This is a genomic window from Dechloromonas sp. HYN0024 (genome assembly GCF_003441615.1).
GTDB lineage: Bacteria > Pseudomonadota > Gammaproteobacteria > Burkholderiales > Rhodocyclaceae > Azonexus.
In genome coordinates this window covers 988657-1045248 of the sequence record NZ_CP031842.1, presented here as the reverse complement: position 1 = coordinate 1045248, position 56592 = coordinate 988657, and the positions used below count along the sequence as shown (strand labels likewise).

Annotated in this window: 55 protein-coding genes and 1 pseudogene (2 of these 56 cut by a window edge); 12 read left to right on the top strand and 44 right to left on the bottom strand. The window is 58.6% G+C overall.

Going from position 1 to position 56592, the window contains the following annotated elements; all coding sequences use genetic code 11:
* Both HYN24_RS05085 and HYN24_RS15775 read left to right on the top strand, forming a co-directional pair.
* A protein-coding gene (locus tag HYN24_RS05085) for an HlyD family efflux transporter periplasmic adaptor subunit (RefSeq protein WP_117608250.1) crosses the window boundary here: on the top strand, nucleotides 1-1325 show its 3' portion. 778 nt of this gene lie to the left of the window's left edge; the window shows 1325 of its 2103 coding nt (coding positions 779-2103); its start codon lies beyond the left edge, outside the window; it ends in the stop codon at nucleotides 1323-1325.
* Nucleotides 1326-1360: 35 nt separating this feature from the next.
* A complete protein-coding gene (locus tag HYN24_RS15775) occupies nucleotides 1361-1522 on the top strand; it encodes a hypothetical protein (protein WP_162888595.1) in 162 nt (53 codons plus the stop codon).
* 194 nt (nucleotides 1523-1716) lie between these two features.
* Here HYN24_RS15775 and HYN24_RS05080 read toward each other — a convergent pair whose 3' ends face one another.
* The 4 genes from HYN24_RS05080 to HYN24_RS16000 form a co-directional block, all read right to left on the bottom strand.
* Nucleotides 1717-2055 (bottom strand): YcgJ family protein, encoded by a 339-nt coding sequence (locus HYN24_RS05080; protein WP_117608249.1) that lies wholly within the window; start codon nucleotides 2053-2055, stop codon nucleotides 1717-1719.
* Nucleotides 2056-2066: 11 nt separating this feature from the next.
* The gene (locus HYN24_RS05075) at nucleotides 2067-2447 is read right to left on the bottom strand and encodes a hypothetical protein (protein ID WP_117608248.1); all 381 of its coding nucleotides are present in this window, start codon (nucleotides 2445-2447) and stop codon (nucleotides 2067-2069) included.
* A 14-nt stretch (nucleotides 2448-2461) separates the two neighbouring features.
* Complete coding sequence (locus HYN24_RS05070; RefSeq protein WP_117608247.1) at nucleotides 2462-3046, bottom strand: TetR/AcrR family transcriptional regulator; 585 nt, start codon at nucleotides 3044-3046, stop codon at nucleotides 2462-2464.
* A 63-nt stretch (nucleotides 3047-3109) separates the two neighbouring features.
* Entirely contained in the window at nucleotides 3110-3289 is a 180-nt protein-coding gene (locus HYN24_RS16000) for a hypothetical protein (protein WP_205421444.1), read from the bottom strand.
* Here HYN24_RS16000 and HYN24_RS05065 point away from each other — a divergent pair.
* Together HYN24_RS05065 and HYN24_RS05060 are read left to right on the top strand one after the other, a co-directional pair.
* A complete protein-coding gene (locus HYN24_RS05065) occupies nucleotides 3288-3743 on the top strand; it encodes a cytochrome c (protein ID WP_117608246.1) in 456 nt (151 codons plus the stop codon). The two genes, HYN24_RS16000 and HYN24_RS05065, sit on opposite strands and share 2 nt — an antisense overlap.
* Before the next feature lie 18 nt (nucleotides 3744-3761).
* Nucleotides 3762-5378, top strand: a complete 1617-nt coding sequence (locus HYN24_RS05060; RefSeq protein WP_117608245.1) for an NAD(P)/FAD-dependent oxidoreductase — start codon at nucleotides 3762-3764, stop codon at nucleotides 5376-5378.
* Between the two features lie 69 nt (nucleotides 5379-5447).
* On the opposite strand, the gene HYN24_RS05055 is transcribed toward HYN24_RS05060, so the two are convergent.
* The 3 genes from HYN24_RS05055 to HYN24_RS05045 all read right to left on the bottom strand — a co-directional run bounded on the left by HYN24_RS05055 (nucleotide 5448) and on the right by HYN24_RS05045 (nucleotide 13458).
* The gene (locus tag HYN24_RS05055; RefSeq protein WP_117608244.1) at nucleotides 5448-8462 is read right to left on the bottom strand and encodes a bifunctional diguanylate cyclase/phosphodiesterase; all 3015 of its coding nucleotides are present in this window, start codon (nucleotides 8460-8462) and stop codon (nucleotides 5448-5450) included.
* Nucleotides 8463-8597: 135 nt separating this feature from the next.
* On the bottom strand, nucleotides 8598-12023 hold the full coding sequence (locus HYN24_RS05050; RefSeq protein WP_117608243.1) for a response regulator: 3426 nt from the start codon (nucleotides 12021-12023) through the stop codon (nucleotides 8598-8600).
* Between the two features lie 220 nt (nucleotides 12024-12243).
* Nucleotides 12244-13458: an NAD(P)/FAD-dependent oxidoreductase gene (locus HYN24_RS05045; RefSeq protein ID WP_117608242.1), complete on the bottom strand. Its 1215-nt coding sequence runs from the start codon at nucleotides 13456-13458 to the stop codon at nucleotides 12244-12246.
* A 434-nt stretch (nucleotides 13459-13892) separates the two neighbouring features.
* Between HYN24_RS05045 and HYN24_RS05040 the strand changes: the two genes are divergently transcribed.
* Entirely contained in the window at nucleotides 13893-14432 is a 540-nt protein-coding gene (locus tag HYN24_RS05040; protein WP_117608241.1) for a phasin family protein, read from the top strand.
* Nucleotides 14433-14503: 71 nt separating this feature from the next.
* Here HYN24_RS05040 and HYN24_RS05035 read toward each other — a convergent pair whose 3' ends face one another.
* From HYN24_RS05035 to HYN24_RS04995, 9 genes are all read right to left on the bottom strand, one after another.
* Nucleotides 14504-14926, bottom strand: a complete 423-nt coding sequence (locus HYN24_RS05035; RefSeq protein ID WP_117608240.1) for a nuclear transport factor 2 family protein — start codon at nucleotides 14924-14926, stop codon at nucleotides 14504-14506.
* Between the two features lies 1 nt (nucleotide 14927).
* Nucleotides 14928-15683 (bottom strand): SDR family oxidoreductase, encoded by a 756-nt coding sequence (locus HYN24_RS05030; RefSeq protein ID WP_117608239.1) that lies wholly within the window; start codon nucleotides 15681-15683, stop codon nucleotides 14928-14930.
* Complete coding sequence (locus tag HYN24_RS05025; protein ID WP_117608238.1) at nucleotides 15680-16201, bottom strand: DUF3833 domain-containing protein; 522 nt, start codon at nucleotides 16199-16201, stop codon at nucleotides 15680-15682. Before HYN24_RS05025 ends, HYN24_RS05030 begins: the two co-directional genes overlap by 4 nt.
* Before the next feature lie 2 nt (nucleotides 16202-16203).
* Nucleotides 16204-17421, bottom strand: coding sequence for an MFS transporter (locus tag HYN24_RS05020; protein ID WP_371413229.1), 1218 nt, complete (start codon nucleotides 17419-17421; stop codon nucleotides 16204-16206).
* A gap of 157 nt (nucleotides 17422-17578) precedes the next feature.
* A complete protein-coding gene (locus HYN24_RS05015) occupies nucleotides 17579-18100 on the bottom strand; it encodes a chalcone isomerase family protein (protein WP_117608236.1) in 522 nt (173 codons plus the stop codon).
* On the bottom strand, nucleotides 18069-19253 hold the full coding sequence (locus HYN24_RS05010; RefSeq protein WP_117608235.1) for a cyclopropane-fatty-acyl-phospholipid synthase family protein: 1185 nt from the start codon (nucleotides 19251-19253) through the stop codon (nucleotides 18069-18071). Before HYN24_RS05010 ends, HYN24_RS05015 begins: the two co-directional genes overlap by 32 nt.
* Nucleotides 19250-20011: a DUF1365 domain-containing protein gene (locus HYN24_RS05005; RefSeq protein ID WP_117608234.1), complete on the bottom strand. Its 762-nt coding sequence runs from the start codon at nucleotides 20009-20011 to the stop codon at nucleotides 19250-19252. The genes HYN24_RS05010 and HYN24_RS05005 overlap by 4 nt, the downstream gene beginning before the upstream one ends.
* Nucleotides 20012-20018: 7 nt before the next feature.
* Nucleotides 20019-21341 (bottom strand): NAD(P)/FAD-dependent oxidoreductase, encoded by a 1323-nt coding sequence (locus tag HYN24_RS05000; RefSeq protein WP_117608233.1) that lies wholly within the window; start codon nucleotides 21339-21341, stop codon nucleotides 20019-20021.
* 9 nt (nucleotides 21342-21350) lie between these two features.
* Nucleotides 21351-21911, bottom strand: a complete 561-nt coding sequence (locus tag HYN24_RS04995; protein WP_117608232.1) for a glutathione peroxidase — start codon at nucleotides 21909-21911, stop codon at nucleotides 21351-21353.
* 108 nt (nucleotides 21912-22019) lie between these two features.
* Here HYN24_RS04995 and HYN24_RS04990 point away from each other — a divergent pair, with 108 nt between their 5' ends.
* On the top strand, nucleotides 22020-22925 hold the full coding sequence (locus HYN24_RS04990; RefSeq protein WP_117608231.1) for a MerR family transcriptional regulator: 906 nt from the start codon (nucleotides 22020-22022) through the stop codon (nucleotides 22923-22925).
* A 97-nt stretch (nucleotides 22926-23022) separates the two neighbouring features.
* On the opposite strand, the gene HYN24_RS04985 is transcribed toward HYN24_RS04990, so the two are convergent.
* From HYN24_RS04985 to HYN24_RS04955, 7 genes are all read right to left on the bottom strand, one after another.
* Nucleotides 23023-23970, bottom strand: coding sequence for an alpha-E domain-containing protein (locus HYN24_RS04985; RefSeq protein ID WP_117608230.1), 948 nt, complete (start codon nucleotides 23968-23970; stop codon nucleotides 23023-23025).
* A gap of 3 nt (nucleotides 23971-23973) precedes the next feature.
* Nucleotides 23974-25386 carry a circularly permuted type 2 ATP-grasp protein gene (locus HYN24_RS04980; protein ID WP_117608229.1) on the bottom strand — a complete coding sequence of 471 codons (1413 nt, stop codon included), beginning with the start codon at nucleotides 25384-25386 and terminating at the stop codon, nucleotides 23974-23976.
* 200 nt (nucleotides 25387-25586) lie between these two features.
* Entirely contained in the window at nucleotides 25587-26768 is a 1182-nt protein-coding gene (locus HYN24_RS04975; protein ID WP_117608228.1) for an acetyl-CoA C-acyltransferase family protein, read from the bottom strand.
* A gap of 24 nt (nucleotides 26769-26792) precedes the next feature.
* Nucleotides 26793-27716 (bottom strand): CobD/CbiB family protein, encoded by a 924-nt coding sequence (locus HYN24_RS04970; protein ID WP_117608227.1) that lies wholly within the window; start codon nucleotides 27714-27716, stop codon nucleotides 26793-26795.
* A 64-nt stretch (nucleotides 27717-27780) separates the two neighbouring features.
* Nucleotides 27781-28377 (bottom strand): CoA pyrophosphatase, encoded by a 597-nt coding sequence (locus HYN24_RS04965; protein WP_117608226.1) that lies wholly within the window; start codon nucleotides 28375-28377, stop codon nucleotides 27781-27783.
* Nucleotides 28374-28631, bottom strand: coding sequence for a hypothetical protein (locus HYN24_RS04960; protein ID WP_117608225.1), 258 nt, complete (start codon nucleotides 28629-28631; stop codon nucleotides 28374-28376). Before HYN24_RS04960 ends, HYN24_RS04965 begins: the two co-directional genes overlap by 4 nt.
* Nucleotides 28632-28640: 9 nt before the next feature.
* The gene (locus HYN24_RS04955) at nucleotides 28641-29318 is read right to left on the bottom strand and encodes a TIGR02281 family clan AA aspartic protease (protein ID WP_240327736.1); all 678 of its coding nucleotides are present in this window, start codon (nucleotides 29316-29318) and stop codon (nucleotides 28641-28643) included.
* Here HYN24_RS04955 and HYN24_RS04950 point away from each other — a divergent pair.
* A complete protein-coding gene (locus HYN24_RS04950; RefSeq protein ID WP_117608223.1) occupies nucleotides 29302-30015 on the top strand; it encodes a type 1 glutamine amidotransferase in 714 nt (237 codons plus the stop codon). The genes HYN24_RS04955 and HYN24_RS04950 overlap by 17 nt on opposite strands.
* 271 nt (nucleotides 30016-30286) lie before the next feature.
* Here the strand turns inward: HYN24_RS04950 and HYN24_RS04945 are convergent, their stop codons facing one another.
* From HYN24_RS04945 to HYN24_RS04910, 7 genes and pseudogenes are all read right to left on the bottom strand, one after another.
* Complete coding sequence (locus HYN24_RS04945) at nucleotides 30287-31318, bottom strand: IS110 family transposase (protein ID WP_117610209.1); 1032 nt, start codon at nucleotides 31316-31318, stop codon at nucleotides 30287-30289.
* A 130-nt stretch (nucleotides 31319-31448) separates the two neighbouring features.
* On the bottom strand, nucleotides 31449-31943 hold the full coding sequence (locus tag HYN24_RS04940) for a YajQ family cyclic di-GMP-binding protein (protein WP_117608222.1): 495 nt from the start codon (nucleotides 31941-31943) through the stop codon (nucleotides 31449-31451).
* 5 nt (nucleotides 31944-31948) lie between these two features.
* The gene (locus tag HYN24_RS04935) at nucleotides 31949-32266 is read right to left on the bottom strand and encodes a pyrimidine/purine nucleoside phosphorylase (protein WP_117608221.1); all 318 of its coding nucleotides are present in this window, start codon (nucleotides 32264-32266) and stop codon (nucleotides 31949-31951) included.
* Nucleotides 32267-32491, bottom strand: coding sequence for a DUF2788 domain-containing protein (locus HYN24_RS04930; RefSeq protein ID WP_205421443.1), 225 nt, complete (start codon nucleotides 32489-32491; stop codon nucleotides 32267-32269).
* A gap of 252 nt (nucleotides 32492-32743) precedes the next feature.
* Nucleotides 32744-33967, bottom strand: a pseudogene (locus HYN24_RS04920) (argininosuccinate synthase); the annotation flags it as partial.
* A 37-nt stretch (nucleotides 33968-34004) separates the two neighbouring features.
* A complete protein-coding gene (argF, locus tag HYN24_RS04915) occupies nucleotides 34005-34925 on the bottom strand; it encodes an ornithine carbamoyltransferase (RefSeq protein WP_117608220.1) in 921 nt (306 codons plus the stop codon).
* A 3-nt stretch (nucleotides 34926-34928) separates the two neighbouring features.
* Nucleotides 34929-36101 (bottom strand): aspartate aminotransferase family protein, encoded by a 1173-nt coding sequence (locus HYN24_RS04910; protein WP_117610207.1) that lies wholly within the window; start codon nucleotides 36099-36101, stop codon nucleotides 34929-34931.
* A gap of 249 nt (nucleotides 36102-36350) precedes the next feature.
* Here HYN24_RS04910 and HYN24_RS04905 point away from each other — a divergent pair, with 249 nt between their 5' ends.
* Nucleotides 36351-36653, top strand: a complete 303-nt coding sequence (locus HYN24_RS04905; protein WP_117608219.1) for a DUF3579 domain-containing protein — start codon at nucleotides 36351-36353, stop codon at nucleotides 36651-36653.
* A gap of 68 nt (nucleotides 36654-36721) precedes the next feature.
* On the opposite strand, the gene rpsT is transcribed toward HYN24_RS04905, so the two are convergent.
* The 7 genes from rpsT to HYN24_RS04870 form a co-directional block, all read right to left on the bottom strand.
* Nucleotides 36722-36991: a 30S ribosomal protein S20 gene (gene rpsT, locus HYN24_RS04900; protein WP_117608218.1), complete on the bottom strand. Its 270-nt coding sequence runs from the start codon at nucleotides 36989-36991 to the stop codon at nucleotides 36722-36724.
* A 196-nt stretch (nucleotides 36992-37187) separates the two neighbouring features.
* The gene (locus HYN24_RS04895) at nucleotides 37188-41651 is read right to left on the bottom strand and encodes a pilus assembly protein (protein ID WP_162888594.1); all 4464 of its coding nucleotides are present in this window, start codon (nucleotides 41649-41651) and stop codon (nucleotides 37188-37190) included.
* 38 nt (nucleotides 41652-41689) lie between these two features.
* Nucleotides 41690-42295 (bottom strand): hypothetical protein, encoded by a 606-nt coding sequence (locus HYN24_RS04890; protein WP_205421442.1) that lies wholly within the window; start codon nucleotides 42293-42295, stop codon nucleotides 41690-41692.
* 26 nt (nucleotides 42296-42321) lie between these two features.
* Complete coding sequence (locus HYN24_RS04885; RefSeq protein ID WP_117608215.1) at nucleotides 42322-43428, bottom strand: PilW family protein; 1107 nt, start codon at nucleotides 43426-43428, stop codon at nucleotides 42322-42324.
* On the bottom strand, nucleotides 43379-43846 hold the full coding sequence (locus tag HYN24_RS04880; protein ID WP_162888593.1) for a hypothetical protein: 468 nt from the start codon (nucleotides 43844-43846) through the stop codon (nucleotides 43379-43381). Before HYN24_RS04880 ends, HYN24_RS04885 begins: the two co-directional genes overlap by 50 nt.
* A gap of 10 nt (nucleotides 43847-43856) precedes the next feature.
* The gene (locus HYN24_RS04875) at nucleotides 43857-44390 is read right to left on the bottom strand and encodes a GspH/FimT family pseudopilin (protein WP_256372106.1); all 534 of its coding nucleotides are present in this window, start codon (nucleotides 44388-44390) and stop codon (nucleotides 43857-43859) included.
* On the bottom strand, nucleotides 44384-44806 hold the full coding sequence (locus HYN24_RS04870; RefSeq protein ID WP_117608212.1) for a type IV pilin protein: 423 nt from the start codon (nucleotides 44804-44806) through the stop codon (nucleotides 44384-44386). Before HYN24_RS04870 ends, HYN24_RS04875 begins: the two co-directional genes overlap by 7 nt.
* Before the next feature lie 228 nt (nucleotides 44807-45034).
* On the opposite strand from HYN24_RS04870, the gene HYN24_RS04865 reads away from it, so the two are divergent.
* Nucleotides 45035-45661: an energy transducer TonB gene (locus HYN24_RS04865; protein WP_162888592.1), complete on the top strand. Its 627-nt coding sequence runs from the start codon at nucleotides 45035-45037 to the stop codon at nucleotides 45659-45661.
* Between the two features lie 5 nt (nucleotides 45662-45666).
* On the opposite strand, the gene ispH is transcribed toward HYN24_RS04865, so the two are convergent.
* The 5 genes from ispH to HYN24_RS04840 are packed head-to-tail and all read right to left on the bottom strand — an operon-like array spanning nucleotide 45667 to nucleotide 51221.
* The gene (gene ispH / locus HYN24_RS04860) at nucleotides 45667-46590 is read right to left on the bottom strand and encodes a 4-hydroxy-3-methylbut-2-enyl diphosphate reductase (protein ID WP_117608210.1); all 924 of its coding nucleotides are present in this window, start codon (nucleotides 46588-46590) and stop codon (nucleotides 45667-45669) included.
* Nucleotides 46590-47021: a peptidylprolyl isomerase gene (locus HYN24_RS04855; RefSeq protein WP_117608209.1), complete on the bottom strand. Its 432-nt coding sequence runs from the start codon at nucleotides 47019-47021 to the stop codon at nucleotides 46590-46592. The genes ispH and HYN24_RS04855 overlap by 1 nt, the downstream gene beginning before the upstream one ends.
* Complete coding sequence (gene lspA / locus HYN24_RS04850; protein WP_117608208.1) at nucleotides 47021-47500, bottom strand: signal peptidase II; 480 nt, start codon at nucleotides 47498-47500, stop codon at nucleotides 47021-47023. Before lspA ends, HYN24_RS04855 begins: the two co-directional genes overlap by 1 nt.
* Complete coding sequence (gene ileS, locus HYN24_RS04845; RefSeq protein WP_117608207.1) at nucleotides 47493-50291, bottom strand: isoleucine--tRNA ligase; 2799 nt, start codon at nucleotides 50289-50291, stop codon at nucleotides 47493-47495. Before ileS ends, lspA begins: the two co-directional genes overlap by 8 nt.
* A gap of 9 nt (nucleotides 50292-50300) precedes the next feature.
* Entirely contained in the window at nucleotides 50301-51221 is a 921-nt protein-coding gene (locus tag HYN24_RS04840) for a bifunctional riboflavin kinase/FAD synthetase (protein ID WP_117608206.1), read from the bottom strand.
* A 162-nt stretch (nucleotides 51222-51383) separates the two neighbouring features.
* Between HYN24_RS04840 and HYN24_RS04835 the strand changes: the two genes are divergently transcribed.
* Complete coding sequence (locus HYN24_RS04835) at nucleotides 51384-52421, top strand: GGDEF domain-containing protein (RefSeq protein ID WP_117608205.1); 1038 nt, start codon at nucleotides 51384-51386, stop codon at nucleotides 52419-52421.
* A gap of 146 nt (nucleotides 52422-52567) precedes the next feature.
* A complete protein-coding gene (locus HYN24_RS04830; protein ID WP_117608204.1) occupies nucleotides 52568-54544 on the top strand; it encodes an acyltransferase family protein in 1977 nt (658 codons plus the stop codon).
* Nucleotides 54545-54580: 36 nt separating this feature from the next.
* Here the strand turns inward: HYN24_RS04830 and HYN24_RS04825 are convergent, their stop codons facing one another.
* Both HYN24_RS04825 and tsaE read right to left on the bottom strand, forming a co-directional pair.
* Complete coding sequence (locus tag HYN24_RS04825; protein ID WP_117608203.1) at nucleotides 54581-55927, bottom strand: N-acetylmuramoyl-L-alanine amidase; 1347 nt, start codon at nucleotides 55925-55927, stop codon at nucleotides 54581-54583.
* The gene (gene tsaE, locus HYN24_RS04820) at nucleotides 55861-56376 is read right to left on the bottom strand and encodes a tRNA (adenosine(37)-N6)-threonylcarbamoyltransferase complex ATPase subunit type 1 TsaE (protein WP_240327735.1); all 516 of its coding nucleotides are present in this window, start codon (nucleotides 56374-56376) and stop codon (nucleotides 55861-55863) included. Before tsaE ends, HYN24_RS04825 begins: the two co-directional genes overlap by 67 nt.
* Between tsaE and queG the strand changes: the two genes are divergently transcribed.
* Nucleotides 56371-56592, top strand: partial view of a tRNA epoxyqueuosine(34) reductase QueG gene (queG, locus tag HYN24_RS04815; protein WP_117610206.1) — the 5' portion only. It continues 825 nt past the right edge of the window; only the first 222 of its 1047 coding nucleotides appear in the window; its start codon is at nucleotides 56371-56373; its stop codon lies off the right edge, out of view. The genes tsaE and queG overlap by 6 nt on opposite strands.

Here is a 56592-nt window from a genome sequence, read left to right as displayed (position 1 = left end):
TGGCCTGGGGCCTGCTGCCCGAAGGTACCCCGCGATCACTCGCCTTCATGCTGGCAACAACCGTGTGGATTGCCACGCTGGCTATCAATACCAGCCCTTTCATGCGCTTTGATGGCTATTTTCTGCTGTCAGACTGGCTCGACATGCCAAACCTCCATGCCCGATCGTTTGCCCTGGCACGCTGGCATTTGCGGGAAACCCTGTTTGCCCTGGGCGAACCCGCCCCCGAAATTTTTTCCGCCAAACGAACCCGCGCCCTGGTCGTCTTTGCCTGGGCCACCTGGATCTACCGCCTGATCCTGTTTCTCGGGATCGCAGCGCTGGTCTATCATTTCTTCATCAAAGCCGTCGGCATCCTGTGTTTCATGGTCGAAATCGGCTGGTTCGTGCTTTTTCCGCTATGGACCGAAATCAAGGAATGGCGGCGGCGCTGGCCGGAAATCTCGACCAGCCGGCGGGCCCGTCACACGGCCCGTTGGGCGGCCATCGTGGTGATCCTGTTTGTCCTGCCCTGGCCCTCGCGCCTGACTTCCTCGGGCTTGCTCCGGCCGGCCGAGGTTTACCCCGTCTATGCCCCGCTCGGTGCCCAGGTCACCGAACTCCCGTGGTCCAACGGGGCCCGGGTCGCCCAGGGCGACATCATGATCCAGCTGGCGTCACCGGATTTGCAGCGGCGCTGGCAACGGGCCAACGCCAAGATGGAGGCCTCGCGCTGGCAGGCCGCTGCTGCCGGCATTGATGTAGAACAGCGCCAGAACCTGCTCCTGCTGCAGGCCGAGCGGGCCGGTGCCGATGCCGAACTGGCCAGTGTTCAGACCGATCTCGAAACACATGCCCCGAAGGCACCGTTTACCGGACGCCTGGTCGATATCGACCCGGACATGAAACCCGGGACCTGGGTGGCACGTAACGAAAAACTGGCTGTACTGGTCGATGACACCCACTGGGTCGTCGAAACCTATCTGGACGAAGATTCGGTGCGACGAATCGAAAAGGGGGATGCCGGCCGCTTCTTCAGCGATGGCCTTGAAGGCCCCTATTTGCCGCTGACCGTCCGGTCGGTCGATGGCGATGCCACGCGGGTATTACCGGATGGCCTGTTGGCTTCGCCAGCCGGAGGTTCGGTGACGACCCGTGAGAAAAACGGGCAACATATTCCCGAACGGGCCACCTATCGTGTCGTCCTGACCGCCGATGCCCGTCCTGATGCCCTGGCCAACGGCAGCTGGAGAGGTACCGTGGTGATCAGAGGTGACTGGGAGGCACCGGGATTGCGTTTCCTGCGCTCGGCGCTCACACTGATCTGGCGAGAAGCCGGCTTCTAGTCGCCTGACATCAGCCCAACCGAACGGAGCATCCATTGTTGCAAGAATTTCTCGACAATTACCTGCTGCATGCGGCCCTCATCCTGTTTTTTCTGATCCTGGTGCCGGCCCTGCTCATGCGGGGACGCGGGGTGCGCGACAACGCCCGGCCGGATCGCCGCCGCCGACCGCGCCCGGGACCGGATCGCCGGGCCTGAGCGGTTAGCCCTTAGGCCCAGACGGCATGCGTCCGGGCATGGCGTACGACCTGATAGACAGCGATATTTTCGCCAGCCAGCCGACGAGCGATCTCAGGGGCACACTGAATCGGCAACCCGATGTCGTAGCCGTGGGCAAGGGTTACGATATCGGCTGCGCGAGCACTCCCGATGGAATGCGGGGGTCGAAAAAGCTATTTGCCGAACAGGGTTTGGGTCGCCCTGACGTCAACCTTCTTGTCGTAGCGATTGGTCCAGCAGGTTTTCACCTTGGTGTCGCAATTAAGGCCGCCGCGCATGGTGAAGGTCGTCGCATCGAAGTCCTGGAGCCCGACCTTGTTGATCTCGGCCATCAGCTTCTGCTCAGCCTTGTCGCCCAGATACATCTTGGTCAGCGCCACCGAGACGCCCATGAAGTCGGCACAGAATCCCGACTTCCGGTCGCAGATGGCCCCTTCCTTGTAATACTCGAGACCGGCAGCCTGGGCGAACGAACTGACGAGCAACAAGGCAATCAGCGAGACTTTCTTCATGATGCACTCCCCTATTCTTCCTTGATCGTGCGCACAGTTCCGCCACAGCCGACAAAGCACTGACGGTAGTTCTCGTCGCAGCGCCAGGTGTTGGGGTTGTTCCAGCAAGCCGGACGGAAGCACCTCTTGGCCTCATCCTCGCTACGGGCGTGGTGCAGGCAGTCGTGGTACCGGTATTCGCTGCGTTGCTGGCAGTTGTATTGCTCGGCCTGGGCCCGGCTGATTTCATTGGACTGGCAGGCCTCCTTGATACTGGCACACTGGGTGGCGCAATAACGCCCCTGCTCGGTGTGCGGCGCCATGTATTCATAGCGTGTCGTGACGCATCCCGTGACGAGCAGCAGCCCCAGCATGACGCCGCCAAGGCGGCCGGACAGGTTGGGAAAATTCATGATGCCCCTCCTTTCTACGGAGCACCCGGGGCAATGACAGGGGCCGTCCCGCCCAGCAGGATGGCCAGCGTCGGGCGGATTTCGGCAATGCAATCCTCGGCACTGCCACCGTGAATGGCGGCCCGGCGGAAGCCGACGTAATAGACCGACCAGATGCCATAGGCGCGCGCCTCGATATCACGCAACCCGGCGTCGGCCATCCAGCCGGCTAACGGCTGCAGCAGTTGCAGCACCTGCTCGATGATCATCTGCTCGTAGCGGCTATCCCACATCCAGCCATAGGCTGCGCCCACCGAGCGAATAGGCAGATACTGGATATCGAGACGGTAGAGTTCGAGAAAATAGCCACAAACCTTGTCGAACAGGCTGTCGCCGCTGACTTTGGCGAGCATGTCGGGAACCTGCCCGATCTCCTCGGCATTCAGTTCAATGATCAGTTCAGCCAGGATATCGGCCTTGGCCAGCTTGAGCCGATAGATCTGGATTGGCTCGCGATCCACGGCGCGTGCAATATCGCGCATGCCAACCGCGTCATAGCCTCGCGACAGGAAAAGCTCCCTGGCAGCGGCAAGAACAAGAGACTTGAGTGACCCGGTCATGGGAATTGCAATTGGAATAATTCAGAGTACACCCGGACAGCGTAAACGCGGTCACACGGCGCGTCAAGAATTCAACAACAAAAACAAATATACCGACTTCAACATTGACGGCGCTTTTCGTCGAAATCGGTCGAAACCAGCCTTCGCTTGCGCACCTGCCGATTTGCGCCATGCAGCATCGCCATCCCGCAGCCCGTATAATTCGGCCTTTCGGGTACCACCCTGCCATTGATCGCCTGCCATGCCTCAGTCCTTGATATTTCGCCTTTTTTTGCTGATCACCGCCCTCTTGCTGAGTAGCTGCGGAGAGGTCGAGGACACCCGGCCAGGGCAGCCCGTCAAGCAGCGGCAAATGGCCTTCAAGGAAATCGTCAAGGCTTTCGAGCCGATGGGCGTCATGCTGCGCAAGGATCGCTACGACGCCGACAAATTCCTGCCGCTGGCCGAAAAGCTCGTGGAAAAACGCGATGCGCCGTGGTCGCATTTCGCGCCTGACACGCACTATCCGCCGTCCAAGGCGACCGCCGATGTCTGGCAACAGCCGGAAGCATTCACCAAAGACAAGCAGGCCTTCATCACCGCCACCGATGCCCTGCTCGCCGCCGCCCAGAGCAAGGACAAGGCGCAGGTGGCAATGGCCTACGACAAGGTTCATGAGGCCTGCAAGACCTGCCACAAGCAGTTCAAGGAACGCTGAGATCACCGGAATATTCGCATGCTGAGACTGACCGAACTGAAGCTCCCGCTCGACCACGCCGCCGATGCGCTGCGCCCTGCCCTGTGCCAGCGCCTGGGCATCGCCGATAGTGAGCTGATCGCGTTCACCATTTTTCGCCGCAGCTACGATGCGCGGAAAAAATCGGCCATCACGCTGATCTACACGCTCGACTTTGCCGTCCGCGACGAGGCGGCGCTACTCAAAAAATTTGCCGCTGATCACCATATCGGCCCGAAGCCCGACACCGATTACAAATATGTCGCCCACGCCCAGAGCAATGAAGGCAGCCGCCCGGTCGTCATCGGCACCGGGCCCTGCGGTCTGCTGGCCGGCCTGATCCTCGCCCAGATGGGCTTCCGGCCGATCATTCTTGAACGCGGCAAAGCCGTGCGCGAGCGGACCAAGGACACCTGGGGCCTGTGGCGCAAGAACAAGCTCAACCCGGAATCGAACGTCCAGTTCGGCGAAGGCGGGGCCGGTACTTTCTCGGATGGCAAGCTCTACAGCCAGATCAAGGACCCGCAGCACCACGGCCGCAAGGTGCTTGAAGAATTCGTCAAAGCCGGTGCGCCGGAAGAGATCATGTATGTCAGCAAGCCGCACATCGGCACTTTCCGGCTGGTCAAGATGGTCGAGAACATGCGCGCCACGATCACCGATCTGGGCGGCGAAATCCGCTTTGGCAGCAAAGTCGAGCGACTGGTCATCGACAATCATCAGGTGCGTGGCGTCGTTCTCGCCGATGGTCAAACCATCGCCACCGAGCATGTCGTCCTGGCCATCGGCCACAGCGCCCGCGATACCTTCCAGACACTTTACGAGCAAGGCGTTTACATCGAAGCCAAGCCCTTCTCCATCGGCTTCCGCATCGAACACCCGCAAGCCATGATCGACCACGCCCGGTTCGGGCCCAGCGCGGGCAACGAAATTCTCGGCGCCGCCGACTACAAGCTGGTTCATCACTGCGCCAACGGCCGCGCCGCCTACAGCTTTTGCATGTGTCCCGGCGGCCAGGTGGTTGCCGCCACCTCGGAGGAAGGCCGCGTCGTGACCAATGGCATGAGCCAGTACTCACGCGCCGAGCGCAACGCCAATGCAGCACTGGTGGTGAACGTCAATCCCGAGGATTTCCCGGGCGACTACAAAAGCAATCCGCTGGCCGGTATCGATTTTCAGCGCCACTGGGAATCGGCTGCCTTTGTCGCCGGCGGCAGCAACTACGCCGCCCCCGCCCAGCGCGTCGGCGATTTTCTCGCCGGCCGGCCATCGACTGCGCTGGGCGAAGTCGACCCGTCCTACCAGCCCGGCGTACACATGACCGACCTTGCCAGCTGCGCCCCGGCCTATGTCATCGACGCGCTGCGTGAAGCGATTCCCGCCTTCGACAAGCAGATCCGCGGCTTCGCCATGGCCGATGCCGTCTTGACCGGCGTCGAGACGCGCACCTCGTCACCGATCCGCATCAAGCGTGGCAACGACTTCCAGAGTATCAACACGCGCGGCCTCTATCCGGCGGGTGAAGGTGCTGGCTACGCGGGCGGAATTCTCTCGGCCGGGGTGGATGGCATCAAGGTGGCCGAAGCGGTGGCACTGGCCATGCTGGGGAAGTGCTGAGTTTCTGACCAGACGGGTTGAGGTAGGGCGGCTGCCGGCACGTGGCTTTCCCCCCGGCGATGAATCGCCCTACCCAGCCGCGTCTTTATCCTTTTCCGCCTGCAGGGCGAGCAATAGGTCAGCGGCGGGCATCGGACGGGCAAACAGATAGCCTTGCAGATACTGGCATCCCAGGTCCACCAGTTGACGGTGCTGCTCGGCTGTTTCGACACCTTCCGCCAGCACATCCAGACGCAGGTTTTGCGCCAGCGAGATGATGGTTCGTACGATACCGACACTCTGCTCACCGGATGTCAGGTCCCGCACAAACGACTGGTCAATTTTCAGTTTATGGACGGGAAAGTTCTTCAGGTAAGCCAGGCTTGAATAGCCCGTACCAAAATCGTCGATGGCCAGCCGCACACCCAGGCCGACCAGTTGCTGCAGCTTGGCAATCACCTCAGACACATTGTGCATCAGTGATGACTCGGTAATTTCCAGTTCCAGCGAGGCTGGTGGCAGACCGGTTTCCTTGAGAATGCGGGTGATCATCGATACCAGATCAGTCTGCCTGAATTGCCGGGGCGACAGATTGACCGCCAGCACCAGATGATCATGGCCCAGGGCATGCCATGCCTTGAGCTGGCGGCACGCCTGTTCCAGCACCCAGGCCCCGATCAGGACGATACTCCCGCTATCCTCCGCGGCCGGAATGAAGCGGGCCGGCGAAACCGATCCGAGCACCCGGGAGTTCCAGCGCAACAGGGCTTCGGCACCGTGAATCCGCTGTGTCGCGGCATCTATCAGCGGCTGATAGTGAATACTCAACTCGTCCCGGCTGATGGCATAGCGCAACTGGGACTCCATGCGGAAACGATCATCAACTTCGGCATTCATGTGGCTGGCAAAGAACTGATAACCGTTTCGGCCCTGTGCCTTGGCGTGGTACATCGCCGTATCGGCATTGCGCATCAGTGTCTCGCTGTCTTCACCATCTTGGGGAAAATGGCAGATGCCAATACTGGGCGTGATGTGCAATGAATGGCATTGTACCGGAATCGGCTGGATCAGGACCTCAATCAACTTCTCGGCAATGGTGACGAGATCGCTTTCCGATTCGATCGAGGGCACCAGCAGCAGAAATTCGTCGCCACCGAGGCGGGCCAGTGTATCTGTCGTGCGCAGAACGTAAGACATGCGCTGGGCGACCTGCGCCAGCAACAGGTCGCCAACCTGATGCCCGAGCGAATCGTTGATCGTCTTGAAGTGGTCCAGATCGACGAACAGGATGCCGACTTTCTCTTTTTTGCGCTTTGCCTGCGACAGCGCCTGGGCAATACGGTCATGCAACAGGTTGCGATTGGGCAAGCCGGTCAGCGCATCATAGTGGGCCATCTGGTGGATCGCTTCCTGGGCCTGCTGATGCTCGACAATCTCCTGCTGCAGACGAACATTCGCCTCTGCCAGCTCTGCCGTCCTCAGCGCCACATGCGCTTCCAGTTCCTCCTGGGCACGCTGCACGGCTTCATCGGCCCGCCGGCGATCGGTAATATCGATCCCGACACCGATATAGCCCGTGATCTCTCCCTCAAAATCCCGCAGTGCCGTGACGCTCAGGTGGATGGGAAAACGGCGACCATCCTGAGCGATATAGGTCCATTCCCGCTCGTCGCTCCCTTGCAGTTGTGCCCGCGCCACGAAAACGTCAAATCCCGGCGCGATGGGCTTGCCCAACTCCTCGGACAACTGTGCGGCGTAGGCGACCACCTCGTCGCGGTCATGCATGATGCCCGGCGTCTGCTTCATGATCAACGCATCGGCAGAATAGCCCAGCCAGCGCTCGGCCGTTGCATTCATCAGGGTAATCACGCCGGCCGGATCGGTCGCGATAATCGATACATTGGCGCTATTGAACACCGCCTGCATTAGCGCCGTGGCACCAATCAGCGCCTCCTGGGCCGCATGCCGCTCGGTGGTATCTTCAATAACCCAGATCGATCCACCGACCAGCGGGTTGCTCTTGTCAAAAACACGTCCGACGATGCGACACCAGAAAGCATCCCCGTTCTTGCGGCGCAGTCGCTGCTCGCGTGCATGCGTCGCCCCCTTGGCGATCGCTGGATAAACTTCGGTGGCGACGGCGTCATACTCTTCCTGCGACAGATACCAGTCACGCGTCGTCGAGCCGGTCATGGTCCCCGGGGCATAGCCGAAAATACGTTCGACGTAGGGATTGCAGCGCTGGATTACCCGGTCCTTGAGATAGACGATGCCGATCAGCGCGCTATCCAGAATGGCCTGATTTTCCATCAAGGCCTCGCGGATGGCTTGTTCCTGAATACGGGCATCGCTGCGATCCGAGACCAGCCAGATTGTCCCCTTGGCGGTATCGGCTGGATCCAGCACATAAGCGATCAGTTGGGCCCAGAAGCTTGAACCATCCTGACGCGCCATGATCATTTCATGGATCACCGACTGCCCTGACGCGAGCAGGGGCCCGGCAATGCGCCCCAAGGCCTCGTAATCTTCGTTCGAGGCAAACAAGGCGCGTCCGGGCAGACCAACCATCTCGGCTTCCGTGCGCCCAAACATGGTGCAGCACTGGGTATTGCATCGGGTAATGCACCGGTCGCGGGTAAACAGGATGGCCACCGGCGCATTGGCCATGATCGCTTCAAACTCAAGCAGCGTTTGGGCAAGCGCCTCGGCCTGTCCCTCCTCCTGAGTGATGTCCTCAAAAAACCAGACTGTACCTTCGTCCTGAGGCGAGGGATTCACGGCATTGGCACTGACCTTGCAGATCAGCTTGCGTCCGGTGCTGTGACGGAAGGTCCATACCTGGCTGACCGAGCGCCCGGCTTCCAGCAACGGCCGCACGGTATCGGCAAACGCTTGGTAATCGTGCTGTGACTCGAATAACGCGACACTGGGAAATCCCGCCAGCCCACCCGAGGCAAAGCCGAACATGGCTTCCATCGCGGGGTTGCACCGCATGATCTGACGATTGCGGGTCAGGCACAAACCCAGCGAGGCCTGCGAAAAAATGGTCTCAAGCTGGCGTTGCTCCTGCCTTAACCGATCCTCAAAATTGTTTGTCTCGTCCATGGAGTGCTTTGCAACGCCTCACGTATTATCGTTTTATCGTAAAACTGCCGCTCTCAGGACCCGACTATCTGTTGCTAGATCGACAGAGTCCAACTTGAACCTGATCCCTGGTTTTTCGATGACATTGCCAGATGGCTAAAGGTTCGACGTCTTTTCCAACCACATCAACAAGGTTTCATATAACAGCTCGGGTGATACTGGCTTGGTGATGAAATCGTTCATGCCTGCCTCCAGACAATTCCTCCGGTCTTCCGTAAAGACATTGGCGGTCATCGCCACAATGGGAACCTCTGCCCCCTTCGGGAGCTTACGTATTTGCCGAGTTGCTTCAAGTCCATCCATGACCGGCATCTGCATGTCCATCAGGATCAGGTCGTAGTCGTTGGTCGAGCAAAGGCCAAGTGCCTCGCTGCCATCATTGGCTACATCGATATGCCAGCCCACTTCTTCAAAATACATCCTGATCACTTCCTGATTAATCGGCTCATCTTCGACAATGAGAATCCGGGCATCGCCAAATCGGGTTCGCAGGGCATTCAGCGCACCATCGGCCAAAGGCACCTCTGCCGGAAGCACCACGACACGCTGATGATTTGGCGCAATCTCGTCCAGATGCTGGGTCAGGCACGTCTGCAGGACGGTCATTGAAAGCGGCTTGATCAGGACATCCGCAAAACCGGCCAGATGCGCATCTTCAATAATGCCGGCATCACCACTGGCGGTGATCAGCACCGCCATCGGCGCATGCTGCAGGGCGAGCGATCGCAGATTTGACAAGGTTTCGAAGCCATTCATGTCAGGCATGTTCAAATCTATCGTCACCAGACCATAAGGCTGACCGGCATCATCCGCTGAGCGGATGGCGGCCAAGGCAGCCGCGCCGGAAGATGCGCCATCGCACTCCAGCCCGACCTTCCGCAATAACTGGCTCTGGACCAGAAGGGTCAATGGATTATCGTCGACGACCAAGGCCCGATAGCCACTCAAGACCGGTATGACAAAGTTCGATTTTTCGCCGGGAAGCCGCCCCAGTTTCGACGACATCCAGAACAGGCTGCCACTGCCCTGCGTGCTCTCAGCACCCACTTCCCCACCCATCAGTTTTGCCAGCCGCCGGGTAATAGCCAAACCAAGCCCGGTGCCGCCATATTGCCGGGTTCGTGACGAGTCACCCTGCTCAAAAGCGGTAAAAAGGCGGGGCAGGTGATCGGCTGGAATACCTATCCCGGTATCCTGAACCTCAAAACGGACGGTCAACGCCTCCGGGCTTTCGTTGATTATCTTCGCCCGCAAAATGATCGAGCCACGCTCGGTAAACTTGATGGCGTTGCCGAGATAGTTGATGAGTGACTGTCCCAGGCGGGTTTCATCGCCGAGCACCATCCCCAGATCCGGACTGGCATCGATAATCAGCTCGAGCCCCTTGGCATGAACGCGGTCAATGACCATCGACGAAACACGATTGAGCAGTTGATACAGATTGAACGTGCCTTGTTCAAGCACCAGCTTGTCGGCCTCAATCTTGGAAATATCCAGAATATCGTTGATGACCCCAAGGAGATGGTCAGCCGCGCCTGAAATCTTGTTGAGCTTATCGAGGTTCTCCGGCAGCGTCATTTTCCGCCGCAGCATGTGCGTCAGCCCGATAATCGCGTTCATCGGCGTGCGAATCTCATGGCTCATATTGGCCAGGAACGTACTTTTCGCGCGGCTCGCCGATTCGGCTGCCTCCTTGGTGATTTCCAGTTCGTGTGTACGCTTGGCGACCAGCTCCTCAAGATGCTGGCGATGCTGATCCAGTTCTTCAGCCATCCGTTTGATCTCGGTGATGTCCTGCTTCACCGCGACATAGTTGGTAACGGAACCGTTTTCCTGCTGGATCGCCGAGATGAGCACGTGCTCGTAATACAACTCGCCATTTTTTCGTCTGTTGATGAACTCTCCCGCCCAAATCCGACCGCTTTTCACGGTTGCCCAAAGCGCGTTATAGGTGGACTGGGGGGTCAATCCAGACTGCAGGAAACGCGGCGTTTTACCGATGACTTCCTCTCTGGCGTAGCCACTCGCCTCGACAAAGGAATCATTGACATACTCAATGCGGCCATCGAGATCGGTGATCATTACCGACTCCGGACTTTGCTCGACCACCAGCGACAGTTTTCGCAAGGCGATTTCCGTCAGTTTCTTGTCGGTAATGTCCTGAATTGTCCCCTTCATGAAGACTGGTGCGTGATCCGCACCGTACTCGAGCCGTCCAATTCCCAGCATCCAGCGCTCGGCCCCGTCCGACGGACGAACGATCCGGTACTCGCGGACGAACTCCTGACGTTGCTGAAGTACGTCGTTCTGAAAGTAGCTCGACATCATCTGCCGATCATCGGGATGCACCAGCGCCTCCCAACCTTTGACGCTGCGCTCATAGGCGTCGTCGATACCAAATAACCGATCAAGCACGGCTGAACTGGTCCACCGACCGGCAGCGACATCCAGAACATAACTGCCGAACCTGCCGATCGACTGTGCTTCTTTGAGCGCCGCATCGGCTCGCTCCATGTCCTGCTTCCGGATTGCCAACAGTTCGTAGTAAGCCGCCTGACGACGCTGATAGAACCAGAGTCCGCCAAGCATCGACAGGGCGAATAGCGAAAACAGGCCGCATTGCAGGTATAGATCGCCGCGCCACTGACTGAAGACCAAAGAAAGATCGCGGCTCGCAGCAACCACCAGCGGCTTGTCCATCGGCACCGATTCCGGCCTCACCGTGCGCTGGGCCACGATGCGATTTTCGCCCGTCGCCAGCGCGGTACCCGTCATTACCGTTTCGCTTTGGCCACTGGCCATATGTCGGCTGAATAAAGAACCAGGTCTGGCCAGGTCCATTCCGGACATGCCTTCACGATCCGGTGACAACATGAATTGAACGCCGTCACCGTGCCCTAGCGCCGTCCACATATCCGGCTGATAGCGAACCGATTCAAGGAGTGTTCGAAAGTATTTGGGATCCAGGGTTACGGAAACAATCCCGGAAAACTCCCCCTTGGCATCCAAGCGCACCCGGAGCATGTTGATCGCAAAGACCCCCAATGAGGTCTTGAATGGCCGGGAGACGTATAGTTTGGCGGGGTCAAGCCCCTGACGGGCAACGATGAAATACTCCCGCTCGGAAAAATCAGCACCGATCAGCTCTTTCCGGTTACTGGCAATAACCACGCCGTGAGCATCGAGAACCGTCAGGGTACGGACCCCGGCCAACGCTTTCCCAAGTACCTCAAGATACCGTGATGCAGTCGGACTATCCAAACCCCGTGAACCAGGCCCGGAGATTTCCCGAAGATCGCCCAGTGTCTTGTGGATGGCATCAATTCTGTCGCCGAGATTGTCACCGATGACCCTGACTCTATTGGCTAACTCGGCTCGTTCGAGGGCATCAATCCGCACGTAGCTTTCATAAAGCTGCAAGGATAGTTGCACCCCGATGGCAAAAATGAAGACGCAGGCAATGCGCCACAAGCTGGCCAGATGAGCAGCACTAGCAGGGGGAGCTTCGATGGGCATCGTCATCAAATTTGGCCGACTCTTCGAACATGATCGATGCTATTCCAAAAATGACAAAATACGCAATATGTATTTTTTCTATATCGAATTTATCGACTTTTACAAAGCACTGGAAAACCAATACTGAGACCTGCCGTCGGCTCGCGCCTGCATGCTTTGCAAGACTGAACTGAGTGGAAAAAGCGGACAAGCGACCAGGCGTCGCTCGGATCGACCTGCTCAACGCTCAGGCAAACTGCCCTGCGACCCAACCCGACGACCAGGCCCACTGAAAGTTGTAGCCGCCCAGCCACCCGGTGACGTCGACCACTTCGCCAATGAAGTACAGGCCCGCCATTGCCTTCGCTTCCATCGTCTTCGATGACAAGGCATCGGTCGACACGCCTCCCAGCGTCACTTCGGCCTTGGCGAAACCGAGCGTACCGGCCGGCATGAGCGGCCAGGCATTGAGCCGTGAGGCGATCAGCTCAAGGTCGCGCCGGCCAAGTTCACCGATCGGCCGGGAAACCAGCTTTTCACCACCGAGCAGGGCGCACCATTCGTGGGCGAAACGCCGGGGAAGATGCTCGGCCAGCAGGTTAGGCAGATGGACCCTGCCCTGCCGGTGCTCTTCCAGCCAGGCAGCGGCATCGAGACCGGGCAGCAGGTCGATTTCCACCGGCTGCTTTTTCCCGCTCCGGTATTCCTGCATTTGCCAGTAGCTGGAAATCTGCAGGATGGCCGGGCCGGAGAGGCCACGGTGGGTGATCAATACATTTTCGCGGAACTGCGCTGTAGCAAACCGGGCGACGGCATCGAGGGTGGCCCCGGCCAGTGGCTTCATCGGTTCGAGCACCTCGGGTGCCAGCGCCAGTGGCACCAGGGCCGGCTTGGGCGGGATGACAGGGATGCCGAATTGTTCGGCCAAACGGTAACCGAAGGGGCTGGCCCCAATTTTAGGGATGGCCAGGCCGCCAGTGGCTACCACCAGCGACTGGCAGGAAAAGCGGCCGTTGTCGGTATCGACGGTATAGCGCTTCACCGCCTCACCCGGATGCGGCGCAATGTTATGCACGGCGCAGGGAAAAGCCCACTGGACACCAACGTCATCACCGGCATCGCGCAGCATGTCGATGATCTGTTGGGCCGATTCGTCGCAGAACAACTGACCATGTTCACGCTCGTGATAGGCGATTCGCCGCTTTTCCATCATGGCGATGAAATCGAACTGCGTGAAACGGGCCAGGGCCGAGCGGCAGAAATGCGGGTTCTGTGACAGGTAATTGTCGGCACTCACCGTGCGATTGGTGAAATTGCAGCGCCCGCCCCCGGAGATGCGGATGCGCTCGCCGAGTGTGTCGGCGTGATCAATGAGCAGGACGCGCCGACCACGCGCCCCGGCCTGGGCCGCACACATCATGCCGGCCGCGCCGGCGCCAATGACGATGATGTCGAAATGCATGAGGTCCGATCAGAAAGAATTGCTTGCGCTGAGACGGGCGGATTCTATCACCCACCGGAATACATCCCGGCCGGCAGGCAGCAGGCACAAAACCGGGGCATGCGAATCATGCCCGGCAGTCTGTTTTGTTGTAAATGCAACAACAAAAATGCCTTGGATCACTCCTACCCGGCAGTTTTTCTCGCCCCTGAAACAGGCCTGCAAGAACTCGCTGAAATGATGATGGCTGAAACGTTTTCGGCTGTTTCGCGGGTCACATATCGACTTCGACAGCGCTTGAATATGTGCATATACATAAACGGGTGATTATGAATAACCCAGCTAACCGATTGAAGTAGATCATAAAATATATTGCTGCAGTGCAGCATTTTGGTAAAAACACTGCTACAATCACTCCGTCGCACTAAATTTATTTCTTAATCAAGGAGCCTTCGATGTCTATCAATCCCGAGCAATTCGCCGCCGCCAACAAGGCTGCTGTCGATTCCCTGCTGTCCGTTGCCAACACCGCCCTGGCTTCTGCCGAGCGCATCGCCACCCTGAACCTCGATACCGCCCGCTCGGTCCTCGAAGATTCCGCCTCCAGCGCCAAGGCCCTGATGGCTGCCAAGGACCCGCAGGAAGCCCTGAAGATCCAGGCTTCGCTGGCCCAGCCGAACGTTGACAAGGCTGTTGCCTACTCCAAGTCGGTCTACGAAATCTCGACCGAAACCCAGGAACAACTGGCCAAGATGGTTGAAGCCCAGTTCGGCGACTTCCAGAAGAACGTTGCTGCCATGCTCGAAAAGGCTGCCAAGTCTGCCCCGGCCGGTTCTGACGTCGCTGTCGCTGCTGTCCAGAGCGCCATCGCTGCCGCCAACTCTGCTTTCGACAACATGCGCAAGACCGCCAAGCAAGTGACCGACATGGCCCAGTCCAACGTTGCTGCCGCTACCAGCGCCACGACCAAGGCTGTCAAGAAGTCCAGCAAGTAATTATTCAGCCCCGCGCTGAAACAAGAAGGCCCGCAGAAATGCGGGCCTTTTCCATTGGCGGTCGCTGAAAATCAAGCCGTCAGCATGCGCCGCAAGCCCCGCATCAGGGATCCGATAGCCGGCAGCTTCATGTACAGTTCTTCGGCGGCATCCCAATAGTCGCGGTGGTAATTCACCTTGCCCTCGGCATCGAACCGGAGGTGCGAAACCCCGCGCATGACCTGCGCCTCGCCCTTCCCCCACAGGCGAACCCGGTAATAGAACTCCCAGACCAGCATTGCACCGTTTTCATCAGCGATCTTTTCGGTCACGACAAAACGCGGCTCGGCAACCTGGCCGAACATATGGGTGAATATCCGCTGAATGGCTGGCAGACCGCGTACCTCGTTGAACGGGTCCTTGAAATAAGCATTGTCGCTGTAGAACTCGGGAAAGCGCGCGACGCTGGCCGGCGAAAACTCGTTGTAGAAGACGATCAATTCGTCGAGGGTCATGTCAGCCTCCGGTAAAACGGCGAATCAGGGGAAAATACCAGCGGTAGGGGAGAACCGCGAAGAGCTTCATGAGGCGGGTAAATCGCTTCGGAAAATGGATTTCAAAACTTCCTGACTCAAACCCTTCGACCGCAGCAATCGCTGCCTGTTCGGGGGTCAGCAAGGCCGGCATCTGAAAGTCATTTTTTGCCGTCAGTGGCGTCGCCACAAAACCGGGGTTGATCACCCAGACACCAATGCCTTTGGGATGCAGATCGAGATGCAGCACTTCAGCAAAATGAATCAGCGCTGCCTTGCCCGGCCCGTAACACAACGCCTTGGGGAGGCCACGATAGCCGGCGACACTGGCGACGAAGGCAATGCCGCCACCTGCCTTGAGGTCGGGAAGCACCGTTGCGGCGAGACGCATGGCCCCGTTGAAATTGACGGCAAGGACATGCTCGGCGAGAGCCAGATCAAAATCATCGGCCCGCATCGGGACGTAATCGCCGGCCAGATAGACCACCAGATCGACGCCCCCCCAGACTTCCAGCACGGCCCGCCGCGCTTCGGTCAGACTGGCGAGATCGGTCGCATCGCAGGGCAGCAGCAAGGCATCGGCAATACCGAGGCCGGCCAGCTTGTCCAGGCGGCGCGCCGATAGCGCCAGCTGCGCGCCGCGCCCGGCCAGTTCGTGGGCGATGGCGGCCCCGATACCGCTCGAGGCACCAACCAGCCAGACCCGCTTACCCCGCCAGTCGGTGATTGTCGGGTTCATCGCTTGACGAAGGTCAGCGTCACTTCGCCCAGATTGAAGCCCAATTTCGACATATACGAGCGGTTGATCATCACCTTGTCGTCCATCAGGAACATCCAGTCGTCGAAGTCGACGTTGTAGACCTTGCCATCTACCGGCAAGGCCAGCACGTAACGCCAGCGCAGCGCATTGCCGGAAACCTCGCCAATCGCCTCGCCGACCACATCGTCAGCCCGGCCACGGAAGCTGCCGTCAGCCTGTCGGGTCAACGTCCACACCCGGCGCGAGGTCGTGCCATCGGACCACTTGAAGTTTTCATCGAGCACACCGGTATTCCCTGTCCATCGCGCGTCGATGACAACGTGGAAACGCTTCTTCACTTCGCCGGAGCGCCCCTGGAAAATTCCCCAGGCATCGAGTGTCCCGTTCAGGTAGGTCTTCAGGTCGAGAACGGGCTGTTCGGCCCGGTATTGTTCAACCCCGGTCGAGGCACAGCCGGAGAGTCCCAACGTCAACGCAGCAGCCAGCAAAAGTTTCATGATCAGATCTCCAGAGAATGGCGCCAGCGCCAGAGCAAGGCAGCAGCGAGCGCCTTGAAGGCGAGCGGCAACAGCGCATAGGCGAAGGTCAGGGCGGGCAAGCCGGCGCTACCACCCGGCACATAGCCAAGCGCACCGAGCAGCGGTAGTGAAAGCCCGGCGGCAAGCGCCAGGTTGAGCTTGGCAACAAAATTCCAGACGCCGAAGCAAGCCCCGGCCTGCCCCTGACGTTCGCCGAGATCGGCCGCAATGGCTGCCGGCAGTGCGAGATCAGCCCCCAGCGCCAGACCGGAGGCGACGCAGATGGCCGCAAACAGCCAGACATCGCCGCTACCAAGCAGGCTGGCACCGGCAAAGGCGACCATCGCCACGCCCATCGCCAGCAACCACGAAAAGACCCGGCCATACCTTGCCGAAAGCATCACCCAGAGCGGCAGCGACGCTGCCCCGGCGACGAAATACAGGGCCAGCAACGGTCCGCTGGCTGCCTCGGCCTGCAGCACATCGGCCACGAAAAACAGGAACAAGGTAGCCGGCAGGGCAGCAGCGATACCGTTGGCGATGAATACCATCAGCAAGCGGCGAAAGGCCGTATCGGCAAAAACGCCGCGCAGACTGAGCCACAGGGGTTGATTGGCGGCCAGCACAGGCTGACCGATACCGACACGACTGAAGGTAATCACCGCGGCAATCAGCAACAAGGGCGGCAGCACCCAACTCAAGCGGGCGATACCGTCGCTCAGGTTTGTCGCCAATAGCGTTGGCAGCGCTGCAGCGAGTACAACGCCGAGCAGGCCAAAGCCCTCCCTTGCTGCGGTCAGCCGGGTTCGAAGGAGAGAATCCAGACCAATGTCCGCCACCCACGCCTGGTAGGCGACACTGGCGGCCGAGAAACCGAGATAGGTCAGCGCCAGCGAACCAAGTAGCCACGCAGCAGCGTCGGCATCCGGCGGGTTGAGCAGCGCAACGAAGCCAATGGCAAATGGCAGCAAGGCGATGGCCACCATGCGCGGGCGTGAGACACGGTCGGCCAGCCAGCCCAGCCAAGGATCTATGCCGGCATCAAGCAGGCGGGCACCAAGCAGAATAACGCCGAGCAGGGCTAATTCCATGCCGGCGGCTTCGGCGTAGTAACGGGGAACGTGCACGTAGATCGGCAGGGCGGCGAAAGCCAGCGGGAGGCCGAGCAGCCCGTAGGCGAGGATACGGCCGTTCGTCATGGCTGCGCCCGAAAACTGCTCGGTTGGCGATTGAGACAGCGCAGGCTGAATGGGCTTGGGATTCCGCCTTGCGGGCGGGCGCACATTCTTCTCGCTTCGCCAAGAAAAAGGCAGGCAATGAAGAAGGCTACCCCAACAGGGAAAGCAACAAAACCCATCACACACCCCGCCTCAACAATGCCGCCCGCAATTCCGGCGCACTCGTCCTCGCATCCAGCCAGATGCCAAAGAAGGCCCGGGCAAATCCTGGATCTTCGACACGCCCAAGCAGCCGGTCATTGAAATAGAACCGCGCTACCTCCGGCTCGTATTGACCGACGATGCAGTCCCCCGGCTTGACGTCGGGAAAGAGCCGGGCCATCGCCTCTCCCCAGCGCTTGAGGCTGGCCTCGTCGGCACCCAGCGCCCGCATTTCCTTGACGCTGGCCTCGACAATGGCGAACCCGGCTATGTTGCGCTTGTAGTCAAGACGCAAGGCAAGGGGCGGCCGCTGGGGATCATCACCAGCCCACAGCGTGGCTTCGTAGACGAGAAAGCCGAAGCGACGAAACTCGCCATTGCCCCAGCGTTTCAGGCCGGCTGTCGGGTCGCTGCTGGCAAATGCGGCGAACGGGGCTGCCCCCATCGCCAGCAGAAGTCGGCGGCGCTTAAGCGTGGCTGAGTTCAAACTGGACGACATCGATATTTCCGGCCAGGAAGCCGGCCTCGCAGTAACACAGATACATCCGCCAGAGACGGCGGAAGGGCTCGTCAAAACCGAGCTTGCGGATTTCCGGCCAGTTGGCCTCAAAGGCTTGCCGCCATTCAGCCAGCGTTCTGGCGTAGTCGTGGCCAAAGGCATATTCGTTGCGCACGATCAGCCCCTGCTTGGCCGCCGCGCTGCGGAAAGCGGCGCGCGACGGCAGCATGCCGCCGGGGAAAATGTACTGTTGGATGAAGTCGGTGCTGCGCCGGTATTCCGGGAAGATGTCATCGCGAATGGTGATGCTCTGGATAACCGCCCGCCCCTCCGGCTTGAGGGACTTGGCCACTGTCTTGAAATAGGTCGGCCACCAGCGCTCACCGACCGCTTCGAACATTTCGATGGAAACGACGTGGTCGAACTGCTCGTCAATATCGCGGTAGTCCTGCAAGCGCAGATCAGCCTGCGGTACACGCATCTGCGCCCAGACGAGTTGAGCCGGTGACAGGGTCACCCCGGTCGTCTGCAAGCCTTCCTGCCCGGCCATTTCGGCAAAGCCGCCCCAGCCGCAGCCAATTTCGAGAACCCGCTGACCGGGCGAGGCCTTCAGGCAGTTGAGAATACGGCGATATTTGGCGTGCTGGCCAGACTCCAGAGAGCCGTCGTCTACGTCCCGATAGACGGCCGACGAATAGCTCATGCTGGGATCGAGCCACAATTTGTAGAAAGCATTGCCCAGATCGTAATGGGCCATGATGTTGCGCTTGCTGCCACTACGGCTGTTACTGTTCATCCAGTGCCGCACGCGAGCCGCAAGCAGGCTGCGCCACGATCCGTAAACCGCCTTCTTGATCGGCTCGCGATTGGCCGCCAGCAACCGGAGGAGGCCCGTAATATCCGGCGAATCCCACTGTCCATCCAGGTAGGCTTCGGCCAGGCCGATGTCGCCACGGGCCAGCACCTGGCTGAACATCGCCTCGTCATGGACCTGCATGGTGACCCCGTGTTCGCCATCCCCGAACAGGACGCTGGCACCGCCCGGCAGGCGAATTTCAAGGAGGCCGCCGTGCAGCTTTTCTAGCAGGCCGAAAACCAGTCGAGTGTCGCGGGCCAGACTATCGCTGCCCTGAAAAATCATCGCATTGTTCATTTTGTCGATTCCCGGAGGGGTTGAGGAACATGGGCACCCCGGAAGGGCACCCCTTTCAGCCACAGCTTCAAGGCTTGCCAGTGAATGCGGAAGATCACGCCGGCAGTCAGGAAAGGCATTTTCAGGACGGCTCCGAGCAAGGCCTTGGTAGACCATGCCCTTGGCTTCCCTGAGATGGAGGTCAGCAGAAGTTCGCCGTCGGCGTCGTCGTAGTCGATGCGGGCCAACGGCACCGGACGGGCAAGATGAAAGCGGAAACGGTAGCCACCTTCGATCTCGTTGAATGGCGAGACGTGGAATTCCTTGGCCGCCTTCAGCTCCTGTCCATCACTGAGGGGTGACGCATCGGGGTTGTGCAGCTGGTAACTGTGGTGTCCGCCGAAGGTGTTGTTGACCTCGGCCAGTACGGCAATCAAGGCCCCATCCGCGTTGTGGCAGTACCAGAAACTGACCGGATTGAAGACGAAACCGCAGAGCCGCGGGAAGCATTGCAGGGTAATCTCGCCATCGTCCGGCAAGCCTCGCTGGCGCAGTTGCGCCTGAATCCATGGCAACAGGGGACTGCCATCGCGAGGGCCGTGATCTTTCTGGTGGAAGCTGAGCAGGTTGCCGCGGTCCACCGAGAAAATGGCACAGTTGGCGGCCAGCAAATTGCGGACCGGCAACTGCATGTAGAAGACCGGATAGACAAAGGCATTGACGGCCGGCCGGAGGCGCCGGTGCATGACATGGCCGAGGAAAAGCTGCGGGCGGTTCATGGCTGGCTCAGGCTGTTTCCATGACGGGACAGGCCAGCACCGGCTGCTCCTGCCAGGGCGCACTAATTCCCATGCCATTGACGACACGCAGCGCAGACTTGAGGCCATCCTCGTGGAAACCGTAACTGCCCCATGCACCGGCTAGCCAGATGCCGTTTTCACCCTGCACATCGGCCAGGCGCTGTTGGGCGGCGATAGCCGGGCCGTCGAAAATCGGGTGAGCGTAATCAAATTCAGCCAAAACCTTGGCCGGATCCGGTTCGCGGGCGGGATTCAGCGTCACGACAACTGGCGTATTGAAAGGCAGCGGCTGTAGTTTGTTGATCAGGTATGAAACGCCAACCGGCTGCTCGCCGGGTTCACCATTGCCGGAAAAGTAATTCCAGGCCGACCAGAGCTTTTCGTCACGCGGCAACAGGGCGCGATCCGTGTGCAGTACGGCACGATTGGGCTGATAGCGAATCGCCGAGAGCACCTCGCGCTGCTCATCGGTGGCCGTAAAGCCAAGGATGGCCTTGGCCTGATCGCTGTGACAGGCCATCACCACATGATCGAAATGATCGCAGCCGGCCGCATGCGTCACCTTCAGCCAACCGCCCTCCCGACTGACGGCGCTGACCGGACAGGCGAGCCGGACATCGGCCTCATTGGCAGCCAGCCGGGCAGCGATTTTCCGCACGTAGTCGCGGCCACCGCCCTTCACGGTCCGCCACATTGGCCGGTCAAACACCTGCAGCAACCCATGGTTCTGACAGAAGCGGATAAAGGTGGCGAGCGGCATATCGAGCATCTGTCCGGTCGGGCAGGACCAGATGGCCGCCGCCATCGGCAGCAGGTACCAGTCGGAAAAAGCGCTGGAATAGCGGCCCGCCTCGAGAAAATCACGCAGACTGCGCTGGTTGTCCGGATGCGAGGCCAGCCAGCCCATGCTTTCCCGGTTGAAGCGCAGGATATCGGAGAGCATTGCCCAGAATGGCCGACGCAACAGATTGCGCTTTTGTCCGAAGACGGTGGCGAGGTTGCTGCCCGCCCATTCAAGATCAGGATTCTCGAGGCTGACGGCGAAGGACATCTCGGTCTCGACGCTATCGACACCGAGCAGATCGAACATGGCAATCAGGTTGGGATAGGTCTTTTCGTTGAATACCAGAAAACCCGTATCAACCGGATGCGTCTTGCCCTCCAGCGTAACGTCCACGGTGTTGGTATGACCGCCGAGATAGGAACCCGCCTCGAACAGCGTCACTTCATGGTCGCGGCTGAGCAACCAGGCGCAGCTCAGTCCGGAAATGCCGGCACCAACCACGGCGATACGTTTTCTTGCTGTCATGCGGCTCTCCTATTTACCAAGGAATTCGTCGATCTTCTTGAGCAGGTCACTGTCATCCGGCCTGGTAAAGCTGGTGTAGGCGACGACCTGCGTGGCGTCACGATTGATCAGGTATTTGTGGAAATTCCACTTCGGGCGGCTACCTGTTACTTCTGCCAACTTGAGATAGAAGGGATTGGCCGCCTTGCCCTTGACCACCGTCTTGCCGACCATCGGAAACTCGACGCCATAGGTCAGACGGCAAAAATCGGCAATTTCCTTTTCGCTTCCCGGCTCCTGTTCACCAAAATCGTTGGAAGGAAAGCCGAGGACCACCAGCCCCTTATCCTTGAGACGCGCATAGAGCTTTTCCAGCCCATCGTATTGCGACGTGAAACCGCAGTAACTGGCGGTATTGACGACCAGAATCACCTTGCCGGCGTAATGGCAGAGCGGCATCGGCTTGCCATCCTGGAGGCTGGTGAAATCATGCTTGAGCAAGGCCGGACAATCACCGGCCGCCGTAGCCGGCAGGACACCGGCTGAAACCAGCCCGGCGATACCGATCCAGCGCTTGAGTTTCGAAAACATGTTCAGCTCCCTATTTGATTTGTCCTAGACAAAGTGGACGTTTGTTCGTAAGATAATGACCAAAGAACGACTTGTCAACGGTTTGTCTAACATTTGTTCAGGACAAATATGAATACACCCAGTTTCAATATCGCCGCTGTCGAACGCGACACCGGGCTCTCCAAGGACGTCCTCCGGATGTGGGAACGCCGTTACGGTTTTCCCCTGCCGAGCCGTGACAACCATGGGGAGCGGTGCTATCCAGCAGATCAGGTCGACCGTCTGCGCCTGATCAAACGCCTGATGGATCAAGGCCATCGGCCGGGCAAGCTGATTGCCACGCCCCCTGATGAATTGACCGCGCTGATGCCCCACCGTTCAAAGCAAACCCCACCCTCCGCTTCGCCCGAGACAGGCGAACTTGACGAATTGCTGGGGCTCATCAAACAGCACGACGCAGCGGCCTATCAGCAGGCCATGCAGCAACGTCTTGCCCGCCAGGGTTTGCAGCGCTTTGTCCAGGACACTGTGGCACCGCTGACGCAACTGGTCGGCCGACGCTGGGAGGACGGCGACTTTGAGGTATTCGAGGAACATTTATTCACTGAGCTGACCAAGCGCCTGTTGCGCCAGGCCATTGCCGCCCTGCCCGGTGGGCCGCGCCGGCCACGCGTGCTGCTCACCAGCGTACCGGAAGAGGCGCACGTACTCGGCCTGCTCATGGTCGAGGCGCTGTTTGCCCTGGAGGGCGCCGAGTGCATCCCACTCGGCACGCAGATGCCGCTGCTTGAAATCGGCCGCGCCGCCGAGGCCCATCAGGCCGACATCGTCGCCCTCTCCTTTTCCGCCGCCTTTCCACAACGCCAGATTCCCGGACTGCTCCAGCAACTGCGGCTGATCCTGCCAGGAAATGCGGCGCTCTGGGCGGGGGGTGCTGGCGTTGCCCGGATCACCCGGACAGACGATGCCCGATTACTCACGACGCTCGACGAAGCCATCGCCGCACTGGCAAGCTGGCATCTGCAACGCGCCTGAAAAGCGACCGAGAAAAAGTTTCGGCGCCAGCATGAACTGGCGCCGAAACTTGATCAGGCGTTATCGATAGCAGCTGTCAGCTGCCAGTTACTGCCGACTAGGCAGCCTCCTCCATAGGTACCAGGAAGTCCTTGCTGATGCCGTTGCCGAGCAGGTAAATACGATCCATGAAGTCGCTCAACCATTCGTGCAGGCCATGTTCCAGGATATCCTCGATCCGCCCGTAGCGCAGTTGGGCGTGTAGCATGCCGGCCTGACGCTGGGTTTCGCCGGAATTGCTGTTGGCGATCAGTTCGAGATTCTTGATCACGCTGTTGAGGCAGAACTGCAGCGAACGCGGCATGTCCTTGTTAAAGATGAGCAACTCGGCAACCCGCTCCGGCGTGATGACATCGCGGTACACCTTGCGATAGACCTCGAAGGCCGAGACCGAACGGAGCAGCGCGCCCCATTCGTAGAAATCGGTCGCCCCCTCGTCGCCCTGCGGACGTAGAACATGGTATTTGACATCAAGGATGCGCGCCGTGTTGTCGGCCCGCTCGAGGAGCGTCCCGAGGCGGATGAAGTGGTAGGCCTCGTCCTGCAGCAGCGTGCCCAAGGTGGTGCCGCGTGACAGCGAGGAACGCATCTTGACCCACTCGAAATAGTCGCCAATACCGGCCTGATAGAGCTGATCGAAGGTCTTTTCGCGGGCTTCCAGCCAGGTCGAGTTGAGCGTTTCCCACATTTCGGTGGTCAGCGTGCCGCGCACGGCATGGGCATTTTCACGTGCCATGCGCAGGCAGCTATGGATGGAGGCGAAATTATCCGGGTCGCTGACCATGAATTTCAGGACATTTTCCCCCGTGACTTCCGAATACTTGGCAGCGTAGGTCTCTTCCAGGCTGTTCAGGGCAATGATGGCGGCCCAGCTCTGGTTGATGGCATCGAGCGATTGCGGCACGAGTGACATCTGGTAGGTAACGTCCAGCAGACGGGCCAGATTTTCGGCGCGCTCGATGTAGCGCGACATCCAGAACAGGTGATCGGCAGTTCGACTCAGCATGACTTAATCCTCCAGAACCCAGGTATCTTTGGTGCCGCCGCCCTGCGACGAATTGACGACCAGCGAGCCCTTGGTCAGGGCGACGCGGGTCAGGCCACCCGGCACCATATCGACACACTTGCCCGAGGACAGCACGAAGGGGCGCAGGTCGAGGTGGCGCGGCGCGATACCCTCTTCGACAAAGGTCGGGCAGTTGGACAGGGCCAGCGTCGGCTGGGCGATATAGCCATCCGGCTTGGCGATCAGCAACTGGCGGAAGTGCTCGATCTGTTCCTTGGTCGATGCGGGTCCGACCAGCATGCCGTAACCACCGGCACCATGTACTTCCTTGACCACCAGCTCGGGCAGATGGTCGAGCACGTACTTCAGGTCGTCCGGCTTGCGGCACATGTAGGTCGGCACGTTGTTGAGCGTCGGCTCTTCGCCCAGATAGAAGCGGATCATGTCCGGCACATAGGGGTAGATCGACTTGTCGTCTGCAACGCCGGTACCGATGGCGTTGGACAAGGTGACATTGCCGGCCTGATACGCCTTGAGGATGCCGGGTACACCCAGCGTCGAGTCGGGGCGGAAAGCCAGTGGGTCCATGTAGTCGTCGTCGAGGCGGCGGTAGATGACATCGACGCGCTTCGGCCCCTGTGTCGTCTGCATGTAGACCACCTCGTCCTTGACGAAGAGATCACGGCCTTCAACCAGTTCGACCCCCATCTGCTGGGCGAGGAAGGTGTGTTCGAAATAGGCGCTGTTATAGGCACCCGGCGTCAGCACGACCACGGTCGGATTCGACACGCCCTTCGGGGCGACGGCGCGCAGCTTCTCGAGCAGCATGTCCGGGTAGTGCTGGACCGGCGCCACCTTGTGCTTGGCGAAAAGCTCAGGGAAGAGGCGCATCATCATCTTGCGGTCTTCCAGCATGTAGGAGACGCCCGACGGCACGCGCAGGTTGTCTTCGAGGACGTAAAACTCGCCCGCGCCGGCCCGGACGATATCGACGCCGGCAATGTGCGCATAAATCTGGCCTGGCAGATCGACACCCTTCATTTCCGGGCGGTACTGGGCATTGTTGAGAATCTGCTCGGCCGGAATCTTGCCGGCCTTGATGATTTCCTGATCGTGATAGACGTCATGCAGGAACATGTTGAGCGCCCTGACCCGCTGGCGCAGGCCGGAACGCAGCGATTTCCACTCGGACGCGGGGATCACGCGGGGAATCACGTCAAACGGAATCAGGCGTTCCTTGCCCGCTTCCTCGCCATACACGGCAAAGGTGATACCGACCCGGTGAAAGGCCAGGTCGGCCTCCGCCCGCTTGCGGTCGATGCGCTCAGGCGGCGTCGCCTTGAGCCAGTCTTCATATCCCTTGTAATGCGCACGGACGCCACCGTTGGCGTCATACATCTCGTTATAGAAGTTCATTTTTCCACTCGTCGCTGAGGAAGCTCTCAAACGGGTTTCAGCAGTTTCCATGCCACCCGTAAACAAGCCTTAAATCATGCGCCCGATAGCACTTTATAACTATTGACGCACCGCAAAGGTGCAGCAGATTTTCAACATGGTGCAAATAAAAAACCCGCCGGTTTTCACCGGCGGGTTTTTTAGCTGATTCAACTGCTTGATCAGGCGCGTTCGAAGATGACCGCAATACCCTGACCGCCACCGATACACATGGTGACCAGCGCGTACTTGCCGCCGATGCGCTCCAGTTCGTACAGGGCCTTGGTGGCGATGAAGGCACCGGAACAGCCGACCGGGTGGCCGAGGGCAATGGCGCCGCCGTTCGGGTTGGTCTTGGCCGGATCGAGACCGAGCACCTTGGAAACCGACAGGGCCTGAGCGGCGAAGGCTTCGTTGGATTCGATGACGTCCATCTGATCCAGGGTCAGGCCGGCCTTCTTCAGAGCCAGCTTGGTTGCCGGGATCGGGCCTTCGCCCATGATGTCATTCGGCACACCGGCAACGGCGTAACCGGCGATACGGGCACGGGCCTTCTGGCCGTTCTTGGCAGCGACGTCGGCAGCAGCCAGCACGAAGAAGGCAGCGCCGTCATTGATACCGGAAGCGTTACCAGCGGTGACGGTACCGTCCTTCTTGAAGGCCGGCTTCATCTTGGCCAGCGACTCCATGGTCGTACCGCGCTTCAGGTGCTCGTCGGTGTCGAATACGACATCGCCCTTGCGGGTCTGCTTGACGATCGGCACGATCTGCGACTTGAAGTGGCCGGCGTCGATGGCGGCAGCGGCACGGCGCTGCGACTCAACGGCGAAGGCATCCTGGTCTTCACGGGTGAAGCCATATTTAGCGGCCAGGTTTTCAGCGGTGATACCCATGTGGCCGACGCCGAACGGGTCGGTCAGGACGGCAACCATGGAGTCGACGGCCTTGGTGTCACCCATGCGGGCACCCGAACGCAGGGCCGGCAGCAGGTAGGTAGCGCGCGACATGACTTCGACGCCGCCGCCGATACCGTAATCGGCATCACCCAGCATCAGGTTCTGGGCGGTGGTGACGATACCCTGCAGGCCGGAGGCGCACAGACGGGAAACCTGCATGGCGACGGAATCCATCGACAGGCCGGCTTGAATGGAAGCGACGCGGGAAACATAGGCGTAACGCGAATCGGTCGGCATGGTGGTGCCGACGGTGACGTAGTTGATAGCCAGGGGATCGACACCGGAGCGAGCGATGGCTTCCTTCATGACGATACCAGCCAGCTCGGTCGGTTCAAAATCAGCCAGGGAACCACCGAAAGCACCGATAGGCGAACGGACTGCGCTCAGAACGACAACATCTCTGCTCATATAACTCTCTCCTGTAAAAAAGATTCAGCCCACCAAGGTGGCAAGCCCCAACAAAAACAGCAATAACATCCACAAGACAGTGGCACGCCAGACAAGCCCGACGGCACTCTGCATGAAATCAACATCGGCCGGATCTCCCAAGCCCAATTCTGCCCGGTCCGACACCTCAACCCCATCCACCACCGGCCGACCCAACTGGACACCCAGTGCGCCGGCACCGGCCGCGAGGACGATACCAAGATCGCGGTCCGGCCATTGCGCCGGCTGGGTCCGCCAGCAATAGGCCGCATCCTCGAAATCACCGACGATGGCGAAAGCTGACGCCGTGGTTCGGGAGGGCAACCAGTCGATCATACCGAAAACCCGGGCCGAAAACAGCGAGAAATCACTGCGGTCTACAGCATCCAGTTTAGCCCAGCGCTCGCGAACAATCGATGACAGCCGGTAAAGCACGGCACCACAGGGTCCCGGCAGCAGGACAAACCACAGCAACACAGCAAAGACATGACGATGCGAGGCGGCCAGGGCACCCTCGATGGACAGCCGGGCGATATCCTCGGAGCCCAGGTTGTAGGTCGAAACTCCCTGCCACTCGGCCAGCAACTGGCGGGCCCGCTCAAGGTCGCCATTGCGCAGGGCCAGTTGAATCTCGGTGTAATGATGGCTGAACTGGCGAAAACCCATGGTCAGATACAGCACCGCGACGTTGAGAGCCAAGCCAAAAAGGGGATTCAGCGCATGGAGCAGGCCATAGGCGATGGCAACCAGGATCACCGGCACGAGCACGGCGAGACACCAGGCAAGAACACCATGCCGGTAGGCACCGGCATTGAAGCGGGACTCGATGAAATCCGCCCAGGCACCGAGCGGCTCGGCCACGACACGACGGTAATCAAGCGGCTGCAACTGCTCGATGAGGAATACTGCGATGAGCGAAAGAAGACTCATGGGGGACCGATGATTGCCGTATTCGGCTTATTGTCAGGGTTCAAAGCGCCACGATACCACAAGCTCAAGTGCCTTGGAGCAGACCCAGGCGATCACTCAGGGAGCGGATCATGCCAGCGGTTGCACCCCAGATGAAATAGTCGCCATAGGGCATGGCAAAGTAATTGCGCAGGGCCCCGCGGTAGTGCAGGGAATGGCGCTGATGATTGGCCGGATCGAGCAGGAACGCCAGAGGCACTTCAAAAACCTCGGCCACCTCGAAGGGATCTGGCTGGAGGTCAAAGGGGGGTTGCACCAGTGCCACCACTGGTGTCACGCGAAACCCCGTACCGGTGCGATATTCCGGCAGAAAGCCGAGAATTTCGATACGTTCGCGCGGCAAGCCGATTTCTTCCTCGGTTTCGCGCAATGCCGTGTCCGAGGGCGATAGATCCTCGGCCTCGACCCGCCCGCCGGGAAAGCTGATTTGCCCGGCATGGTCGCGCAGATGAGCCGTGCGCTGGGTGAGCAGGACAGTCTGTCCGCCGGCGCGTAAAACAATCGGAAAGAGCACCGCAGCCGGGGTCAGCGGCTGGTCATCGACGCCCTCTTCCTGAACAAAATGTCCGCTCAGCGGTTCGGACAACAGGCTCGCCCGCAAGCGACTCAGATCAAGCGTCATGCCGCCTTGGTGTCTTCCTCGATTTCGGCATGGACCGCAGCCAGGGCGTCCTGAAGGGTCTCTTCGGAGAGGTCGTTGATCGTTGTCGCCACCAGATCGGCCGATTCGATGGCCCCGACCGGCAGCCGCTTGCTATCCAGGCTGGCAATCATCACCGCGGCGGCACCCGCCACCCGCAACAAGGCCTGCCGCTCGCCCATCAGCATTTCCAGCTCGTCGCGCAAGAGCGCTATTTCCTGATCACGTTGCGGCATTTTTCTCTCCTAGAATCTTCTTTTAAGTGTCATGGTACTGCCATCGCGCTGCATTTCCATGCGATTCAGGAAACTCATGCCAAGAAGAGCAATCGGCATGTCGGTCGGCAACACCACCGCTTCGACATTGTGCAACGTAACGCCGGCAATCGTCACAGTATCTAGAGGGATCCGCGTCACGACGACCGTTCCGTTCGCCGTACTGGTCATGCCGCGCTGTCCCTGCCGGAGGTCAAGACCGATCCGACGGGCATCATTCGGCCCGAGGGCAATCGACGTAGCGCCGGTATCGACCATGAAACGGACCGATGTACCGTTAACCGTCCCGGTCGTAAAAAAATGTCCCTGGACATTGGCGGTCAGGACAATCTTGTCCGAGCCATCGCCGCCGGAAACCCCCACTGCATGCTGACCGACACGCAGGGGACGCTTCTTGCCGCCGATCTCGACCATCACCTGATCATCCTGAATCGACAGCACCTTGACGCCATCCAGCGTCTTGCCGACCGGCACGGACTGCGGCTCGCCACCGTTGATCATGAGCATCGCCTTGCTGCCCATGATCCCGGCCAGTCCGACATCCTGCGCCGTAGTGGTCCCGGGCAGGACAAGCGCACACAGCGCAAGCAACGTAAAATGACGCTTCGCCGTCCCGGACAACCCTGCTGCCATGAAACCTGTCGCCATCTTTCGCCACTCTCCTACTGAAGGTCCCGGCTATTTTGCCATATTCCTTGAGCAGCACGGCATTCCATGGGAATTAATCGCCATCGACGAAGGGGCTGCCGTACCCGCTATGGCCGATGACTTTTCCGGCTTGTGTTTCATGGGAGGCCCGATGAGCGTCAACGATCCGCTGCCGTGGATCGCCCCGGTGTGCACCCTGATTGGCGATGCGGTCGCCAAGGATGTTCCGGTTATCGGGCACTGCCTGGGCGGCCAACTGATGAGCAAGGCCCTGGGTGGACAGGTCACCCGCAACCCGGTCAAGGAAATTGGCTGGAGCCAGGGCGGCGGTGAAGACAGCGCCGTTGCCAAAACCTGGCTGGGACCGTTGGCCGGTCAGCTAGGGACGATTTTCCAGTGGCATGGCGAAACCTTCAGCCTGCCGGCCGGCGCCACCCGCCTGCTGACCAATGCCTACTGCGCCAACCAGATGTTCGTTCTCGGTCCGCACCTCGGCATGCAATGCCATGTCGAGATGACGCCGGAAATGATCGCTACCTGGTGCGAACAATGGGCCGACGAAGCAATTGCCGTGGCCGACCTGCCCAGCGCCCAGACACCAGATGCCATGCTGGCCGACATTGCCGAAAAGCTGCCGACCATGCGTCAGCTGTCGGAACAGCTTTACTCGGTGTGGATCAAGGGACTGGCGCGTTAATCCAGCCAATAAAATCTATGGTCAGCCCGATTTTTGCAAGGGAGATTTTGTTTTAAACTAAAGTTGGCTTGCGCAAATCTATCCGGCGTCGAATTGGGGAAGGAATTCCCCGCGCCACGATGAGAGCCGCGCCTGGCAATCCTCAAAAAACCATCAGCGTGTGATCGCTGTTTTTATTGTCAGGTTCTTTGCCAGGCCGTTGTGCCGTTTAGTTCATCACGTGATCTACCGTCGCAAAACCAGGTGGGTTACAAAAAGGTGAAGCGTTCCGTCAGATGGTGGCAGCCAGCGAACGGGATTGATAGTGTGTCCCTTTGGCGAGGATAGCCCAGGCGATCCTCGCCATTTTGTTGGCCAGCGCGCAGGCCACGACATTCGAGTGCCGTCGGCACAGCATGTCCCGTACCCATTCACCGAGCCCATCGCTTCTTGTCTGAATACGTTGCATGATGGTCCGTGCCCCCTGAACGAGCAATCGTCGCAAATTCTTGTCGCCCCGTTTGCTGATGCAGAGCAAGGTTGGTTTGCCGCCGGTGCTGTACTGACGGGGCACCAGACCGATGGAGGCGGCGAACTGGCGAGCATTGGCAAACTGATGGGCATCGCCCAGTTCGACCGCCAGGACGCTGGCGGTGATCGGCCCAATGCCAGGAATTTCCAATAAGCGTTGGCTACGCTCGTCTTCAGCCAGTTGTTGAGCCAATTCGCCCTCGACCGCTTTGATCTGTTCATCCAGATATTTGAAATGCGCACGCAAGTGCTCGATAACAGCCATCAGGCGAGGTGGCAAAACTGCTTCATGCTCGGCCAGCACGGCTGGCAAGCGTTTGATGATGGCCGGGCCTTTCGGTAAGCTGATCCCAAATTCCAGCAAGAAGGCGTGGATCTGGTTAGTCGTCGACGTCCGATCCCGCACCAGCGCCTCACGCACGCGATGCGTCGCCGAGATGGTCTGCTGGCTTTCATTGCGCGGACTCACAAAACGCATGTTCGGTCGGCTCGCCGCTTCGCAGATCGCCTGCGCGTCGGCAAAGTCATTCTTGTTGCCTTGGACGAACGGCTTTACAAACTGCGGTGAAATCAACTTCGCCTCGTGACCCATCGCCGATAGGCGCCGGGCAATCCAGTGCGCACCCGCACACGCCTCCATCACAACCCGACAAACCGGGAAATTGGCCAGCTGCGTCAGCATCTGGCTACGCGAAAGCTTCTTGCGAAATACCATGCGACCTTCGGCATCCTGCCCATGTAAATGAAAACAATGCTTTCCAAGATCAATGCCAATGAGGGTAACCGTGTTCATGATGATCGCCTCCAAAAGAAAAAATCCCCACTCAGCTTACCGCTGGTGGGGATCGGGCTGACCATCTCATTAAACCGGAGGGTTCGCACCATCCGGTCTATTTTTAAACCTACCCTGGCCGGCCAGCCGCTTAGTCGCGGAAATTGCCGTACTTGATCGGAAAGTCGGTAATCGACTTGGTGATCAGCGCGATGCAGGCCTGCAGATCATCCCGCTTGGCCCCCGTCACCCGCACGGTTTCACCTTGAATGGCGGCCTGGACCTTGAGCTTGCCGTCCTTGACCAGTTTGACGATCTTCTTGGCGAGATCGCTGTCGATGCCGTCCTTGATCTTCATTTCCTGCTTCACCTTGTTGCCGGAAACACTGACAATTTTCTGGTGATCGAGGCGCTTGACGCTTTCCTTCTCCTTCTTTTCCATGGCCGGGAAAAGCAGGTCCTTGATCTGGTCAAGCTGGAAATCGGAATCGCCCCACAGAGTGATGACCTTGTCCTTCTCGTTCAGCTCGACCTTGGCCGTGGTGCCCTTGAAGTCGTAGCGATTGTCGATCTGGCGGGAGGTGACATCAATGGCGTTCTTCAACGCCACCATGTCCGCTTCGGAGGTGAAGTCAAAGCTCGGCATGATGATTACCCAAAGTGGCAGACGTAATGATAGGCGTCACCGGCGGCGACTTCGATCTCAAAGCTCGAATTGCCCGGCACATTGAAGGACTGGCCTTCACCCCAGGTCGTCCAGGCGCTTTCGCCCTTGAGCTTGACCCGGCAGGAACCGCCGACGCCTTCCATGATTTCCGGCGCGCCGGTATTGAAGGTCAGGGACGACGGCAGGATCACGCCGACCGTCTTTTTCGTGCCATCGGCGAGCACCACCGTGTGGCTGACACACTTGCCATCGAAATAAACATTGGCCTTCTTGACCACGGAAACATTGTCGTATTGCGACATTTACATACCCCAGATTTTTTGAATGATTGCCTTGGCGACAAACCCGACCATGCCGAAAGCCAGCACGAAGAAGAGCACGAAGGTGCCCGTCTTGCCGGCCTTCGACTTCCAGGCGATCTCACCAATGATGAACAGCATGAAGATGATGAAGGCACCAACGCCCCAGGTCGAGAAAAAATCCGCGATCTGTTCTTCGTTGAGGCCGAATACGGTGCCTTCCATCATTTAGCCCTTTTTCTTGGCGACAGGCTTCTTGGCTGCCGTCTTGGCCGGTGCCTTGACTGCCTTGACCGGTGCCTTGACCGGCTTGGCAGCCACCGGCTTGGTCACCGCCTTGGCGACGGCCTTGGCAACACCTTTGGCGGCCGGCTTGGCGACGGCTTTCGCCACTACCTTGGCGATAACCTTGGCAGCCGGCTTTGCCGCAGCCTTGACCACCGGCTTGGCAGCAGCCTTTTTCGCTGCCGGCTTGCCGGCCTTCTTGGCGGCCAGGTTGGCGGCGATGCGCATGCGCAGAGCGTTAAGCTTGATGAAGCCGCCGGCATCGCGCTGGTCGTAGGCGCCGGCATCGTCCTCGAAGGTGGCGATGGTCGAATCAAACAGCGAATCAGTCTTCGAATCGCGGCCGACGACGATGACATTGCCCTTGTACAGCTTGAGACGGACCGTGCCGTTGACCGAGCCCTGGGTATGGTCGATCAGCACCTGCAGCGCCTTGCGCTCCGGGCTCCACCAGTAGCCGTTGTACACCAGGCTGGCGTAACGCGGCATGAGATCGTCCTTGAGGTGGGCGACTTCGCGGTCGAGGGTAACCGACTCGATGGCCCGGTGAGCACGCAACAGGATGGTGCCGCCCGGGGTTTCGTAGCAACCACGCGACTTCATGCCGACGTAGCGGTTCTCGACAAGATCGAGACGGCCGATACCGTGCTTGCCGCCGATTTCGTTGAGGGTGCCGAGGACTTCGTGGGCCTTCATCTTCTTGCCGTTGATGGCGACGACATCACCCTTGGCGAATTCGAGGTCGAGGTATTCGGCCTTGTTCGGCGCCTTTTCGGGCGACACGGTCCACCGCCACATTGACTCTTCGGCTTCGGCCGCCGGGTCTTCGAGGTGGCGACCTTCGTAGGAGATGTGCAGGAGGTTGGCATCCATCGAATACGGGGAGCCGCCCTTCTTGTGCTTCATGTCGATTTCAATGCCATGCTTTTCGGCATAGGCCATCAGCTTTTCACGCGACATCAGGTCCCATTCACGCCACGGGGCGATAACCTTGATGCCCGGCTTCAGCGCGTAGGCACCGAGTTCGAAACGGACCTGATCGTTACCCTTGCCGGTGGCACCGTGACAGATGGCATCGGCACCAGTTTCGTTGACGATCTCGATCAGGCGCTTGGCGATGAGCGGACGGGCAATCGAGGTACCAAGCAGGTATTCGCCTTCATAAACCGTGTTGGCGCGGAACATCGGGAAGACGAAGTCGCGGACGAACTCCTCGCGCACGTCGTCGATATAGATGTTCTTCGGCTTGATGCCGGCCTTCAGGGCCTTGGCGCGTGCCGGCTCGAGTTCTTCACCCTGGCCGAGGTCAGCCGTGAAGGTGACGACTTCGCACTTGTACACATCCTGCAGCCACTTGAGGATGACCGAGGTATCGAGACCGCCCGAATAGGCCAGCACAACCTTCTTGATGTCGCTCATTTCCGTTCCCTTGTTTCGATTAATTCAATACGTCAGTTCAGCCCTGAATGCAGCCCAACAGCAAATATTCCATGAGTGCCTTCTGCACATGCAGGCGGTTCTCGGCTTCGTCCCAGACCACCGATTGCGGCCCGTCGATCACCTCGGCGGTGACTTCCTCGCCGCGATGCGCCGGCAGGCAATGCATGAACAGGGCATCCTGACCAGCCACCTGCATCATGTCTCCATCGACGCACCAGTCGGCAAACGCCTTGATCCGTTCTTCGTTCTCGGCCTCGAAGCCCATCGAGGTCCACACGTCGGTGGTGACCAGATCGGCTCCCCGACAGGCATCCATCGGGTCGGCAAAGACTTTGAAGCGCGAACTGTCGATCTTGCCGACGAGGTCGGCATTGATCTCATAACCCGGCGGCGTCGATACATGCAACTTGAAATCGAGCACTTCGGCCGCCTGGAGCCAGGTGTTGCACATATTGTTGGCATCGCCCACCCAGGCCACCGTCTTGCCCTGGATACAGCCACGATGCTCAATGTAGGTATAGATGTCGGCAAGAATCTGGCAGGGGTGATATTCGTTGGTCAGGCCATTGATCACCGGCACGCGCGAGTTGGCGGCAAAACGCTCGATGATGTCCTGCTCGAAGGTGCGGATCATGACGATGTCGCTCATCCGCGAAATCACCTGTGCCGCATCCTCGACCGGCTCGCCACGACCGAGTTGCGAATCGCGCGTATTGAGGTAGATCGCCGAACCGCCGAGCTGCTGCATGCCGGCCTCGAAGGAGAGGCGCGTGCGCGTGCTGGCCTTCTCGAAAATCATCACCAGCGTGCGATCGGAGAGCGGCCAGTACATCTGATAGGACTTGAACTGATTCTTGATCCAGCGCGTCCGGTCGAAGACATATTCAAGCTCGTTGCGCGTGAAATCCTTGAACTGCAGAAAATGTTTGATCGCCATGGTTCAGGCCGCCAGAAATTCCTTGATGAGGGGAGCGCAACGGTCGACCAGCTCCCGCGCATCATTTTCACTGAAAATCAGCGGCGGCAGGAAGCGAATCACCTTGTCGGCCGTGACGTTGATCAGCAGCCCGGCTGCCAGCCCCTTGCCGACCAGCTCGCCACACGGACGATCCAGTTCGATGCCGATCATCAGGCCATGGCCGCGAATGTCGACCACGCCGGCCACACCGGCTAGCGCCTCAGCCATCAGGGAGCGGATCAATGCACCGACACGCAAGGCATTGGCCATCAGGCCTTCGCTTTCAATCGTATCAATGGTCGTCAGCGCGGCAGTAGAAACCAGCGGGTTGCCACCAAAGGTGGACCCGTGATTACCCGGCCCGAACAAGCCAGCCGCCTTGCCACCGGCCATGCAGGCGCCAATCGGCACACCCGAACCGAGGCCCTTGGCCAGCGTTGCAATATCCGGCTGAATACCGGCCTGCTGATAGCCGAACCACTTGCCGGTCCGTCCCATGCCGCACTGCACTTCATCGCAGATGAGCAGCCAGCCGTGCTCGTCGCACAGCTGGCGCAGCGCCTTCTGGTAATCGAGCGAGGCGAGATGGATACCACCCTCGCCCTGGATAACCTCAAACATCACGGCGACGATATTCTTGTTGTGCTCGGCGACCGCCTTGATCGCCTCCAGATCGTCGTAAGGAACCCGGACAAAGCCCGACACCAGCGGCTCGAAGCCGGCCTGCGCCTTGCGGTTGCCGGTGGCCGACAGTGTCGCCATGGTCCGGCCATGGAAAGCCTTTTCCATGACAATAATGGTCGGGGTCTCGATACCCTTCTTGTGGCCGTAGAAACGCGCCAGCTTGATGGCGCCTTCATTGGCTTCGGCACCGGAATTGGAGAAGAAAATCTCCTGCATGCCGGAAATCTCGGCCAGCTTGTCAGCCAGCATTTCCTGCTCGCGAATGCGATAGAGGTTGGAGGTGTGCAACATGCGCCCGGCCTGCGCAGCAATCGCCGCAACCAGCTTGGGATGGGCATGACCGAGGGTGGACACGGCAATACCGGACAGGGCATCCAGGTATTCCTTACCTTCGGTATCGGTAATCCGGCAACCGTTACCGTGACTGAAAGTCACCGGCAACCGGGCATAGGTATTCATGACATGCGACATGAGGCAACCCCAAAAAACGAAAACGGCGGCCATTGCCGCCGGAACAATCGCCACCCCCTCGGAGAAGCACCGAGAAACGGCGGCAGAAGCCTGAATTTTAGGCGAAAACCCAAGCCTTGTATAGAACGGCAAAATCCCTCGCCTTGGCCCTCCATCGGCGGTAACGCGCCATAATTATGGAAAGGCTTCGGGCTTCTGCTAGAATTCGCCCACGCAAGGTAGCATCGCCCGCAAACGCAGAGTAGAACAATGACAACTATAGACTCGACGACATTCATCATTGTTGGCCTCACCAAAGATGGCAAGAAATTTCGCCCCAGCGATTGGGCAGAACGCCTGTGCGGCGTCATGTCCGCTTTCGGCGCCGAACGCAAGATGAAATACTCCCCCTACGTCGGCCCCGGCGACTACAACGGCGACAAAGCCGTCTTCGTCGATGGTCGCCTCGGTGAAGTCGAACCGATGGCTTACCGCTTCATGCTCAACTTCGCCCAGGACAATGACCTGCAGATCATTGATGGCGTTTGTTCGCTGGAAGACAAAAAGAAGTAAACCATACAAAAATTCCGGAAATAAAAAAGGCGCCCGAAGGCGCCATTTTTATGGAGCGTCTAACTCGATCAGGCAGCAGCAAGGGCCTTGATCTGAGCGGACAGACGGCTCTTGGTGCGGGAAGCCTTGTTCTTGTGAACAATCTTCTTGTCAGCAATGCGGTCAAGCACTGCGACGGACTGCTGGAAGACGCCTTGAGCGGCGGCTTTGTCACCAGCTTCGATCGCCTGACGAACGCGCTTGATTGCGGTACGCAGGGTCGAACGCAGGCTGGCGTTATGGGAACGCTGCACGTCAGCTTGACGGGCGCGCTTGCGGGCTTGTGCGCTGTTGGCCATGAATATCCTTAACCGAATACTTAAAACGCGAGATTATAGCAACTGCAACCATCGTTTAGCAAGCAAATGACAGCCCTTCTAGTGCAAATTAATGAAACATTTCCACTAGGTCAGTCACGTTCAACGAACACCTGCTCACATCCACTGAGCAGCTTTCTTTGGGAAAGCTTCCCAAAGAAAGCCACATCCCTATCCGTTACTGAGAAATCAACTCTCGCCACGAAACACGTCTAGTGAGATTTCCAGAGGAATTAAACCGGATCGGCGTACCAACCACATCACCAGTCGACCCTCTGAACTGCCCCTTAACTTTACCTTGACCACCAGAACCAAAGTTTTCGATCGTCGCAGCAGTATAAATACCGTTACCCAAGGCAGTAGCGACTATCCCTGCGTTATTGCCTACTGCGCCGCCAGTCAGATAGTCCAATTGATATGCCATTGCAACCGGCTCGGTAGCCGTTGCCGATCCGCACACCTCCGAGGTTGACGATGTAGGCGAATTGGTTGAAAAGACCAGCGTACCCAGGACCAGCTTCGGATCAGTAAAGGACTGCTCACCAACGCCTGCCGGAAAATCGAGATACCAACCGTCAAAACCACCACTACTTAAACTGGCATTTGTCGTTCCATTTTGAGTCACCGTTCTGATTGTGCTACCCGGCTGACAGATATCTACGCTCGTACCAGCCGGACAGACATCAGAGGAAGCCGTCAAGCCAATGAAGGTTGAACCGGCACGAGGATTCCCAAAGCTGCTTGCACCGAGGTTATCTCTGACGCCGTAAAACGACTGCTGCAAGGTGCTATTGACGTCCGTAGTACCAAGATAGCGGCCTGTACCAACGTAGACAATTGGCTTGGCCAGATAGGTTGTCACCTGCGGACGAGCAGTTATCGGCTGCGCATTTCCGGACGCATCAAGGAAGGTCGCCAGCAATTGCTTGCTGTACCCACCAGAGCCGAGTGTGAAACGCCAGAGGTTACCCAGCAAGTCGCCGCCATAGACACGTGTAGTCACGTAATCGGCATCGACCTGGGCAATGATTTTTGATAAACCACTGGGCGCAGTAACCGAACCCACTGCTGTAGAAATAGCCGTAGTTAGCTGAGATCCATCACCGGCATTGAGGACATACAGACGACCCAGTCCGTCACCAACCCCACTTTTCACGCAATTTTGCTGGGCAGTCGTCGCCAGACGGGGGCAATTGTTGTACCCGGAGGTCACCAATACAACCCAGGCACCGGTATCCAGTTTCGTGATCTGCGGATTACCAAAGGTGTAGCCCATGTTGTTGTCGGTGAACTCCCACAAGTACACCGGGTTCAACGGATCAGTAATATCCAGTGCGTAATACCCGTTGCCGCCACCATTCAGACCACCCACCAGAATAGTTTTCCAGACACCACTCACATAAACATCGCCAATAGAAGGCGTACCCTCGACGAAATATTGGTGTTTGTCGGCGTAACTCTTATCGGCCAGCGTATACATCCGCGGCAAAACCAGTGACGGAATATAAGCCCACTCCTCATTGCCGTTAGTCGCATTAAATGCGTGGAGCATGCCATCGTTGCCGGACACGTAGACCATATCCTGACGATTGGCATGAGCCGTCTTAAACGCCGAATATCCGGTGTCAACATAGGCTTTATCGGGCGCACCCACATACTGCGGCTGAGCGGTCACGATATCTCCGAGTACATGCGCGCGATGCCTGAAGAACTTCGTCGGATCGGGCGTTGTTGACTCTTCATTACTGCGATCACCGCGCAGGAAGTTCACCAGCGCCTCACCCGCTGCCCCATTTGAAGCAATGGTGTTATTGCTTTGGGCCGTGGAAGTAAGACAATTCGTACCCGTTGCGCAGAACTGCGACAAGCCAGTCAACTGGACAGGGAACGCCGGCGGGGAAGTCGAGATGGCTGGCGTGGTGAAATAGCCTTGCTTGCCAACAGTGCCAAGGTTTGTCCAGTTGAAGTCCACAAGACCCGAGGTACCTTTAATGAATATTCTCCGGTCGGTATAGGCCTTGGTATCAAGAAGTTCCATGGCACCCCAGTCATAGGTGCCAAGCACAGGGTTATTCGGGTTATAGGTCGGTGCGCTCTGCGTAGTCAGATCGATTGTCTGCCGAATCAACTGCCCCGACCACTCCACGGTCTTGAAATAGGTGGCGAACTGGAAGTTATTGGCTGCCGTAATGTTCGGATTGGTCGTCGCCGCCGCTGCTGCCGCACCCACCTTGGGCGCATTGATAATAACGTTGAGCGAAGCACTCAGTGCCAGCGCCAGATCCGACGGGTTGGTCGCACTAAAGTAATTACCGTGCCCATTCACTGCTGCATGCCAGAGGTCATCGATATTCTCGATCTGGTCGGTACCGGGTGCCGGCCAGTTACAGGGACCGCCGGCCACAGTCAGTGTGTCACGCCACAGGCACGAGGTTGAGTTGGCCGTACTACCTTGCTTGACAAAGTAAAAGTCCGAAGCCGCCGATGTCAGATAGTCAGGCGTGAATACCATCCGGCCTCGCGCCCCCAGGCCCAGCGTAAAGGTGGTCATGTGCTGCCAGGTTGCTGTATCGACCGATGTCGTCGGCACCTTGTTGGCCAGACACAAATTGGAGTTCGTGGTCGCTGGCGCAATGATCGGCCCAGTGCAATTATTGAGTGCGGCAGTTCTGAGATTGGTGTTGTAGTAATACGCAGCCACATCCGCCAACGTATTCGAGGTACCACCAGAGCCAGATGTTGTTGTTGTGGGCGTTCCAGCTGTTGGGCCAGTTGCCGTATTAGCCACATCGGTGGTCGTCGAGGCCCCTGGGGCCGTCGAAATCACCGGCCCCGTGGTATTGGTTCCGGGCGTTGGCAATAGAGCAGTGGCCGTACACGCTGTGCTTGACACCGGCGTAGTCCAAGGAGCAAGGACGTCAGATGTCGTCGAAGTTGTCGAACTGATGTTCGACGTCATTGTATATACGGGCGGCGTAGGTGTCAGCGGACCAACCACCCCGGCCACACCATTGGTCGTCGTCTGCGTGGTCGTCTGCGTCGCTGTATAGCGATCAACCCTGGTTGTAGCCGACGTGATGGTCTGCGTCTGGGTTGACGTCGTCGTCGTAACCTGACTACCAGTTACACCGGGGCATACGCCAGCGGTCGAACTATAGCTATTTCCAAAGGCAGTACTCGCGCTGACACAACCCGAGTTGCTGCCAATATTGGAAACAAGATACCAAGTAGTCCCTGCCGCACCAAGCGCTGAAGACAGACTAACCACTGGGCTTGAGTTTGAGCCGCCACGACAGAACCATGCGTTTCCATCTAAGGGATAACACCGATTTGTGTTATTGCTATCAGGATTGGAACCGGAACTCCCAAGAGCACCTTCTCGATTACCATTGCCGACATTGAGATACGCCGAAGTCGTATTTGTTGGCGTAGATCCACATGCACTCCCAATAGCCTTTGTCGTCTGCGTCCAAACCTTGGTTGAGGTTGCCCCGGTAGTAACGGTCTGACGGTCAACAGTACTTGTATAGGGTGTCACCGTCGTCGAAATGGCGAGGGTTCCATCATTGTAGGGTCTCGGCAAACCACCATCCTGGTTGTCCATCGTCGTGGTGCCGTTGATTTTTTTCACATCCCCGTCGGTGCCGTTCCAGAAACCATCGGTCGACAGAATCGTGAAGTTCTGCTGGCAGGCATACTGAACCGGGTCTGTCACGGTGACGCCATTGAGGGACGTAAGTTTGCCGGCATAAATACGACCAGCATTTGCCAGCGCCTCGCGCAGGGGGGTATTGCTATTGGGATTAGCCGAATAGAGCCGGTCGTACCAACGTGCTTTTTGCGTACCGTCAAAATCAGAAATGTTAATGAACTTCTGCGATGAACTCCCACTAAGCAGATTGCCATGCAGACTCATGAAGCCAACGCGGAAATGCGAATTCAGGGTCTTGAAAGCCTGGCCAGATGCCGTTTTCATCATCATCATGCGCGTCCGGTAGTAGCTGTACCAGTTGGCGAAATTCTGCTGTTCACTGGCACCCACTGTAACTTTGGTAAATGGCGCTGTCGTTGAGGTTGTCGAAGAACGGCATTCGGTATAAAAAGTACTACTGGAGTTGTAATAGTCTTTTTGAGCCGCAGCTGTTTGGCTGCCAGTGTATCTGTAGTAATAAGCAGCAACGCCCGTCGATGTTCCGCCGCTTCCATCGCCAATTGACGCATAGGCGCGGAAGTTGTTGCTCAGATCGGTAGTCGTAGTGACGGTGCCATAACCATCATCCCAGGCAGCCGTAAAGGTCGAGTTTGCAAAACTGTTTCCGGCAGCATCGACCGGAGGCGTGTAAGTGATCGCTGGATTGTAGTAAACCCCATTGCACTGGCTGCTGGCAAAACCCATTCGCCCAGAAAAATTGGCCGCGTTATCAGGCATGTAGTTCCAGTCCATACTACCCGAGTCATCCAAAACAAACATGACATTGGGCTTAACCTCTGTCGTCGCAGTGGATGCAGTAAATATGGGTGCCGCGGCAATATCGGTAGCCGCTGCCAACGCATAATCCGATGCGCCCCAGGCCGACACAACAAGCAAAAGCAGCGACATAAAATCTCTGCCGAAATGACTCTCGTACCGATTGATTCGCATGGCGCTCTCCTGCATGACTCAAATTCGGCTCTTGCGCCCTACAGGGACACAAGCGCCTGGACGTAACTCGTTGTATTGCGTGGCCCATCGACCCGCACCGTGATTCGATATAAAACCGAAGTAATTCTAGTAATTGTGGGGTCTCCTGCGCCTTCGTTGTTTCCGGAACCACCCGCCGACACTTGCGGGACAGCACAGACCGTCGATGACGAACTTCCTGCACCATCGCACAAACGCTGGATCATGTAACTGACGGCATTGCCGCCCTTGTTGGGATCGTAATAATCCGACGCCACACAGGCACTCGACGACCCCAGTCGGCAAACGCCAGAAGCCGACAAAGCTGACCAAAATGCCCCACCAACCTGACTCGCTGTCATATTGACCGTCGAAGCCGAATAGCCCAATGACGGCTGGTTGCTGTTCAAGCCGCCGCTGGTATTGTTTGTTTCAAGCCAGGCGACAGCAGCCTCAACGCCTGTATCCGCAGCCTGGGTAGCCGCTTGTTGAAAAGCCATGTTACCGGCGATCAGGTTCGACGTATCCATCGAGCGCATCAAGGCGAGACCACCCAGCGTCATGGCCAGGAGCACGATCAGGACGAGAAGAATCACTACACCGCCTTGGCGGCGCGGATTCGTCATCGACAGTACGGGGGAGTTTGAATTGGTTAGCATCCTGTAATCTTCCCCATCCAGGCAATATTCCGTAGCGGAATTGCCGTCTCGAATACTTTATAGCGGTAGTTCTGCCAGGACGCATTGGAACTGACATCAATGGCCGCTCCGGCACTACCGCTCCAGGTCGGTTCAGCGAGTGTAACGGCAGTCTTTTCGAATTCAGCACTCCGTGCCACCAGGGCAACCCGAACGGCAGAAATTCGCGCCAGATTGCAGTTGTTGTTTCCCGATACCGTTGGCACAGCCTGCTGATAGCCATCGACATAGCCATCCATGGGTGCGGATGTATCGACGCCATATTGAGCACGCATGCTTACTATGTTGCTCTCGATAGCCACCCAATTGGCCGCATTCTGGCAATTGGTCACGGTGAAGTCGCAGGTTGTCAGATTCCCGCCGCGCACCGCATAACCGACGATAGTAGGCGCCTTCCCCAGATTGAAAAGCCGGTCACCCACGCCCATAAGACTTCCGGCCGTGACAGTCACGGTTGGTGCCGCAACACCCGTAACCTTGCCCATCACCAGGGTCGATCCGCAGGCGTTGCGGGCTGTATTGTTCAGGATATTGGGGTCCGAGGGTGCCGCAACCACCCAGTCATTGACCACAAACTCGGTGGGGGTCTGCATCGGATACGTCGTTGCCGTCGGGACATTTGCAATCAAATCGCCCTGCGTAGTTCCGTTCGTGCTTCCCGACACCACAAGCAGGGTATCGGTATTCGCATCATGTCCCGAAATACTGGCGCTATTGATAGTTGCAGCAGTCAGTGGATTGAGCGTTATGCCGGTCGGCAAGGTTAAGCGGCAGCCAAGAAGTTGCGTGTCGGCAATACCGAAGCCACTCATACGCACATCACGCTGAATGGCATACAGCGCCATCACACCACCGGTAAGCGCATCACCGCTACCTGTCGAGGTGCGCTTGCGACTTTCGGATAGGGCAAAAACCTGCATCATGATAATGACAGCGAGCATGCCAATAACGACGCCGACCATTATTTCAACGAGGCTGAAACCCTTGGATCGATTCATGCCAGGATGCACATCAACCTCCGATCTGAGCAACGGTAACGTACTTGTGCTGATCAGGATCATTTGGCGGTTGCCAAAATATGGTGATCGTCACAAGACTCGTCGGCACTGCGGTAGCTGTCACTGGCGCAATAACCACGGTTGGCGGCGTCGCTTGCGCCCCGGGAAGCGCCTGCATCACAGTTCCGGAAGCGGGCGTACTGCCACTCCCCGCCCATGCCTGATAGCCAACGCCGGACGGACTGGAGAAATTGGTCTGCAATGTTGCCTGAGTTCGATTACTCGTCCACATCTGGCCGATTAATTGGTTGGCCAATAGCGCCGCATCACTGCGGTATTTCGCATCGCTGGTGACCTTGACCGCGACAGCCTGCAGGCCGACCAGCGCCAGAACACCGAAGGAAAATATAACAATGGCAACCAATGCTTCAAGAAGCATAAAGCCGGAATTTTTACGCACCGATGGATTCGACCTAAGCATTTTGGTTTCCTCAGCAGCCTCTGGGGTCGGAAGATGACAATGCAGGATCACACATACGAACTTGCCCTCCGGTAGACACCACAACTCGCAGGTTTCTCATGCCCGAGCCGCCTGTCGGGTTGGTCACACCGAAATCTGTTTCCACAATTTGCGTAACACGGCCCACTCCGTTAAAAATAACAGTCACTGGGAACGACACGCCACCGCCGTTCTCCGTAACTGCAATAACGGCATTGGCGCTACCCTCTGACGCTGGTCGCGACTGAATAACAGCGGGGCATGCTGCACTTGCTGTGACACATCCGACCGACCAGCCATAAGCCGAATCCATGACGAATTGGACCTGTGCGTTTTGCCTCACGGCCTCGGCACGAGCCAACTGCAATCCATTTTGAATCGACTCTGCGGCAACACGAATCTGGCTACTCTGAATCCATGCCGTGAAGCTTGGAGCAGCCATTGCGGCCAAAACCGCAAAAATCGCCACACCGACACACAACTCGATGAGCGACATACCTCGCTGAAGGCGAAAGGCTTTCAACACCCGCCCCCCTTCTTCGAGACCCAACAGCCCGTCGTGGCGCCGCCCCAATCACTCGGGAGGCTCGAAGCTTTGGCATTGGTTTCGTCTACCGTGTAGGTAAAGCCGGCCATCGGCCCCTTGCCAACAGCCTGAAGCGTATAGGTAGTGGCAGAAACATTATTGCAGGAGAAATCGAAGAACTGGCTGGCAACGGAATCCGCTGCGCAGCCGGTCCCATTGACATAAGTACGGTTATCCTGAAAGAACTGCTCCTGCTGCACACGCTTGGAGGCCAGATTCGATGTCGCATCAGGAATCCTGCTCTTCATGACATAGTAGCTGTATGCGGGAAGCGCAATGGACGCAAGAATGGAAACAATCGCCACCACCACCATCAGTTCGACAAGGGTAAATCCACGTTCTCTTTGCACAGACATCTCCCGAAAATTCTTTTCCTATGGTCACTATAACCAGAGAAAAATCGTTAGTACGGCGGCACTGACGTATGGAGCAATTTCACTGACAAGCGGTAATGGATGCAAGCCGATTTACATGGATCCGCAGCATAAATGATCAACGGTTAAACGTCAGCGACAAGCGGACTGAGAGATTGTCACAACTTTGCTAATCTTGAATACAGGAAAACAAGGGTATAAACGCGCTTCGTGAATGCAATCGATCCAATCGGCAACTTCAGATTGCCTAGTCCGTGGCAAGTGGCCACTTTACGGAGGCTGGCGGTTGGCGTTGCCCTTTCAATAGGTGCACATATCTGGATGGGATGGTGGCTGATCCAACCGATAACACACCGGTCGGCCAGCCCACACCGACTAGAAGTCATCCTTGCGGGACAGCATTCAACAACAACCCTCAAACCAAAGTCGGACCAGGCTCCCATACAAAGCACCAAGGCGTCGACCGAACCAGCTGCAGAAACAGCATCTTCGGAAATGCCACAGTGGATACCCGTACCAAACGCTCCGGACGAAACGTATCTGGCACCAGAACATGTCGAAAAACTGGCTTACGTGATCGACGTAGAAGAACTGCCATTGCCGGCCACTACGAACATACCCGGGGGGGCGGTTTATCTCAAGGTATTGATCAACGAGTCAGGGCGTGCTGACAAGGTTGACGTGCTGACGTCGACACTGCCAGAACCCTATGCAGCAACGCTGGTCAGCGCTTTCTCCCAAGCCAGATTCAGCCCCGCCCTCGTCGCTGGCTTACCAGTTAAAAGCTGGCGAATCATCGAAATCCGCTTCGACCTGCCGGAACCCGCTGCAGGCTAACTGGCTTATTGCGCCAGTTCTTTCGGCAGGGGAAAAGAAACCCCTTCGACAACACCATCGAGCTGAGCGACGGAGGCGCCGGAGAGCGACTTGATTCGCTCTACCACGCGCAGAACAAGCACCTCAGGCGCCGAAGCGCCGGCGCTTACGCCAATTTTGTGCTTACCCGCCAGCCAAGCCGGATCAATCTCGTCCGCCCCATCAATCAGATAAGCATCCAGCCCCCGCCCCACGGCTACCTCCCGAAGACGCCGTGAATTCGAGCTATTCGGGCTCCCCACCACGATCACCAGATCACACTGCTCGGCCAGTGCCTTGACGGCATCCTGACGATTTTGCGTGGCGTAGCAGATGTCGTCCTTCTTCGGCCCCTGGATATTGGGGAAGCGCGCCCGCAGGGCATCGATGACGATACTGGCATCGTCGACGGAAAGGGTGGTCTGCGTGACAAAGGAAAGGTTTTCCGGGTCAATGACCTGCAGGCCGGCGACTTCGTCGGCGGTTTCAACCAGATACATGCCGCCATTGCTCTGCCCCATCGTCCCTTCGACTTCCGGGTGGCCCTTGTGGCCGATCATGACGACTTCGCGGGTCTGGGTGCGCATTTTGCCGACTTCGACGTGCACCTTGGTGACCAGTGGGCAGGTCGCGTCGAAGACTTTCAAGCCGCGTTCTTCGGCTTCGCTGCGCACGGCTTTGGAGACCCCGTGAGCGCTGAAGATAACCGTGCTGCCGGCTGGGACTTCGCTCAATTCCTCGATGAACACCGCGCCCTTGGCACGCAGGTCGTCGCAGACGAACTTGTTGTGCACCACTTCGTGGCGAACGTAGATCGGCGCACCGAACTTTTCCAGCGCCCGCTCAACGATGCTGATGGCACGTTCGACGCCGGCGCAGAAGCCGCGTGGGTTGGCGAGGATGATTTGCATTACATGATTCCGATGATTTCCACCTCGAAGCGGATCGTTTTTCCGGCCATCGGGTGGTTGAAGTCGAACAAGGCGTGCGTGGCATCAAGTTCACGCAGGAAGCCGGCGAAGGTGCCGCCATTCGGGGCGGTGAATTCGACGACAGAATTGGCCTTGAGTTCCATGTCGGCCGGCAGACCGGCGCGGGCGATGCGCTCGACGAGGCGTTCGTTGTGCATGCCGAAAGCTTGCGCCGGTTCGAGTTCGAAAACGAAGCGTTCGTGCGCCGGCAGGCCGATGAGCACGGATTCGAGGTTTTCGGCCAACTGGCCGCTGCCCATCTGCAGGGTGGCCGGGCTCATGTCGAAGGTGGACAGGAACTCTTCGCCATCCAGTGCATTGATGCGGTAATGCAGGGTCAGGAAGCTGTCGGAGCGGACGGTAGCGGTCATCAGGAAATCTCTTTTTTGTGGGCTGCGGTCAGTTGCTCAATGATGAGCAAAACGGCACCGAGCGTGATGGCAGAATCGGCCACATTGAAGGCGGGCCAGTAATAGCCGGCGACATGCCACTGGACAAAATCGACGACGGCACCGAAGCGCACGCGGTCGATCACGTTGCCCAGCGCACCGCCCATGACCATTGCCAGGGCCAGCGACAGCAGCTTTTGCTGCGGATGCTGACGGAGCATGATGGCGATCCAGCCGGAAACGCCAAGCGCCAGTACCGTGAAAAACCAGCGTTGCCAGCCGGGTTGATCGGCCAGCAGGCTGAAGGCAGCGCCGGGGTTGAAGGTCAGCACCCAGTTCCAGAACGGTGCAACGTAGATCGTTTCGCCGAAACCGATGTTCTCCAGCACCAGCCACTTGCTGAGCTGGTCGAGCACAATGACCAGCCCGGCCAGCGCATACCAGCGACCTGCGTTAGGCATGCGCCCTCGCCTCGCCGTCGCCATGAAGATTGCTGACGCAGCGGCCGCACAAGCCCGGATGCTCGGCATGCGCCCCGACATCGTCGCGGACATGCCAGCAACGTTCGCACTTGGCATGTTCGAGCGGAATGGCAATGACCTGTTCGTTGTCATCGCGGATGGCGACCGTCGACGAGCAGATCAGGACAAACTTGAGATCGTCGCCAAGCGAGGCCAGTGCATCGTACTTCTCGCCGGCACAATGGATTTCAACGGCAGCCTGAAGCGCCGAGCCAATCTTGCCGGCTTCACGTTGTGCTTCTAGGGCCTTGGTCACATCGGCCCGCACCGTACGGATCAATGCCCACTTGGCAAGCAGATCGCCATCACCGGCCTGCGCCGGCAGGGTGTGCCATTGCTGCAACATCACCGAATCGTCAGCCTTGCCGCTCAGCACCTGCCAGACCTCTTCGGCCGTGAAGGCGGTAATCGGCGCCAGCAGGCGAACGAAGGCTTGCGTGATGTGCCACAGCGCGGACTGGGCAGAACGCCGTGCCACCGACTTGGGGGCAGTGGTGTAGAGACGGTCCTTGAGGATGTCGAGGTAGAAGCCGCCGAGGTCTTCCGAGCAGAACGTCTGCAGGGCCTGGACGACGCGGTGGAATTCGTAGCGGTTGTAGTCGGCGCGGCAGCCATCCTGCAACTGGCGGGTCAGGGCCAGGGCGTAGCGGTCGATTTCCAGCCACTCGCCGACCGGCAGCATGTCGGCCGCCGCATCAAAATCGGAGACATTGGCGAGCAGGAAGCGCAGCGTGTTGCGGATGCGGCGATAGCCTTCGACGACGCGCTTGAGGATTTCGTCGGAAATGGTCAGTTCGCCCGAGTAATCGGTCGACGCCGTCCACAGGCGCAGGATGTCGGCCCCCATCTTGTCGGAGACCTGCTGCGGGGCGATGACATTGCCCTTGGACTTCGACATCTTGTGGCCCTTGCCGTCGACGACGAAACCGTGCGTCAGCAGCGCCTTATACGGGGCGCGGCCATCGATCGCGCAACCGGAGAGCAGCGAGGACTGGAACCAGCCGCGATGCTGGTCGGAGCCTTCGAGATAGAGGTCAGCCGGGTAGCTGTGCTGCGCAGCGTGCGAGCCGCGCATGACATGCCAGTGCGTCGTCCCGGAGTCGAACCAGACGTCCAGAGTATCCTTCATTTTGACGTACTGATCGGCCTCGGCACCGAGCAGTTCGGCCGCATCGAGGCTGAACCAGGCTTCGATACCGGCCTTTTCGACACGCAGTGCCACCTGTTCGATCAGTTCGGCCGTGCGCGGATGCGGCTTGCCGGTTTCCTTGTGCAGGAAGAAGGGAATCGGCACCCCCCAATTGCGCTGGCGCGAGACGCACCAGTCCGGGCGGGTCTTCATCATGCCTTCGAGACGGGCACGGCCCCAGGCCGGGAAGAATTGCGTTTCATCGACGGCACGCTCGGCGATCCAGCGCAGGGTCGAGGCATCTTCGCTGGTCTTGTTTTCCATACCGATGAACCACTGCGTCGTCGCCCGGAAGATGATCGGCGTCTTGTGACGCCAGCAGTGCGGGTAGCTGTGCTGGATGCGTTCGCTCTTGAGCAGGCGGGCACAGGCTTCGAGTTCCTGAAGAACGAGCGGATTAGCTTCCCACACCGTCTTGCCAGCCAGTTCGCCGACTGACAGGGCCGGGGTCGTGCTGATGAAGCGACCATCGTTGCCCACCGGGTTATTGACCGGCAGGCCGTATTTCTTGCCGATGTTGTAGTCGTCCACGCCATGCGCCGGGGCGGTATGAACCAAACCAGTACCAGCCTCGGTGGTGACATGCGTGCCGCAGATGATGGCGACGTCACGCTTCTGGAAAGGATGCTTGAGGAGTATCTGGTCGAGCTTGTCGCCGGTGCACGAGCCAACGACCGCGCCTTCCAGTCCGTAGCGCTTGAGGGCAGCTTCGGCCAGTTCGCGAACGAGGATCAGGCCACCCTTTTCGGTTTCGACCAGGTCGTAGGTCAGTTCCGGATGCACGCTGACCGCCTCGTTGGCCGGCAGGGTCCACGGCGTTGTCGTCCAGATCACGGCAAAGGCAGGGCCATTCAAGTGCGACAGGCCGAAGGCATGAGCCAGCTTGGCGGCGTGGTTTTCGTGCACTTCAAAGGCAACGTCGATGGCCGGGGAATTCTTGTCCTCGTACTCGACTTCGGCTTCAGCCAGAGCGGAACCACAATCGAGACACCAGTTGACCGGCTTGAGACCCTGGTAGAGATAGCCCTGCTCCAGAATCTTGCCAAGGGCGCGGATTTCACCGGCCTCGGCCGAGAAATTCATGGTCAGGTAGGGGTTGTCCCACTCGCCTAATACGCCAAGGCGGATGAAATCCTTCTTCTGGCGCTCGACCTGCTCAGCCGCATAGGCGCGGGAGAGTTCGCGCACCTTGTCGCCGGGGATGTTCTTGCCGTGCAGTTTCTCAATCTGGTGCTCGATCGGCAGGCCGTGACAGTCCCAGCCCGGCACGTAGGGCGCATCAAAACCGGAGAGCGTTTTCGAGCGGACGATGATGTCCTTCAAGACCTTGTTGACCGCATGGCCGATGTGGATGTCGCCGTTGGCATAGGGCGGGCCGTCGTGCAGCACGAAACGCGGCCGTCCGGCGCAGGCTTCACGAATACGCTGGTAGAGCTTTTTCTCCTGCCACTGGGCGACCCATTGCGGCTCGCGCTTGGGCAGGTCGCCCCGCATCGGAAAAGCCGTATCCGGCAGGTTCAGGGTGTCTTTGTAATCAGCCATTTTGCGTGCTCACAGCTTGAAAAATGCCCGGGCGGCCACGGCGTCTGCCGCGATCTGCGCCTTGAGGGCGTCAATATTGGGAAACCGTTGTTCATCACGCAACTTATGGGCAAAACGCACGGAAATATGCGCGCCGTAAATATCGCGATTGAAATCGAAAAGATGCACTTCCAGTAGCGGCCGCGTGCCATTGACGGTCGGCCGGATACCCAGATTGGCCACGCCCGGCAAGGGCTGGTCATCCAGACCACTGACCTCGACGGCGAAGACGCCGGTCATCGGCAGGGGGTTGTGCTTGATGCGCAGATTGGCCGTGGCAAAGCCGATCTGACGACCGAGCTTCTGACCATGCAGGACCTGGCCATCAATGATGTAGGGACGACCGAGGAGACGCACCGCGTGTTCCATGTCGCCGGCCTGCAGGGCGCGACGGACAGCCGAACTGGATACCCGTTCGCCATCGACCAGGACGCTGCCCATCGCTTCGACAGTGAAACCGAAGCGCTGCCCGGCCGCCTGGAGCAGGGCAAAATCACCGGTCCGGCCACGCCCGAAGCGAAAATCGTCGCCGATGATCAGGTGTTGCACCAGGCAACCACGGACCAGCACCTGCTCGATGAACTGGTCAGCCGACAAGCCGGCAAAGCCAGCATTGAAGGGGCAGATCATGGCCTGACGGGCACCACAATCACCGAGCAGTTCCAGCTTTTCACGCAATGTCGTGAGGCGGGCCGGGGCCGAGGCCGGGGCAAAGAATTCACGCGGGTGCGGCTCGAAGGTCAGCACCATCGGCGTCAACTGGCGCTGCCCAGCCACCTCGGCCAGGCGTTTGACCAGTGCCGCATGCCCGAGGTGCACGCCATCGAAATTGCCGATGGCGAGGACAACCGGAGCAGGAACGGGACGCGAATGACCGCGAAAGACGCGCATAAGAAAATTGGCAGGAAAAACATTTAATTATAACGATTCAAGGCACCCCGCGGATACCGGTAGATTGCTTTGCATCGACCCACGGCTGACGCATTGCAAAACACCCTGACACACTTATGGATATAATTATCAAGTTTATCAAAATCCCGTCGGCCAAATTCAATGCTCGAACTGATCAGCCATGTCGTACAAATCTCGGCGCGTCGCGACCGCACGGAGATCAACTCGGCCATGGTGGATACGCTGCTCGACCTTTTCCATCCGCAAAGCCTGACCATTTACCGCTGTTATTCCGGCAACAAGAAGGCGATGGTTTTTGCCTGTGCCGGCTACGGCCCCAACGGTCAGTTCCTGCGCAACGCCTATCTGCCGGACCATCGCTTCTGTCAGCCAATTGAACGCGATCCGTTGCTTAATCGCTGCCGCAAGGAACTATCGGCGGTCATCGACTTTCTCGATGACGGCATGCATCGCATCGTCTTTCCGGTCATTCGCCTCAATGAACCGATCTACCTGATCGAGCTGCTACTCTCCGACGAGTTCTCGGCCGACCACCGGGTCACGCTGATGGGACTCATCGAGTATTTCGGCAATCACATTTCGCTGCTTGATTATGGCGAAGCCGACACCCTGACCGGCCTGGCCAGCCGCAAGACCTTCGACAAGCACCTTTTCGAATTGCTCGGCAAGGCAGCCAGCGACGAGATGCTGAGCGGCCCAGAAAGCCGTCGGCGCGGCGCCCCCTGCAGCAGCCACTGGCTGGCTGTTTGCGACATCGACCATTTCAAGAATGTGAATGACAGTTTCGGCCATCTGATTGGCGATGAAGTCCTCATCATGCTCAGCCAGGAAATGCGCCGCTCCTTCCGTTTCGACGACCAGTTGTTCCGTTTTGGCGGCGAGGAATTCATCGCCCTGCTCCAGCCCACCGACGAAACGTTCGCCCTGGCCACCCTCGAACGCTTCCGGAGCAATGTCGAGAACCAGCTTTTCAGTCGGGTTGGCCGAATTACCGTGAGTATCGGTTTCAGTATGCTGAAACCGCACGACACCCCGACCGATGTCATCGACCGCGCCGATGAGGCCCTGTATTACGCCAAACGGCACGGCCGCAATCGCGTCGATTGCTACGAAAAGCTGATCGCCTCTGGCGATATCGCAGCCAAGGAAATCGCCAAGGGCGAAATCGAGTTGTTCTAGCCGGCAAGGCAAAGATACACTCGTCATCCTTTTTGCTGATTCCCACTCGCCCCGTCGGGCAAAGACGAAGCGGCGAGCGCGCCTGATTGCGGCGCAGGACAATCACCCGGACCGACCCTGTCGGCAAACATTAGCAACTGTTCTTGATGACATTGACCCCGCACGAAAATTTCCGACAAGATATCAATGGCCTGAGGGCCCTGGCGGTCATGGCCGTTGTCTTGTTCCACTTCCATATTGCCGGCTTCCAGGGCGGTTACGTCGGCGTCGACATATTTTTCGTCATCTCGGGCTACTTGATGACACGCATCATCCTGTCGGCATCCGAAGCGGGAAATTTCTCGATCAGTGCCTTTTATCTGGCGCGGGCCAAACGTATCGTACCGGCACTGCTAGTCATGTGCGCCGCCCTGCTGGCTGTCGGGTGGTTTTTGCCGCTCACCGCTCACGAGTACCAGCAACTCGCCAAACACGTGCGCGATAGCGCGTTATTCGTTTCCAACCACACCTATGCCCGTGAGTCTGGCTATTTCGATACGGCAGCCCATGAAAAATGGCTGCTGCATACCTGGTCGCTATCGGTGGAATGGCAATTCTACCTGCTCTTGCCACTGTTTGTGGTGGCCTTCAGAAAAATTCACCGAGTCGCCAGGCCGGCTTTATTCCTGCCCGTTCTTCTGCTTGCCTCGCTGATTGCTTGTCTCCTCATCACCACCCTGAAGCCGGAAAAGGCATTTTTCCTGCTTCCCTTCCGGGCATGGGAACTGTTGGCTGGGGGCTTGGTATACCTATTCGCTGAACGGCGTTCAGTATCGCCACGCCTGGCCCAGATTATCGCGATCACGAGCGTCACGCTGCTTATCGCAACGACACTGTTGTTGTCATCCGCCGATCCCTGGCCGGGTTGGCGGGCCATCGCCCCGGTCGCCCTGGCCTGTCTGGTCATTGCCGTCCGCCATGAAAACAATGTCATTCTGGCCAACCCGGCCGCACAATGGATCGGCCTGCGCTCCTACTCGATCTATCTCTGGCACTGGCCACTGGTCGTTGAACTTGGCCTCTACGGACTGCAGGACAACGCCGGTGCGATTGCGGCGGCCCTTGTCGCCACGCTGATTGCCGGGGCGCTCTCCTATCGCCACATCGAAATCCCGACCAGACAGCATTTTAGCCGCCGTCATTCGCGCTACGCCTGGATGGCATTCGCCGCGATCACCCTCGGACTCGCAGTTCCCGCCTCCTGGCTGAGCGAGCAACAGTCGCTCGCCCTGCGCCCGCAGGCCGAACGGGTAAGCGCCCTATTAGCCGACGAAGCCCCTCTTGAAAACACCTGGCGGCCGGAATGCTTCAACGGCTCGCAAAAAGACGGCTGCCTATACGGCAAGACGCCCATCGGCGCCATGATGGTCGGCGACAGTCACGCCGGCGTCACGGTGACAGCCCTGCTGCGCACCGCCGCTGAATTTGGACAGGGGGTTCAGTTGTGGAGCAAGGGTGCCTGCATGACCGTACTCGACATCCAGAGCGTAGACCAGGCCGAAGGCGAACGCTGCAAGGCATTCAACCAAGCAGTGTTTGCCACAACGATGGCAGCCGAAGCTAGTCGGCCCATCGTTATCGTCAATCGTGCATCGCTCTATCCATTCGGACTTTTCCGCATCGAAACCCATTTGACCGGCCGACCGCAAGCCGTACTCCCCGGCATTTCTGCCGAGCAGCAGGTCGACTATCTGGCAGATTATCGGCGGCGACTGATCGAAACGGCCTGCGCCTATGCCCGCAACCAACGCCCGGTCTACTACATGCTGCCAATACCGGAATTTGCCGTGAACGTCCCGAACGCGCTAGCCAGAATTCTCATGCGGCATACCGGTGACGCGCCCGACATCACAACCAGTCTGGCCGATTACCATCAGCGCAATGACTTTGTTATAGGCGCTCTCAACGAGGCACGCGACAGGTGTGGCGTCCACCTCCTTGACCCCGTGCCTTACCTTTGCGAGAAGGAAAAGTGCTACGGCTCGCGTGATGGTCGGCCACTTTTTTCCGACAACAACCACCTCAACGAGCGCGGACGGCGTGCCCTGGCCCCGATGTTCAGGACCGTCTTCACGGAAAAATAGGTAGTTAAAGCAAGCCAGGGCTGACTTGCAGGCCGACTAACCGAGCAAAGCCAATCTGGACTTCGGCCCGGGCGGATGCTTGATGAAATATTGACGGATACCGCGGACGATCGCGCCGGCCAGTTTCTCCTGATAGGCATCGTCGTTGAGCCGGGCTTCTTCTTCCGGGTTGGAGATGAATGCTGTTTCGATCAGGGCTGAGGGAATGTCTGGTGCCTTGAGCACGGCAAAGCCGGCTTGTTCGACACTGGCCTTGTGCAGGGTGTTGATGGTGCCCAGTTCGCCGAGCAGATATTTACCCAGTTTCAGGCTGTCATTGATGGTGCCAGTCTGCGACAGGTCGAGCAGGGTACGGGCGAGAAACATGTCCTTGCTGCCAAGATTGACGCCGCCAATCAGATCAGCCTGGTTTTCCTTCTGGGCAAGCAGGCGGGCCTGCGTACTCGATGCGCCCTTTTCCGACAGCACGAACACCGATGAACCACGGGCGTCCGGCCGAATCCAGCCATCGGCATGAATGGACAGAAAGAGATCAGACTGGATGCGGCGGGCCTTCTGCACACGCATCTGCAAGGGCACAAAGAAATCAGAATCGCGGGTGAGCACGGCACGCATGTTCGGCTCGGCGTCAATACGCGCCTTCAGACGGCGGGCGACTTCGAGCGTGACATTCTTTTCGTAAGTGCCGGCCTTGCCGATGGCCCCGGGGTCTTCGCCACCGTGGCCGGGATCCAGGGTGATGGTAACCAGACGGTCTACAATCGGCTTGCCGGATTTCTTGCTGGTCTGCACCTCTGGCGCTTCGATGGTCTTGTCGGGCCTTTTGCCCGCTGACTCATCGGCATGCTTGTCGGCGACCTGGAAATCCTGCTCGTTCTTGAGCGGCTCGACCGCGTCCTTTCGACCCTCGAGCAAGGCCATCATCGGATCGGGCGGATTGACCGGGTAGACGTCAAGGACCAGCCGGCGACCATATTCACCTGCGGGCTCAAGTGTAAACACCTGCGGATTGACCTTGCCCTTGAGTTCCATGACCAAACGCACCACGCCCGGCTTGAAGCGGCCGGCACGTAGCAGCTTGATGTTCGGATCGTCCGTCGCCACCTTGCGGGCGAGGCTATCGAGGACACTGTTGAATTCGACGCCTTCGATATCGACGACAAGGCGGTCAGGATTCTCAACAGTGAAATGGGTGAACTTGAAGGGTGCGTCGTGTTCGAGGGTAACCCGGGTGTAATCCGCGGCCGGCCAGATGCGCACGGCGAGGATCGATGGCAGCCTGGCGGCGGCCCCGGCCAGCGGCGTCACCGAAAGGATCAGCGAGGCGCCGGCGTATCTGAGGAGTTGTCGGCGCCCATGGCTGGGATGAGCGCGTTCAGACATGCCTGCCCTTGCGGTGTATCTGCCACGGCTTCGAGGATACGCCCGAGACCTGCATGATGAAGGCGCAGCCGCAGGTCTGGCGGCGGCAGGCAGCCTTGAGCACGTTCCGGCCACTCAACCAGACAGATTGCAGAGTCATTAAAGTATTCATCAAAGCCCGCATCGAAAAACTCCTCTGGGGACTCGAAACGATAAAAATCAAAGTGATATAAGTATAAGCTCGAAATTACGTAAACTTCAACCAGTGAATAGGTCGGACTTTTCACCGAACCGCGATGGCCGAGCGCCCGGATCATCGCCCGCGACAGGGTCGTTTTGCCCGCGCCGAGGTCGCCTTCGAGAAAAATAACCAGCCCCGGCTGCAGCAAGGGGGCCAGCGTTTCACCGAGAAGCTGGGTAGCAGCCTCGTCAGGGAGAGAGAAAACGGCGGTAACATCGGGGCTATGCACGATCAGGACTCCATGGTGGATTACGCGGCACTCAAGGAAAAAATCCGCGCGGCCGGCCAAAAATTCGGCTTTGCTGCGGTCGGCGTAGCGCGGGCCAAGCCCGGCCACGCCGCCGAAAAAATGCGCGAATGGCTGGCGGCGGGCTGCCACGGCGAGATGGATTATATGGCCCGCCATGCCGATTTGCGCGCCGACCCACAGCAACTGCACCCGGGA

Bases quoted from the DNA above. Each gene is read 5' to 3' on its own strand.
- HYN24_RS04905 (WP_117608219.1), top strand. From the start codon at position 36,351: ATGACAACTATAGACTCGACGACATTCATCATTGTTGGCCTCACCAAA.
- HYN24_RS05060 (WP_117608245.1), top strand. From the start codon at position 3,762: ATGCTGAGACTGACCGAACTGAAGCTCCCGCTCGACCACGCCGCCGAT.
- HYN24_RS04855 (WP_117608209.1), bottom strand. From the start codon at position 47,021: ATGACCGCTACCGTCCGCTCCGACAGCTTCCTGACCCTGCATTACCGC.
- HYN24_RS05025 (WP_117608238.1), bottom strand. From the start codon at position 16,201: ATGAAACTTTTGCTGGCTGCTGCGTTGACGTTGGGACTCTCCGGCTGT.
- HYN24_RS04930 (WP_205421443.1), bottom strand. From the start codon at position 32,491: ATGATGGAAGGCACCGTATTCGGCCTCAACGAAGAACAGATCGCGGAT.
- HYN24_RS04825 (WP_117608203.1), bottom strand. From the start codon at position 55,927: ATGTCTGAACGCGCTCATCCCAGCCATGGGCGCCGACAACTCCTCAGA.
- HYN24_RS04945 (WP_117610209.1), bottom strand. From the start codon at position 31,318: ATGAACACGGTTACCCTCATTGGCATTGATCTTGGAAAGCATTGTTTT.
- HYN24_RS05080 (WP_117608249.1), bottom strand. From the start codon at position 2,055: ATGAAGAAAGTCTCGCTGATTGCCTTGTTGCTCGTCAGTTCGTTCGCC.
- HYN24_RS04885 (WP_117608215.1), bottom strand. From the start codon at position 43,428: ATGATCCTGATCAGCACAAGTACGTTACCGTTGCTCAGATCGGAGGTT.
- HYN24_RS04830 (WP_117608204.1), top strand. From the start codon at position 52,568: ATGACATTGACCCCGCACGAAAATTTCCGACAAGATATCAATGGCCTG.
- argF (WP_117608220.1), bottom strand. From the start codon at position 34,925: ATGGCGATCAAACATTTTCTGCAGTTCAAGGATTTCACGCGCAACGAG.
- HYN24_RS05070 (WP_117608247.1), bottom strand. From the start codon at position 3,046: ATGACCGGGTCACTCAAGTCTCTTGTTCTTGCCGCTGCCAGGGAGCTT.
- rpsT (WP_117608218.1), bottom strand. From the start codon at position 36,991: ATGGCCAACAGCGCACAAGCCCGCAAGCGCGCCCGTCAAGCTGACGTG.
- HYN24_RS05030 (WP_117608239.1), bottom strand. From the start codon at position 15,683: ATGAACCCGACAATCACCGACTGGCGGGGTAAGCGGGTCTGGCTGGTT.
- HYN24_RS05020 (WP_371413229.1), bottom strand. From the start codon at position 17,421: ATGACGAACGGCCGTATCCTCGCCTACGGGCTGCTCGGCCTCCCGCTG.
- HYN24_RS04870 (WP_117608212.1), bottom strand. From the start codon at position 44,806: ATGTCTGTGCAAAGAGAACGTGGATTTACCCTTGTCGAACTGATGGTG.
- HYN24_RS04840 (WP_117608206.1), bottom strand. From the start codon at position 51,221: ATGCGCGTCTTTCGCGGTCATTCGCGTCCCGTTCCTGCTCCGGTTGTC.
- HYN24_RS04990 (WP_117608231.1), top strand. From the start codon at position 22,020: ATGAATACACCCAGTTTCAATATCGCCGCTGTCGAACGCGACACCGGG.
- ileS (WP_117608207.1), bottom strand. From the start codon at position 50,291: ATGGCTGATTACAAAGACACCCTGAACCTGCCGGATACGGCTTTTCCG.
- HYN24_RS04970 (WP_117608227.1), bottom strand. From the start codon at position 27,716: ATGAGTCTTCTTTCGCTCATCGCAGTATTCCTCATCGAGCAGTTGCAG.
- HYN24_RS05040 (WP_117608241.1), top strand. From the start codon at position 13,893: ATGTCTATCAATCCCGAGCAATTCGCCGCCGCCAACAAGGCTGCTGTC.
- HYN24_RS05075 (WP_117608248.1), bottom strand. From the start codon at position 2,447: ATGAATTTTCCCAACCTGTCCGGCCGCCTTGGCGGCGTCATGCTGGGG.
- lspA (WP_117608208.1), bottom strand. From the start codon at position 47,500: ATGCCTAACGCAGGTCGCTGGTATGCGCTGGCCGGGCTGGTCATTGTG.
- HYN24_RS05005 (WP_117608234.1), bottom strand. From the start codon at position 20,011: ATGAACCGCCCGCAGCTTTTCCTCGGCCATGTCATGCACCGGCGCCTC.
- HYN24_RS04995 (WP_117608232.1), bottom strand. From the start codon at position 21,911: ATGTTTTCGAAACTCAAGCGCTGGATCGGTATCGCCGGGCTGGTTTCA.
- HYN24_RS04985 (WP_117608230.1), bottom strand. From the start codon at position 23,970: ATGCTGAGTCGAACTGCCGATCACCTGTTCTGGATGTCGCGCTACATC.
- HYN24_RS04960 (WP_117608225.1), bottom strand. From the start codon at position 28,631: ATGCCGCAACGTGATCAGGAAATAGCGCTCTTGCGCGACGAGCTGGAA.
- HYN24_RS16000 (WP_205421444.1), bottom strand. From the start codon at position 3,289: ATGGCAGGCGATCAATGGCAGGGTGGTACCCGAAAGGCCGAATTATAC.
- HYN24_RS05010 (WP_117608235.1), bottom strand. From the start codon at position 19,253: ATGAACAATGCGATGATTTTTCAGGGCAGCGATAGTCTGGCCCGCGAC.
- HYN24_RS05000 (WP_117608233.1), bottom strand. From the start codon at position 21,341: ATGACAGCAAGAAAACGTATCGCCGTGGTTGGTGCCGGCATTTCCGGA.
- HYN24_RS04965 (WP_117608226.1), bottom strand. From the start codon at position 28,377: ATGACGCTTGATCTGAGTCGCTTGCGGGCGAGCCTGTTGTCCGAACCG.
- HYN24_RS04975 (WP_117608228.1), bottom strand. From the start codon at position 26,768: ATGAGCAGAGATGTTGTCGTTCTGAGCGCAGTCCGTTCGCCTATCGGT.
- ispH (WP_117608210.1), bottom strand. From the start codon at position 46,590: ATGCAAATCATCCTCGCCAACCCACGCGGCTTCTGCGCCGGCGTCGAA.
- HYN24_RS05050 (WP_117608243.1), bottom strand. From the start codon at position 12,023: ATGACGATGCCCATCGAAGCTCCCCCTGCTAGTGCTGCTCATCTGGCC.
- HYN24_RS04910 (WP_117610207.1), bottom strand. From the start codon at position 36,101: ATGTCGCATGTCATGAATACCTATGCCCGGTTGCCGGTGACTTTCAGT.
- HYN24_RS04950 (WP_117608223.1), top strand. From the start codon at position 29,302: ATGAAACCTGTCGCCATCTTTCGCCACTCTCCTACTGAAGGTCCCGGC.
- HYN24_RS04955 (WP_240327736.1), bottom strand. From the start codon at position 29,318: ATGGCGACAGGTTTCATGGCAGCAGGGTTGTCCGGGACGGCGAAGCGT.
- HYN24_RS05055 (WP_117608244.1), bottom strand. From the start codon at position 8,462: ATGGACGAGACAAACAATTTTGAGGATCGGTTAAGGCAGGAGCAACGC.
- HYN24_RS04935 (WP_117608221.1), bottom strand. From the start codon at position 32,266: ATGTCGCAATACGACAATGTTTCCGTGGTCAAGAAGGCCAATGTTTAT.
- HYN24_RS04880 (WP_162888593.1), bottom strand. From the start codon at position 43,846: ATGCTTAGGTCGAATCCATCGGTGCGTAAAAATTCCGGCTTTATGCTT.
- HYN24_RS04940 (WP_117608222.1), bottom strand. From the start codon at position 31,943: ATGCCGAGCTTTGACTTCACCTCCGAAGCGGACATGGTGGCGTTGAAG.
- HYN24_RS04895 (WP_162888594.1), bottom strand. From the start codon at position 41,651: ATGCGAATCAATCGGTACGAGAGTCATTTCGGCAGAGATTTTATGTCG.
- HYN24_RS05065 (WP_117608246.1), top strand. From the start codon at position 3,288: ATGCCTCAGTCCTTGATATTTCGCCTTTTTTTGCTGATCACCGCCCTC.
- HYN24_RS04890 (WP_205421442.1), bottom strand. From the start codon at position 42,295: ATGACGAATCCGCGCCGCCAAGGCGGTGTAGTGATTCTTCTCGTCCTG.
- HYN24_RS05035 (WP_117608240.1), bottom strand. From the start codon at position 14,926: ATGACCCTCGACGAATTGATCGTCTTCTACAACGAGTTTTCGCCGGCC.
- HYN24_RS05045 (WP_117608242.1), bottom strand. From the start codon at position 13,458: ATGCATTTCGACATCATCGTCATTGGCGCCGGCGCGGCCGGCATGATG.
- HYN24_RS04835 (WP_117608205.1), top strand. From the start codon at position 51,384: ATGCTCGAACTGATCAGCCATGTCGTACAAATCTCGGCGCGTCGCGAC.
- HYN24_RS04980 (WP_117608229.1), bottom strand. From the start codon at position 25,386: ATGAACTTCTATAACGAGATGTATGACGCCAACGGTGGCGTCCGTGCG.
- HYN24_RS05015 (WP_117608236.1), bottom strand. From the start codon at position 18,100: ATGTCGTCCAGTTTGAACTCAGCCACGCTTAAGCGCCGCCGACTTCTG.